The organism is Streptomyces sp. NPDC047917, from assembly GCF_043204345.1.
Classification (GTDB): Bacteria; Actinomycetota; Actinomycetes; order Streptomycetales; family Streptomycetaceae; genus Streptomyces; species Streptomyces sanglieri.
This window is the reverse complement of record NZ_JBIDCA010000022.1, coordinates 54,798-96,548: the sequence shown is the minus strand read 5'-3', so window position 1 is coordinate 96,548 and position 41,751 is coordinate 54,798. Positions and strand designations below refer to the sequence as shown.

The 41,751-nt window shown below is 68.8% G+C and carries 46 protein-coding genes and 4 pseudogenes (1 of these 50 cut by a window edge); 15 read left to right on the top strand and 35 right to left on the bottom strand.

The features are described 5' to 3' along the window. The 3 genes from ACGF8B_RS39640 to ACGF8B_RS39630 all read right to left on the bottom strand — a co-directional run. Window positions 1-163: DUF2637 domain-containing protein (locus ACGF8B_RS39640; protein ID WP_392747506.1), on the bottom strand; the 163-nt coding region annotated here is incomplete at its 3' end. 307 nt (window positions 164-470) lie between these two features. Further along, window positions 471-1,466, bottom strand: coding sequence for a restriction endonuclease (locus ACGF8B_RS39635; protein ID WP_392747496.1), 996 nt, complete (start codon window positions 1,464-1,466; stop codon window positions 471-473). Next, window positions 1,466-2,416 carry a hypothetical protein gene (locus tag ACGF8B_RS39630; RefSeq protein ID WP_392747495.1) on the bottom strand — a complete coding sequence of 317 codons (951 nt, stop codon included), beginning with the start codon at window positions 2,414-2,416 and terminating at the stop codon, window positions 1,466-1,468. Before ACGF8B_RS39630 ends, ACGF8B_RS39635 begins: the two co-directional genes overlap by 1 nt. 185 nt (window positions 2,417-2,601) lie before the next feature. Between ACGF8B_RS39630 and ACGF8B_RS39625 the strand changes: the two genes are divergently transcribed. The 3 genes and pseudogenes from ACGF8B_RS39625 to ACGF8B_RS39615 all read left to right on the top strand — a co-directional run bounded on the left by ACGF8B_RS39625 (window position 2,602) and on the right by ACGF8B_RS39615 (window position 6,049). Beyond that, the gene (locus ACGF8B_RS39625) at window positions 2,602-3,753 is read left to right on the top strand and encodes a ParA family protein (RefSeq protein WP_392747493.1); all 1,152 of its coding nucleotides are present in this window, start codon (window positions 2,602-2,604) and stop codon (window positions 3,751-3,753) included. After that, window positions 3,750-4,964: a ParB/RepB/Spo0J family partition protein gene (locus ACGF8B_RS39620; RefSeq protein ID WP_392747491.1), complete on the top strand. Its 1,215-nt coding sequence runs from the start codon at window positions 3,750-3,752 to the stop codon at window positions 4,962-4,964. Before ACGF8B_RS39625 ends, ACGF8B_RS39620 begins: the two co-directional genes overlap by 4 nt. A gap of 212 nt (window positions 4,965-5,176) precedes the next feature. Continuing rightward, window positions 5,177-6,049: pseudogene (locus tag ACGF8B_RS39615) on the top strand (IS5 family transposase). 52 nt (window positions 6,050-6,101) lie between these two features. On the opposite strand, the gene ACGF8B_RS39610 reads toward ACGF8B_RS39615, so the two are convergent. From ACGF8B_RS39610 to ACGF8B_RS39530, 17 genes and pseudogenes are all read right to left on the bottom strand, one after another. Beyond that, window positions 6,102-6,410 carry a hypothetical protein gene (locus ACGF8B_RS39610; protein ID WP_365522520.1) on the bottom strand — a complete coding sequence of 103 codons (309 nt, stop codon included), beginning with the start codon at window positions 6,408-6,410 and terminating at the stop codon, window positions 6,102-6,104. A gap of 517 nt (window positions 6,411-6,927) precedes the next feature. Next, the gene (locus ACGF8B_RS39605) at window positions 6,928-8,997 is read right to left on the bottom strand and encodes a Shedu anti-phage system protein SduA domain-containing protein (protein WP_392747489.1); all 2,070 of its coding nucleotides are present in this window, start codon (window positions 8,995-8,997) and stop codon (window positions 6,928-6,930) included. Window positions 8,998-9,014: 17 nt separating this feature from the next. Continuing rightward, window positions 9,015-9,644 (bottom strand): hypothetical protein, encoded by a 630-nt coding sequence (locus tag ACGF8B_RS39600; RefSeq protein ID WP_392747487.1) that lies wholly within the window; start codon window positions 9,642-9,644, stop codon window positions 9,015-9,017. 84 nt (window positions 9,645-9,728) lie between these two features. Continuing rightward, complete coding sequence (locus tag ACGF8B_RS39595; RefSeq protein WP_392747485.1) at window positions 9,729-10,052, bottom strand: hypothetical protein; 324 nt, start codon at window positions 10,050-10,052, stop codon at window positions 9,729-9,731. 225 nt (window positions 10,053-10,277) lie between these two features. Beyond that, the gene (locus tag ACGF8B_RS39590; RefSeq protein WP_392747483.1) at window positions 10,278-11,189 is read right to left on the bottom strand and encodes a hypothetical protein; all 912 of its coding nucleotides are present in this window, start codon (window positions 11,187-11,189) and stop codon (window positions 10,278-10,280) included. Between the two features lie 179 nt (window positions 11,190-11,368). Continuing rightward, window positions 11,369-11,614, bottom strand: coding sequence for a hypothetical protein (locus ACGF8B_RS39585; RefSeq protein WP_392747481.1), 246 nt, complete (start codon window positions 11,612-11,614; stop codon window positions 11,369-11,371). Window positions 11,615-11,733: 119 nt separating this feature from the next. After that, a complete protein-coding gene (locus tag ACGF8B_RS39580; protein ID WP_392747479.1) occupies window positions 11,734-12,591 on the bottom strand; it encodes a DUF4097 family beta strand repeat-containing protein in 858 nt (285 codons plus the stop codon). A gap of 122 nt (window positions 12,592-12,713) precedes the next feature. Continuing rightward, window positions 12,714-13,487 carry a hypothetical protein gene (locus tag ACGF8B_RS39575; RefSeq protein ID WP_392747477.1) on the bottom strand — a complete coding sequence of 258 codons (774 nt, stop codon included), beginning with the start codon at window positions 13,485-13,487 and terminating at the stop codon, window positions 12,714-12,716. Between the two features lie 37 nt (window positions 13,488-13,524). Further along, window positions 13,525-13,719 (bottom strand): hypothetical protein, encoded by a 195-nt coding sequence (locus ACGF8B_RS39570; RefSeq protein ID WP_392747475.1) that lies wholly within the window; start codon window positions 13,717-13,719, stop codon window positions 13,525-13,527. Next, window positions 13,716-13,982 (bottom strand): hypothetical protein, encoded by a 267-nt coding sequence (locus tag ACGF8B_RS39565; protein WP_392747474.1) that lies wholly within the window; start codon window positions 13,980-13,982, stop codon window positions 13,716-13,718. The genes ACGF8B_RS39570 and ACGF8B_RS39565 overlap by 4 nt, the downstream gene beginning before the upstream one ends. Next, window positions 13,979-14,938 (bottom strand): AAA family ATPase, encoded by a 960-nt coding sequence (locus ACGF8B_RS39560; RefSeq protein ID WP_392747473.1) that lies wholly within the window; start codon window positions 14,936-14,938, stop codon window positions 13,979-13,981. Before ACGF8B_RS39560 ends, ACGF8B_RS39565 begins: the two co-directional genes overlap by 4 nt. Before the next feature lie 193 nt (window positions 14,939-15,131). Beyond that, window positions 15,132-15,641 (bottom strand): hypothetical protein, encoded by a 510-nt coding sequence (locus tag ACGF8B_RS39555; RefSeq protein ID WP_392747471.1) that lies wholly within the window; start codon window positions 15,639-15,641, stop codon window positions 15,132-15,134. 119 nt (window positions 15,642-15,760) lie between these two features. Next, window positions 15,761-16,052, bottom strand: a pseudogene (locus ACGF8B_RS39550) (hypothetical protein). Then, complete coding sequence (locus ACGF8B_RS39545) at window positions 16,049-16,294, bottom strand: hypothetical protein (RefSeq protein WP_392747469.1); 246 nt, start codon at window positions 16,292-16,294, stop codon at window positions 16,049-16,051. The pseudogene ACGF8B_RS39550 and the gene ACGF8B_RS39545 overlap by 4 nt, the downstream one beginning before the upstream one ends. Before the next feature lie 19 nt (window positions 16,295-16,313). Next, a pseudogene (locus tag ACGF8B_RS39540) lies at window positions 16,314-16,640 on the bottom strand (RRQRL motif-containing zinc-binding protein); the annotation flags it as partial. Between the two features lie 161 nt (window positions 16,641-16,801). Then, a complete protein-coding gene (locus tag ACGF8B_RS39535) occupies window positions 16,802-17,593 on the bottom strand; it encodes a hypothetical protein (RefSeq protein WP_392747468.1) in 792 nt (263 codons plus the stop codon). A 193-nt stretch (window positions 17,594-17,786) separates the two neighbouring features. Further along, the gene (locus tag ACGF8B_RS39530) at window positions 17,787-18,281 is read right to left on the bottom strand and encodes a hypothetical protein (protein ID WP_392747467.1); all 495 of its coding nucleotides are present in this window, start codon (window positions 18,279-18,281) and stop codon (window positions 17,787-17,789) included. 218 nt (window positions 18,282-18,499) lie between these two features. Here ACGF8B_RS39530 and ACGF8B_RS39525 point away from each other — a divergent pair, with 218 nt between their 5' ends. Next, on the top strand, window positions 18,500-18,676 hold the full coding sequence (locus tag ACGF8B_RS39525) for a hypothetical protein (RefSeq protein ID WP_392747466.1): 177 nt from the start codon (window positions 18,500-18,502) through the stop codon (window positions 18,674-18,676). On the opposite strand, the gene ACGF8B_RS39520 is transcribed toward ACGF8B_RS39525, so the two are convergent. The 13 genes from ACGF8B_RS39520 to ACGF8B_RS39460 form a co-directional block, all read right to left on the bottom strand. Next, window positions 18,677-18,865, bottom strand: coding sequence for a hypothetical protein (locus ACGF8B_RS39520; RefSeq protein ID WP_392747465.1), 189 nt, complete (start codon window positions 18,863-18,865; stop codon window positions 18,677-18,679). It lies immediately after the preceding gene. A gap of 84 nt (window positions 18,866-18,949) precedes the next feature. Further along, window positions 18,950-21,094, bottom strand: a complete 2,145-nt coding sequence (locus ACGF8B_RS39515; RefSeq protein WP_392747505.1) for a chromosome segregation protein ParM — start codon at window positions 21,092-21,094, stop codon at window positions 18,950-18,952. A gap of 98 nt (window positions 21,095-21,192) precedes the next feature. Next, window positions 21,193-21,606, bottom strand: coding sequence for a conjugal transfer protein TraB (locus ACGF8B_RS39510; protein ID WP_392747464.1), 414 nt, complete (start codon window positions 21,604-21,606; stop codon window positions 21,193-21,195). A gap of 17 nt (window positions 21,607-21,623) precedes the next feature. Then, window positions 21,624-23,222 (bottom strand): ATP/GTP-binding protein, encoded by a 1,599-nt coding sequence (locus ACGF8B_RS39505; RefSeq protein WP_392747462.1) that lies wholly within the window; start codon window positions 23,220-23,222, stop codon window positions 21,624-21,626. Window positions 23,223-23,778: 556 nt separating this feature from the next. Continuing rightward, window positions 23,779-24,087, bottom strand: coding sequence for a hypothetical protein (locus tag ACGF8B_RS39500; protein WP_392747461.1), 309 nt, complete (start codon window positions 24,085-24,087; stop codon window positions 23,779-23,781). Beyond that, a complete protein-coding gene (locus ACGF8B_RS39495) occupies window positions 24,084-24,560 on the bottom strand; it encodes a hypothetical protein (RefSeq protein WP_392747459.1) in 477 nt (158 codons plus the stop codon). The genes ACGF8B_RS39500 and ACGF8B_RS39495 overlap by 4 nt, the downstream gene beginning before the upstream one ends. A 136-nt stretch (window positions 24,561-24,696) precedes the next feature. Further along, the gene (locus tag ACGF8B_RS39490; RefSeq protein WP_392747458.1) at window positions 24,697-24,861 is read right to left on the bottom strand and encodes a hypothetical protein; all 165 of its coding nucleotides are present in this window, start codon (window positions 24,859-24,861) and stop codon (window positions 24,697-24,699) included. A gap of 52 nt (window positions 24,862-24,913) precedes the next feature. Next, entirely contained in the window at window positions 24,914-26,926 is a 2,013-nt protein-coding gene (locus ACGF8B_RS39485; RefSeq protein WP_392747456.1) for a hypothetical protein, read from the bottom strand. 163 nt (window positions 26,927-27,089) lie between these two features. Beyond that, the gene (locus tag ACGF8B_RS39480) at window positions 27,090-27,419 is read right to left on the bottom strand and encodes a hypothetical protein (protein ID WP_392747454.1); all 330 of its coding nucleotides are present in this window, start codon (window positions 27,417-27,419) and stop codon (window positions 27,090-27,092) included. Next, a complete protein-coding gene (locus ACGF8B_RS39475; RefSeq protein WP_392747452.1) occupies window positions 27,416-27,598 on the bottom strand; it encodes a hypothetical protein in 183 nt (60 codons plus the stop codon). Before ACGF8B_RS39475 ends, ACGF8B_RS39480 begins: the two co-directional genes overlap by 4 nt. Window positions 27,599-27,903: 305 nt before the next feature. Beyond that, window positions 27,904-28,239 (bottom strand): hypothetical protein, encoded by a 336-nt coding sequence (locus ACGF8B_RS39470; protein ID WP_392747451.1) that lies wholly within the window; start codon window positions 28,237-28,239, stop codon window positions 27,904-27,906. Window positions 28,240-28,409: 170 nt separating this feature from the next. Further along, a complete protein-coding gene (locus ACGF8B_RS39465; RefSeq protein WP_392747450.1) occupies window positions 28,410-28,865 on the bottom strand; it encodes a WhiB family transcriptional regulator in 456 nt (151 codons plus the stop codon). A gap of 105 nt (window positions 28,866-28,970) precedes the next feature. Then, on the bottom strand, window positions 28,971-30,083 hold the full coding sequence (locus ACGF8B_RS39460) for a hypothetical protein (RefSeq protein WP_392747448.1): 1,113 nt from the start codon (window positions 30,081-30,083) through the stop codon (window positions 28,971-28,973). A 397-nt stretch (window positions 30,084-30,480) separates the two neighbouring features. Here ACGF8B_RS39460 and ACGF8B_RS39455 point away from each other — a divergent pair, with 397 nt between their 5' ends. The 3 genes from ACGF8B_RS39455 to ACGF8B_RS39445 all read left to right on the top strand — a co-directional run bounded on the left by ACGF8B_RS39455 (window position 30,481) and on the right by ACGF8B_RS39445 (window position 33,005). Beyond that, window positions 30,481-31,221 carry a GntR family transcriptional regulator gene (locus tag ACGF8B_RS39455; protein ID WP_392747446.1) on the top strand — a complete coding sequence of 247 codons (741 nt, stop codon included), beginning with the start codon at window positions 30,481-30,483 and terminating at the stop codon, window positions 31,219-31,221. A gap of 180 nt (window positions 31,222-31,401) precedes the next feature. Beyond that, on the top strand, window positions 31,402-32,439 hold the full coding sequence (locus tag ACGF8B_RS39450; protein WP_392747445.1) for an AAA family ATPase: 1,038 nt from the start codon (window positions 31,402-31,404) through the stop codon (window positions 32,437-32,439). Next, window positions 32,436-33,005, top strand: a complete 570-nt coding sequence (locus tag ACGF8B_RS39445; protein ID WP_392747444.1) for a guanylate kinase — start codon at window positions 32,436-32,438, stop codon at window positions 33,003-33,005. Before ACGF8B_RS39450 ends, ACGF8B_RS39445 begins: the two co-directional genes overlap by 4 nt. Before the next feature lie 7 nt (window positions 33,006-33,012). On the opposite strand, the gene ACGF8B_RS39440 is transcribed toward ACGF8B_RS39445, so the two are convergent. Both ACGF8B_RS39440 and ACGF8B_RS39435 read right to left on the bottom strand, forming a co-directional pair. Next, a complete protein-coding gene (locus tag ACGF8B_RS39440; protein ID WP_392747442.1) occupies window positions 33,013-33,852 on the bottom strand; it encodes a DUF1932 domain-containing protein in 840 nt (279 codons plus the stop codon). 4 nt (window positions 33,853-33,856) lie between these two features. Continuing rightward, window positions 33,857-34,504 (bottom strand): HAD family hydrolase, encoded by a 648-nt coding sequence (locus ACGF8B_RS39435; protein WP_392747440.1) that lies wholly within the window; start codon window positions 34,502-34,504, stop codon window positions 33,857-33,859. A gap of 114 nt (window positions 34,505-34,618) precedes the next feature. Between ACGF8B_RS39435 and ACGF8B_RS39430 the strand changes: the two genes are divergently transcribed. From ACGF8B_RS39430 to ACGF8B_RS39395, 8 genes and pseudogenes are all read left to right on the top strand, one after another. Next, window positions 34,619-34,924, top strand: a complete 306-nt coding sequence (locus ACGF8B_RS39430; protein ID WP_392747438.1) for a helix-turn-helix transcriptional regulator — start codon at window positions 34,619-34,621, stop codon at window positions 34,922-34,924. An 894-nt stretch (window positions 34,925-35,818) separates the two neighbouring features. Beyond that, entirely contained in the window at window positions 35,819-36,955 is a 1,137-nt protein-coding gene (locus ACGF8B_RS39425; protein WP_392747436.1) for a cell wall protein, read from the top strand. After that, window positions 36,952-37,785, top strand: a complete 834-nt coding sequence (locus ACGF8B_RS39420; protein WP_392747435.1) for a DciA family protein — start codon at window positions 36,952-36,954, stop codon at window positions 37,783-37,785. The genes ACGF8B_RS39425 and ACGF8B_RS39420 overlap by 4 nt, the downstream gene beginning before the upstream one ends. Before the next feature lie 59 nt (window positions 37,786-37,844). Further along, window positions 37,845-38,414, top strand: coding sequence for a transcriptional regulator (locus tag ACGF8B_RS39415; RefSeq protein WP_392747433.1), 570 nt, complete (start codon window positions 37,845-37,847; stop codon window positions 38,412-38,414). Window positions 38,415-38,672: 258 nt separating this feature from the next. After that, window positions 38,673-39,212, top strand: coding sequence for a hypothetical protein (locus ACGF8B_RS39410; RefSeq protein WP_392747432.1), 540 nt, complete (start codon window positions 38,673-38,675; stop codon window positions 39,210-39,212). Between the two features lie 153 nt (window positions 39,213-39,365). After that, window positions 39,366-40,121 (top strand): DnaB-like helicase C-terminal domain-containing protein, encoded by a 756-nt coding sequence (locus ACGF8B_RS39405; protein WP_392747431.1) that lies wholly within the window; start codon window positions 39,366-39,368, stop codon window positions 40,119-40,121. Window positions 40,122-40,164: 43 nt separating this feature from the next. Beyond that, window positions 40,165-40,380: pseudogene (locus ACGF8B_RS39400) on the top strand (transcriptional regulator); the annotation flags it as partial. Between the two features lie 1,186 nt (window positions 40,381-41,566). Then, window positions 41,567-41,751, top strand: the 5' portion of a protein-coding gene (locus ACGF8B_RS39395; protein WP_392747430.1) for a protein kinase. 970 nt of this gene lie beyond the right edge of the window; 185 of the gene's 1,155 nt are visible here — the first part of the coding sequence; its start codon is at window positions 41,567-41,569; its stop codon lies beyond the right edge, outside the window.

The following is a 41,751-nucleotide window of genomic DNA, read 5'->3' as shown; positions in this document are numbered from 1 at the left end:
CCAGCGAGAAGTCCCCGAAACCCTTCTGGAGGGCGAGCTCGCGCACCGCCGCGTACGACCCCGCGAACCCGATCGCGGCGATGAGCACCGCTCCGACGACCACGAGACCGATGAGTATCCGGTGAGTGCGCGTCAGCTGGAGCGTGGTGGTTCCCCTAGTCATGCGCTCCCCCTCCTGTTTCTGCGCCACCTGGCCACACTCTCATGGTGGTTGGCCTGGTCCATGTGTTCAACGAAGGAGCCCTTGGGTTGTCAGTGAACAGGGGCCTTCACCCGTAGCGATCTCAAGCACGAGCGAGTCCTGCGGCACGCCCGTGCCACCACAGATGGTGTTTGTTGTCCGCGGACAACATGCTGGGGGAGTGCTCGACACTCTCTGGCGCGCCGAGTTTGTTGTCCGCGGACAACAAACTGCCTGGCAGCGCGACAGCGCTTGTCAGTGGCGCCTCGTCGTCACTTGGGTCAACGGGTCAGGCCGCCGGGGCACTTGGGTGCGTGTTTGTAGAAATCTGCAGGACCGAGAGCAGTGGCTCGCCCCAGGTGGCCCATCGCTGGAGTCGCTCCTGGTCCAGCAGGTGAATGTCGTGCGTGTAGGCGAAGTCGGAGGCGGGTTTGGTGAACGTCCCGTTGGTCACTGCGACGACAATGTCTGCTTTGTGTTCGGGACGGGCGGTGCCGTTGAGCGTCTGCATGTCGGGCGATCCCACTTTGCCGAGCCCAGCCTGTCGGTGTTTGCACTGGATCACCACCCTGAGGTTGTCAGGGGTCACCGCTATCACGTCTGCTCCCAGGTCCCGGGATCCGCCGCCATCACGGATGACATGCAGTCCATCCCTCCTCACCAGTCCCGCCACCGTCTGTTCAAACGCCGCTGGTGACATGACGTGGATGTCTTGCAAGGCGTGGCTTTCGTCGGAATTGAGGAACTGCTCCAGTTGATGTTCAAGCAGTGCCACGCGGTGCATCTCGTCACGGTGCACTGCCAGGGCGTTGAGCATATTCCGCTCGGCCTGGTTCACTTGGTTCTTCAGGACGCCGACGTCCTCGAGAACGCCTGATGCCGCGTCGCTCCCGCCGCTGTAGTGGTTTTTGAAGTCGTGAACCGTCCGCCCGCTCATCTGGCTCCAGGCGTCATGTGCTCTCTCCAGGGCTTCTGTCGCTGCGCGGTGAGACCTGGTGAGGCGCGAGCAGAGTTCCTGGCGCGCGCGGTCATGGTCCTCCGGGAAAGGGCTGACTTCTGGCGTGGCCTGAGTGTCGATGACGTGGTGCAGTTCTGCCTGGATCTTCTCTGCGAGGTGGTGGGTGGCCACTATGAAGTCGACGGCGACGCAGCCCTCGATCCAGTGGAGATAGGCCGCCAGCAGGTCGTCGTCCGTGGCCTCGGATATTCGAAGTCGGAATGCTTCGTTGAGTACGTCGCTGGCGTAGTCAGGGAAAGCCGCCTTGGTCTTCCAGTTGATGTGCATCAGTTCTCCTCCAGCACGTTCCGCAGCGGTATGCCCCACTCGACCCACTGCTGCAGCTCGTTCCGCTGCATGAGCCTGGCAGAGGGTGTTCTCTCTTCCATGATCCTGTCTGCTGGTCTGGAGATGAATGGCAGATTGCTGATCACCAGCAGTCTTTGAAATGCGTCGGCTGCCGCCACGCGCTGCGCGGTGAGGATCATGCGGACGCCAGTCGTTCCGTGCGCGCTGGGGTAGAGAACGTTTGCGCAGAAGACGAGACTCCTGGCTCCGTTTCTTGTGGCCTCAATGACCCTTGGGCCGCGCCGTATTGCCTGGAATCCTGAGCACTCAAGAGCCTGCTGTATGACGCTGTCGAACCCGTCCTGATTCAGCGCGTCCATGTGTGACATTGTCCGGCCGGGCGTACTTGCGCTTCGGCGTTTGTAGCGTTCCCGCTCCGCGAGCCGGTGGAGCGCCTCTCGATCCCTCGATACAAGGGCGCCGAACCGTTCCTTCGCGGAGTGCAGTTGATCGTCGAGGACGCCCAGGGCAGCACGGGTGTCAGGGGGTAGTCCGCCGTCACTATCGAGGTCAAGCCCCAGGCGCTTGCTGAATCGTTCACGAATGGCCGCACACTGCATCAGGGCCTCTGCGGCGCCTTGCAGCTCTTCCCGTAGTTCGTCAGCGAGCTCTGATGCAGCCGCATGGCAACCGCTCGCGATCTGGTCGCTGCGCTGCCGCAAGAGTCTGTCCCGGCGCTTCTCAGCGTCGGTGCATTCGCGGTGAAGGCGCATGTGCAGTTCGCTCCAGCCCTGAGCGACATCGTCGGCTATGCGCACTTCGGTCACCCATATGAGCGCCTGCAGCATGTCGTCGCGGTTGGCACGGCCAATCCGCTTGCCGATCGTGCGGCGCAGCCAGGGACTTTCGAAGCGGTTCGGGGTGACATTCGCATTTCGGTCAATGATCACCGCGTGAGGGTACACAAGGTGTCTGACAGTAACGTCGACAGTCGGCTCACCTGCCAGCTTCTGTGCGTGTATTCATGCGGCGCCGTAGGCCTGACGGGCTCACGCCTCTACGGGGCAGCAGGCGATTTGGCCGCAACACGGCTGTCCTGATTCGCTTTCAGCCAGAACGCTACTAAGGTAGCGCCATGACTGCTCCATACAGCCCCGAAGATCGGGAAAAGGTAGTTGCCAAGCTGCCGACCGACCTACGCCGCGAACTCAAGGTGCGCGCCGCAGAGTTGAGCGAGGACATCCAGGACGCCGTCACGGCCGGGGTGACCTCCTGGATCAAGTTGAAGAACCACCCCACTGTCGACACCAGCGGCGGCACCTCGTTCTCGACCTACCTGCCGGCCGGGCTGTACGACAGGCTGAAGACCGTCAGCAAGTCGCAAAAGATCTCCTACAACCAGGGGATGGCTCAGTCGATCCGGCACTGGCTGGACTCGACCCCGTCGCCGCGCCCGGCACCCCCGCGCACAACTGGGGCCCGCCGAATCGTCTTCGGCAACCAGAAGGGTGGCGTGGGCAAGACTTCGGTGTCCGCTGGCGTTGCCCAAGCCTTGGCTGAGATGGGTATGAAGACCCTGCTGGTCGACTTCGACCCGCAAGGTCACCTGACACGTCAGCTCGGCTACGAGATGCTGGAGATCGAGTCGGCCAGTCTCGCCAAGCACATGCTCGGGGAGGCCGAGGACAGCCTGAGGGACCTGTTCGTCCCCATAAAGGGTGGCGACTTCGAGGACCGTCTGTGGCTGCTGCCTTCCTGCAAGGACGCGTTCCTGCTCGACGCCAAGCTGGCCACCACACGAGCCGTACGCATCAAGGAGACAGCCCTTGAACGCGTCCTGGCTGACGTGGAAATGGACTTCGACTTCATCCTCCTCGACTGCCCCCCGAGCCTGGGTTACACCATGGACACTGCCCTGTACTACGGGCGTACCCGCGAAGACGAAGAACCTGACCAGTCCGGGATCATCATTCCGGTCCAGGCCGAGGACACATCTGGCGACGCGTACGACATGCTCGCCGAGCAAATGGACGATCTGTGCGAAGACCTGAAGGTGGAGATCACCACCATTGGCTTCGTCGTCAACCTCTACGACGCGCGCAATGGCTACATCGCCACCTCGTCGCTTCGGTCCTGGCAGAGCATGGACGAGCCGGTCCTCGGCATCGTTCCGGAACTCAAGGAACAGCGCGAGGCAGTCCGCCGCAAGGAGCCACTGCTCGCCTACGAACCGGACTGTGAGCAGGCTCAAGTCATGCGCTCGATCGCAAAGAGGGTCAAGGGATGAGCATCGCCGACAAGGTGGGGGAGAGTTCGTCGTTCGGACGGGCACGCAAGCGCAGCGACCGCGGCCGGGCCAAGGCCATCACAGAAGGCTCGATTCCCACCTACGAGCTGATCAAGCTCAGTCTCGATCAGGTCTCTCCCACTCCGCTCAACCCGCGCCGCAATTTCGGCACTGATGAGCAGCTGGTCCGGTTCGGCGAGGAACTGCGCCAAACACAGCTTGCGGCCTGTGTCGCCGTCAGCCGTGTCACGTACCTGAACCTCTGGCCTGATCACGAGACGGTCATCGGCGTCGACACCCAGTACGTGCTGGTCAACGGAGAGCGCCGCTTCCGGAGCGCCCTGCATGTGGGAATCGACCGTCTCGATTTCGTTGTCCGCGACGACCTGGCCGCCTCACGCGAAGACTTCATCGACCACTTGCTCGCGGAGAATCTGGAGCGCGAGGACTTCGACGTAATCGAGCGTGCACGTGGCGTGCAGCAGCTGGTTGACGTGTGCGCTGAGGAGTCGGGGGAGCGGGGCGCGCGCAGTCGGGCAGCAGCTCGGCTGGGTAAAGACCGGTCCTGGGTGACCAATCAGCTCGCCTTGCTGACGCTCCCGGAAGAGTTGCAAGAAAAGCTCAGCTCCGGCGAAGTCTCCGAGCGCGACGGCCGGAGTCTGGCCCGGCGGCTCAAGGATGACCCTGAACTGGACGCGACTGGCCTCCTGGAGCATCTCGCCTCGGCCAAAGAGGAACTGATCGAGCAGCGGGAGGAACAGCAGCGTTTGTTGACAGCGGGCCGGCACGTTCTGGGGCAGCAAGGCAGTGCCGGTTTGTTGTCCGCGGACAACAAACCCGGGGCTGAGCAGGAGCTCGTCGACGATCGCGTGCGCGGCGAAAGCACGGCTGCTGGTTTGTTGTCCGCGGACAACAAACCAGCAGAGACGGCGTCGCTCGCTACGGAGCAGACCGCGCCGATCAATCCGCCGAGCCCCGAACCGTCCGTGCCCGCACAGGCGACAATCACAAAGACCGGGGATAGTCCCAGTTCGCCAGTCAGCCGGAAGCCATCGGCTCAGGGATGGCAGGTACCGTCGGGCGGGTGGGAGCCGGTATTCGAAGCGCTCATGGCACAGATGGGCGAACTCGACCGGCACAGACTGACGAAACGACTGCACAAGGTCATGGAAGAGGAGCTCGCGAAAGCTCCGCAGCCGACTAGCCCGTGACGGCGGTGACCTGACAGACATGCCTGCGGCCCCGTTCTTCCGCCTAACGGAAGGAGATCGGGGCCGTTTTGTTCCGAGCCCAGCTCATCGCCGGCCGGGCCCGGTGAAGCCATCAGGCCTCACCGGGGTGATGCGCGTTTCTTGTCTCAACTGCTCAGCAGGTCTAGGCCGTGTATCGAAAGTGGATCTTGGGCTGTGAATGATCATGGTTCATGGGTCGGGGAGATCTCACGGACGAGCAGTGGGCGGTGCTGGAGCCGCTGCTGCCGAAGGGGACGAAGGCGGGGCGGCCGCCCGTCTGGCCTCGGCGGCAGCTGATCGACGGCATACGGTTCCGGGTCCGGACCGGTGTGCCATGGCGGGACGTGCCCGTCGAATACGGACCGTGGAGCCGGGTCTATGACCTGTTCCGCCGGTGGCAGCGGAACGGCACCTGCCCAGATCCTCACCCGGCTGCAGTCCCAGGCCGACGCCAAGGGGGCGATCGTGTGGGACCTGAGTGTTGACTCCACGGTGTGCCGCGCCCATCAGCATGCGGCCGGGGCCCGCAAGCAGGGTGACCTGCAAAAGGAACCGCCGGGTGGCATGCTCACCGAGCCCGGCGATCACGGGCTCGGACGTTCACGCGGCGGGTTCACCACCAAGCTGCACCTGGCCGTCGAGCAGGGCCAAAAGCCCATGTCGATTGTGATCACGGCCGGTCAGCGCGGGGACTCGCCTCAGTTCGAGCCCGTGCTGGAGAAGGTCCGTGTGCCCCGCATCGGTCCGGGCCGGCCACGCGTCCGCCCCGACCGGGTGCGGGCGGACAAAGCGTATGCCTCCCGCAGGAACCGCGCCTACCTGCGCCGCCGGGGGATCCGCTGCACCATCCCGACAAGGCCGACCAGGTACGCAACCGCCAGAAGCTCGGCGCCCGCGGCGGACGGCCGCCACGCTTCGACCCGGCCGACTACCGCGAGCGTCATGCGGTCGAGTGCGGGATCAACCGGCTCAAGAGACACCGGGCGGTCGCCACCCGATTCGACAAACTCGCCGTCCGCTTCGAAGCCACCGTCCTTGTCGCCGCGATCGGAGAATGGCTGTGACGGATGGAGCTGCCGATACTGCCTGCTCGCGTCCGCTATACCCTCGCGGCAATCACAGCCAGCCGGCCCAGCCGAATGTCAAGAGGTAAGCGCGCTTGACTGCGGCCCACCCGCGGCGACCACCACCGACAACCGCGATAAGGGCGACGGCGAACCAGAATGCAACCGCTCCGCCAACGATCAGAGCCCACACGGTGCCGCCAATGGCAGCGAACAAGACCACAATGAAGACCGTTATGACGAAGCCGGCATGGGCACCACCGATGCTCACGCGGAACATCTCGCGCACGACGCGACGATCCTCTGCGAGAACCCTCTCGTAAGCGTTCAGCTCTCGCCCCGGACCGTCCTGCTTCCCCATGCCCCGCTCCACAAGCCCCCCTCAAGACACCCTGGCCAAGCCGAGTCTGGCAATCCCATGGACGCTCCAGCCCGCCACAACGTTGCCTCTCAGCAACTTTCGACACACGGCCTAGTTCCGCGTAGGTAGGGAGTGCCGAGGCCGACGTGTCTGCCTGTGCTCGCACCGACCGGCCTGCCGGGGGAGCGCGTGGCGGTCCTGCAAGGCGAAGGCAGGCTCAGGAAGGGCTGGCCGCACCCTCTTCACCCGCTCGGAGCACTCAATGCCCATTCAGGACAGGCAAAATCGACTGTACGGCCCCCTGGCGGCCTGTCAGCAGTTCGGATGTCTCGCCATACCGCCTCCTTGCCAGTAGGGCGCCAGAGCCACCTTCCTGCCGTTCGCATTCATCCCTAAACGCGCATTTTCATCTGCTTCGGTCGCCGACAGCCGACAGTGGCGCAATCACCGACTCAATCGGCAGCGGTCCGCCAGAACACACCAGCGGTGTCGGCGAGCGCCCTGGCAGCGGTCCGCCTCAGTGATCCTCGACGATGAAGCAGGCCCGCTCGTAGAGTTCGTCGAACGTGATTACCTCGACGTCCTGGATGGATGTCCGGTACAGCTCGAAAGAGCTCATCTTCTCCGGGTTCACGGCGCCGTTGTGGGTGAACTCGCGCAAGCTCCCGATCACCACGACCTGTCGCGGGCGGGTGGTGGACAGTTCGGTGTCTGTCGGGGTGCCGTCTTCCTCGTAGATCCGGGTGAGGAACTGGCTGGAGATGAGCTGTTGGGCCTTGCTGGCCGTCTTTTGCACTTGCGCCACGCCGCCGCCGAGTTCCTTGGATGCCTGGTAGACGCCCGCACGGTACGGGGTCTTGGAGAGCAGTTCGGTGTCGTGGGTCTTGATCTCGCAGAAGAGCATGCTGCTGATCAGGCCCTTGGACCGCATGATGGCGTCGATGCGTTTCCCGGCTCCGCCGAAGATGTTGGCGCCGGTGGTGATGCGTTCCAGTTTGCCGTCGTTGATGGATTCGCAGGCTATGAGGTTGAGGCCGTAGCCGAATATCCACTGATTCGCCTCGAAGAAGGCCTGCCAGATCGCCTCCGCCCCGCGTGTGGTTGCCAGGCTCTCCTCCTGCCGGAAGTATTTCGGATCGGTCAACAGTCGCTCGAACCTCTGGAGCTGTTCCTTGCGGTTGCTGATCAGCCGAATGTCCTCCTCTGTGAGGCCGCCGCCGATGGCTGTCCTGACTGCCCCGAGAACCGTCGTCCGGTCCTGGCCGGTCAGCAGCTGGGCCAGTTGGGCCTCGTCGCCGGCCACGGGCTGGAGGGAACTGCCAGGCGTGCTCAGACTGGTGCAGCCCTGGAGGAAGTTGATGACTTTCCAGAAGTTCTCGTGGACTTCCCCGGTGTCGACGAGTGCCTTGACGGCCCGGGTGGTCCCGGTCTCAGGCACTGTCTGCGTGGCGGAGACTTCCCCAGCTTTCTTCTTGTCCTTCTTCCAGAGCTTGATCCTCGGCGTGAAGTGGTCGCCCTTCTTGATTATGGTGACGCTGCACAAGGTGGCTACCTGAGGGCGGTCGTCGAGGACGAAGTCGGTGATCATCCGGCGTGCGCGGGTGTCGTAGAGGTAGTGGAACCCACCACTGTCCTGCGAACCGCGGATTTCTAGGTCGGTGAAGTCCCTGCGGGTGACATCGAACTCGGTGGTGGTGAAGGGGAGTCGGAGGCCTCGAAGGGTGGGGGTAGCGGGCGCTGCGGCTTGGGTCCGCCAGTCCGGTGGAATGTTGGGCAGCGGCCGAGTGTCGCCTTCGACCACGAGGTCCTGGACGTCGTGGCGCCCGAGCTGGATGAGCACAGACTGCAACGTCCGCCAGATCACTTCCTTCGCCCCCGGGGTGCAGGTGGGCAGAAGCTCGCGCTCCACAGTCAGGACCGCCTCGTAGGTGTCAGCCGTCAAACCGTCACCAGGTATCGGATGGAAGAAGCCGCCATCACGGCGGAGGGTCAGGACCGCGGCGCGGAGCAGGTCGCATGCGGTCTCTTCGCCAGCGCAGTCCAGGAGACTGAAAGCCTGGCCGAGGACCAGGTCGAGCTTGCCCGTGTCCTCGTTTTCTAGCGGCAGCGGGATTAACGGCCCGCTAGGCGGAACTCGTACCGGCTCATACAGCGGGCGGCCCGAGAGGAACTCGTACGAACGCAGACCCCATCCGTCCGGCGCCAGAAGCAGGTTCAGTTCCTCGACGTGCTTTATAGCCTCCTCGACGTCGGCCGCCACGTCAGGGTGGACCATCCGTACCAGAAAGGCGAGCAGTACCTCGTCCGGTCCGCGGGAGAGCTCCAAGCGGGCGTCTTCGAAGATCCAGTCGTCGGGCAGGTCTTCGTTGTTGATCCGGTGCCGCTGGATATCGGCGCGGACAGTTGGAAGCTGGCTGTCGCCGACTGGAGGTTGGTCCAGGTCGTAGAGGCGCTTCAGGAACGTGACCTCGTCCATTTTGCCCCACCAGGGGCGCGATAACCCGCGCAGGTACGTGAAGATGTCACGTCGTGTCACCGCCGTGATCGTCTGCGGCTCGTTCGCGCTGGCGGGATCAGTGGAAGTCATTCGCCCAGGATGGACGGTTAGGCAGTAGAGCGCAGGACAATTGAGACTTTCACCTCGTCGCCTCCGTCCTCAGGGCCGGCCTGGGCGAGCATGTCTACAAGAAGGGGAAGGCGCCCAGACAGGAGCAGCACCTCTTCGACGACCTCTTCTGCGGTGATGCCTTTGCCAGCCAGCAGGGATCTCACTTCTTCCTCGGTGAACACCTCCAGAGCGACCTCTGTGATCTGCCCCATCCAGTCGCCCCAGATTCCGGCATCCAGTCGGCCCTGGCCCGACAGTACGATCTGGACGTTCGCTGGAAGGGCCCCGAAGCACTCGTTGAAGACGACGTCGCGCAGCCATACGTTCAGGAGGGGGCCGGTGCGCTCGTACACGTCGAAGAACAGAACTACTCGTGGATGGCGCTGTGCGACGTCGCTGAGTTCTTCGAGGAACACAGGCGTGAGTACTTCAACCGGCTTCATAACCAAATGGACGTCATCGTGGCTGCGTAGACGCACGCTGAGTAGTGCCCGTACCCGGTCCGCGCTCTGAGCGACCTGCCGCGGATCGACTGCGCCGGCGAACGCTCCGACACCAGGCAGCATCCCCAGACCAACCAGTCCCATCTGGGCTGCAACTCTGCTGGACGCCGATGCGACCTGCATGGCTTCCTTCTCATCTCTGTCATGGGACGGAAAGCCCGGGGCCGCCGGTGCTACGGCGGTCCTGGGCGCTTTTGTGTGCGGGTGTCAGCGGCCGGTGCGGCGGCTGACGTCGGCGAGGATCGCCTTCTTGTCGGGGTGCGCCTCGACCGCTGCGCGCAGGGCGTGCCACCAGGTGTCGGCGTACTTCTGTCGGTCCTTCAGCTCTCGCATTCGCTGCTTGAGGCGGTTGTGGCGGGCGGTGAGGGTGTCGCACAGGCATTCCGCGTCGGGGTCCTGGATGCGGGCCATGCAGCCGGGTGCGAGGCAGAGGGTGCCGTCGGGGTCGAGGAACCAGAAGCATCCCGAGGGGACGGTGTCGGGGGTGGTCACGACAGGGTCGTCGCGCGTACCGGGGCCGGTGTTGCCCATGTTGGGTCTCCGTCACTCGTTGGTGGTGTCCTGGTCGGCGGGCCGGTAGCGCTTGGTCCGCCGCGGGACCTGGTTACGTTTGATGCCGAGTACGTCGGGGAGGGGCAGGTTCGCAGCGGTGTGGGTGAGCATCGCGTAGACCGGCTGCGGCCCGGTCCTCCGCGCCGTCCCGTCGGCTGGGGGCGGCACGGGGAGCCGTCGGAACGGGTGGCTGGACGGGGCGAGCTACGGCCGGGCGGCAATGGCCTGGCCGAGGACGTAGCAGCGCAGGTCGGCGTCGGCGGACAGGGCCGGTGCGTCGGTGCCGAGCAGCGCGGCCCCGGCCGCGACGGTGAAAGTCCGGATGACCGCGTCGCTGCCCTTCTTGCAGCGCGGGGCCTGGAAGAGCAGGTACCGGGCGGTCGCGAAACCGGCGGGGGTGAGGGCGGGGTCGGCGAGGATCTCCATCGCGGCGGCGAACAACTGGTCGCCGTCGGCCGGGTCGGGGGTGGCGGTGTACATCGGGGTGCCGCCGATTTCCATGCGGGTGGCGTCAAGGCCGCGGGCAGCGACCCGAGCGGCGAGTTCGGCGCCGATCTGGCGGGCGGTGGCGCCGCGGATGATGCGGTTGCCGGCCACCCGGCGCCTGTCCGGGAGGGTGACCCAGTTCTGGAGGACGTCCCCGACGACGTGCTCGGCGGCGAACCGGTCGGTGGCAAACCGACCGTAGGCCGCCATCGCGTCGTAGGCGGGGGTGGTGACGCCGCCCTGGTAGGTACGGGCCTCCTCGTCCCACGTCGCGCCGTCGCGCAGGCGGCCCACGGGGCCGAGCCGGTCGTAGTTGGTGGTGGCGGCGGTGATGGGGGTGCGGAACCTCTCGGCGCTGTAGGCGATGCCGGTGCCGAGCCGATCACTGGTACGGAGCGCGATCTCGTACCGCCAGGTGGTGACGTCCTGGTGGGCGAGGCGCAGGGCGGCCACGCGTCCGGCGAGGGCGTCCGTGGCGGCGAGCATCCTCGCCAGGGCGTCCCGGACGGTACTGGCGACCGCGGCCTGGCTGGCGGCGAAGGCCCGGATGCGGTCCTGCTTGGCAGGGTCGGCGGTGCGGAGGGCCAGCGGTGAGGTGGGGAAGCGGTCAGTGGTGATGGCCGTGGGCACGGGAGTCTCCGGATCGTGGTCGCGGTGGGGTGTCCCCGTGCCGCCCCGGTCGGAGCCGGGGCGGCACGGGGACACCGTTGCCAGGGGTTTGGGCTGCCGCCCGTCAGGTCTCCGTGGGGTGGGGACGGTGGGGCCGTTCCGGCCCGGTGTGGGCGGGGCCGGAACGGCTCCGGAGGGGGTCAGTCGTTGGCGGCAGGCTGGTCCGTGGACCGGTAGCGCTTGGTCTGCCTCAAGACTTGGTTGCGCTTGACGTTCAGGGCGTCGGCGATGTCCTGCTGCGCGCCGTGGTACCGCTTCTGCAGGCGGTCGATCTCCTGCCAGAACTCGGTCTCGATGCGCTCGTGTCCGTCGTCGCGGCGCTGGCTGGCCTGGGCGACCAGGTCGCGCAGCTCGGTGCGGGCCTCATCGTCGGGGCGCGGGGTCATGTCGGGCTCCTGGGGAGTTGAGGGACGATGTGTCTGCCCCCTGCTCCTGTTGGAGCGGGTTGGGAGGCCCGGGGTGGCCGGTGAAGTTTGGCGACTGTGGCGGCCACCCCGGGGCGAAGTCACCGGCGGCGGTGGTTGCCGGAGACGGTGCCCACGCGCTCGCGCAGGGGGTCCGTGCCGCGCGTGGTGATGTCGCCGGAGACCGTGTTGGCGTCGATCACACCGGTGGCGGCCGGGGTCGCGCTGACGTGGACGTCGCCGGAGACGGTGTTGGCGCGGAACTCGGTGCCGTTGTACGCGCCGATCTCGATGTCACCGGAGACGGAGTTGACGTCGACGCGGGCGTCGACCCGGTCCACCTCGAAGTCGCCGCTGGTGGTGTTGCCGCGCAGGGTGTGCACGCCGCGGGCCTGGATGTCGCCAGAGACCGAGCGGACGTCCAGGACCTGGAGGTCGCCGTGGACGGTGATGTCGGCGCTGGTGGTCTCCAGCCGGACCGAGGACTGGTCACTCGGCAGCTGCACGTCGACGGTGATGGTGCCCATCCCGCCGCCGCTCACGACGGTGCCCTGCTCCGCGACGACGCGGCCGTTGGAGACGACCTTGCGGCCGCCGATGATGACGTCGCCGTGGCTGATGGTCATGCCGGTCACGGAGCCGGTGACGACGCCGAAGTTCTGCCCGACGACCATGTTGCCGCCGTTGAAGCTGAACGTGGAGTTGCCCATCGTCATCGTGTTGCCCCGGACCTTGGGGACGCGGACGGTAAGGCAGGTCAGGCTCTGGTGCGTGCTCTCCTGCTTCGTGGCACCGCGCACCGCGTCTGCGAGGGGGCCGTCGTCGGCGCCCGTGCTCACCGTGACGACCGCGTGCTTGAGGGCCGGGTCGATGGTGACGTTGACCGTGCCGACGTGGCTGATGACGTCGGTCCACACGGCGCCGGCGGCGGTGGCGGTGAAGGTCTGAGAGGTGGTCAAGGCAGGCTCCTTGGTTGGAGAGTGCGGGGGCCGGCGGCCCCCGCATCATCAATAATGCATCCTCTAAGGATGCGTTTCAAGCGTTAGGCATCTTTCGAGGATGCCTTTTCTGTTCGTGCAGATCAGGCGGCCGCGGCCGGGGTGGGGGAGTCGAGGCCGACGCCGCGCAGCGCGTCCAGGACGTACGGCTCGAAGCGGGCCTGGTGCTGGGCGGCGACCGCGCAGCCGGTGGCGCGGCTGTAGGCGTAGCAGCGGGCCATCATGCTGGCGTCGGTGTCGGCGAGGGCCTGGTCGACGGTGTTGCGTGCGAGGTGCTCGATCCAGGTCTGGGCGGCCGACTCGCGGCGTGCGTACGACATTCCGGAGGCCACCGATTCCGCCCACTGGCCGCGGGCGCGGGTACGGCTGCCGCACTGCTCCCAGTTCCACTTCCGCTCGCGCATGCCCTCGGGGTCGGCGTCCCAGTCCGCGGCCCAGCGCGCGGCGCAATCGGGGATCTGCTGCTGGATGACGTCAAGGGCGTCGCGGCCGGCGGGCCCGAGCGCGGGGTGGGCGTCGGTCTCCTCGAGGACGCGGATCTGGTGGGAGAGGAGCCGGTAGGGGTAGTGGCGCTGGCTCCAGTTGCCGGTCTCGCCCAGCGGTTCCACGATCCACAGCCGCACGGGCCAGGTGACGGGCCAGATACCGGTGTCCTCCAGCGCCTCGCCGACGCGCTTGACCATGCGGAAGTACGAGAAGGCGGACTCGTCGAACCACTTGTTGGCGCAGGGCTTGGGGTGGCCGACGACCTGGTTGACCGATGCGGCGAGGTTCACCGGGGTTCCGGCCTGCCGGGACATCTCGATGATGCCGTCGGCGGGGGTGGCGATGTACCAGGTGACGGGCTTGCGGGCCATGCGGTCCTCCGTGAAGTGGTGAGAGCGGCCGGGCCGCTCATAACTGGATGTTGATCTGGCGGCGCGGGTCGCCCGCGCTGGTGTGGACGGTGCGGCGGTGCGCGGCGAGGCCCGCGCTTCCGCCCTGGATGCGGATGTGGCAGTTCGGGCACCCGCGGGCCCACTGGTCCCCGGCCGGGAGTCCGGCCGGGGTGAGCGGGTGCGGGTGTGGGCCGTCGCCGGCGCGGCTCACTGGGCGTCGTCTCGCGGCGGGTGCTGCTTGTCTGCGAGGGCCAGGAGCTCCACGGCGAGATCCGGCGCGGACGTGATGATGCGCAGGATCGAGACGAGGCCGTCGCGCTCGGTGGGGTTGAGCCGGTCCCATACGGCGTGGGCGTCGCGGTGAGCATCGACGGCCTTGAGGTAGTCGTCCTCTGTGGTGGCGGTGTGCTCGGCGCCGCACCGGCCGCACCGGAAGACGGCCTGGTTCCAGCCGCATTCGGGGGCCTTCGTCATCCGTAGATCGCCTCCATGGCCTGCGCTTCGAGGTCGGCGCGGCCTTCGGGGTCGTCCTGACCGTGGATGGTGCAGCGCACGTCCGGGTCGTAGATCAGCTCGCCGGTCAGGGCGCGCAGGAGGTCGGTGATGTTGTAGGCCGGGGCCCACGCCGCGTTCTTGCAGTCGGCGAAGACGGGGCAGCCCATCAGGACTTCGAAGCCGACGTCGCCCTCGCCATCGATGTCGAGGCGCTGGGCGAGATACAGGCTGTCCGCTCCGAGCCGGACTTCGGCGACGCGGTCGCCGTCGGCGAGCTGCGAGCCGTCGCGCCAGCGCCACATCGGCAGGATCTCGGGGCCGAAGTAGCGGCGCACCAGAAGCATGTCGCCCAGGCCCTCGCTGCCGTCCCAGCCGAGATCCGCTCGGCGGGCGTCACTGAGCCGCTGGAGCAGGTTCTTCAGGCGGTAGGTGTTTTCCGCGATGACGACGTGATCGAACCCTTCGGCGGGCAGGCCGGGGAACGCGTCGACCATGGCAGCGTGCTGCGCGCGGACGACCGGCTCGGGTACGCGCCGGTTCACGGGCCGGCCTTTCTGGCGGTCGATGCACACGGAGGCCGGGGTGGGGATGACCAGCGCGACCGTGGGCACGCCGTGGCGGCGGGCGGTGGCGATCAGATCGGCGCGCACGGATTTCTCACAGTTCGTCGCGTCGACCACCGTCGTCTTGCGGCGGGCGAGGCGTGCCTCCAGAACGGCCTGGAACGCGAACGCCGCGTCGTCGGTCGACCCCTGGCAGCCGGCGTCGTCACTGACCAGGGCCCTGAACCTGTCGAGTTCCAGGACCTGTGTGTCGGGCCAGGTGCTGGCCCACGTGCTCTTGCCCGACCCGGCCGCGCCGATCAGGCAGACCAGCGACGGGTCGTGGATCGTCGTGTCGATGGGCAATGCGTTGTCCATGCGGAACGGCTTCATTCGGCCTCTCCTTGCGGGTCAAGAGCACGGGTGGCGTAGTGGGTCTGCAGGCTGGCGTTCTCGGTGATGAGCGCGGCAAGCTCGCGGGCGTCGACGTCGTCGGCGGTCAAGTCGTCCGCGATCTACTGGAGGGCGAGCTGGGCGATGCCGAGCGAGCCGCGCGCACGGTCCAGACGGGTCCGGGAGGGGCTGGTCACCGCGTGGTCGCCTTGGTGGTGGCGATCAGCGCGGCGACGGTCTCCCAGCCGTGGTGCCAGGCGGAGTCCAGGTGGAACGCCCCGTTGATCCCGTGCGAGGCCAGCTTGTAGAAGCCGCCCTTGCCGGTCTTGGTGGCGATCTTCTCCAGCAGGCCCTTGCCGGGAACCCTGCGGTCCGCGGCGTAGTGCGTTCCGAACGAGAGGGCGAGCGCGGCCGCGGCGGCGGCCGGGTGGACCCGGATGCCGAGCGCGCGGGCGCCGGCCCCGGCCACGATCGCCTGCGTGGCCGTATAGGTCAGGCAGTGGTGGAGGCACACGGAACGGCCATCAGCCGTGCCGTGGGTCGTCTTCTTCTCGGTGACGGGGTCCTGGTAGGTGACCGGGTGGTCGTCGGAGGCGCCCTTCACGCGGGCGCAGAAGTCGTCCTGGATCCAAAAATCTCCGATGGCGCTGGCGGCGCGGGTCAGTCCGAGCAGGGCGGCGAAGGCGGCGGGGCGATGCGTCATGCTGGAGTTCTCCTGATCTCGATTTGGGTGATGGGAGCGGGCCGACCGGCCTCTTTGCCGATGCTGCGGTCGGCCCCGTGCGCCTCCGTCCCGGCCTGTGCGGCTGGGGCGGAGGTCGTTCAGAACGGCGGTTCGTCCGGCCAGGCCGGGGCGGGCAGGAGCCGAATGCGCAGCTCTCGCCGGTCGGACCAGCAGCCACACGCCTCCATCTCGGGGAAGGCGCCGTCGACCCACCAGCCGCCGTCGCCGTGGCAGTGCGGGCAGTTGGGGCGAGGGCGGGGGGATCTCGATGCGGTGCCGGTCGGCGTAGAGCTTGAGGTGGCTGGCCCTGAGCGCGGCGGCGGCCGTCGCCGCGGCGAGCGGGACGGCGGCGGCCAGCAGCAGGGCGCCGCGCAGGTGGCGGGCGGTCACTTCAGCGGGATGGCGCGGCAGGCGGCGGCGTGGTTGTTGGCGTCCGGCCGGATGCAGAACAGGAAGTCCTCCTCGGGCCGGTCGGAGGAGTCGCCGCAGCCGTGGCAGTCCCAGCGGTTCTTGTCGGAGTGCTCGCCGGGTCCGGTGACGTCCACGTACGAGCCGCCGACCGTGATGAATCTGATCAGCAGGTTCTTGGGGCGGTCCGGCTCGGTGAAGGCGGCGAGGGTGGCGGTGCTCATGGGCTGGTGTCCTCTCGGATCAGGCGGCCAGCAGGTGCTTGGCCGGGGGAGCGATGTAGGAGGCGGGGTCGGCGGGCGTGCCGTCGAAGCACTCCAGGCACGAGCCCAGGGTTTTCAGGGGGATGCAGTAGAAGTAGCGCCGGTGGCAGATGCCGCAGGTCTGGCGCTTGGCCATCGCCTTGTCGAGCGCGGCCTCCTTGGCGAGGGTCATCGGGACCTTCTGCTTCGCCAGGTCGATCCGGTACAGCCACGCGAAGCGCTTGCCGCCACGGCATTCGATCCGTGCGACGGGTTCCTGGCCGCCGGGGCGCAGGCCCGTCTCCCGCAACTGGCGGCGCGTCGCGAGGTTCTCGCGCCCGGCCTGCTTCCTCGTCGGTGGCGTGGACGTTCAGGCGCCCGCCGCCCCTGGTGGCGGGGCGGCGGGCGCGGGTGGAGCTCGGGCCGGTCGGCCTGCCCAGTCCTCGCCCGCAGAACGGGCGAGAACCAGGCAGGGCGGCAGGTCAGCGGTCAGCGCTTTTGAAGCGGGTGCACGTTGTCCGGGGTGTCTTCGGCGGGCGGGGCTGCCGGGGTGGGGACGTGGATCTGGGGGCGGATCTCGATGCCGGGGGCCGCGTTGTGGATGAACAGTGACGGGCGCAGGGTCAGTCCGCGCAGCGCAAGCGTCGAGGCGGCGGTCCAGGCGAGGACGGCGAGTCCGGTCGCGATGGTGCGGCCGTCGGCGGGCGTGGTGCTGTAGACCGCGGCAATGCTGGCGGCGCCCCAGGCGGTCCAGGTGAGGCGGGCGCCGCTGCTGCGGAAGGCGCCGCCGACCAGGCCGAAGAGGCCGACGGCCTGCCAGACGGTGTAGACGGTGGAGGCGCTGATCGGGAGCGTGGTGGCGTGGGCGGCGATGTAGGAGCGGATCGGCTGGTCGACCACGGCGAACACACTGTCGGAGGTGTCGGTGGCGACCTGCACGCGCGGTACGGCGGTCAGCAGGCGGTGCAGCGCGTCGGCCAGGACGTCGGTCGCACCGTCCAGCAGGATGACGACCGCACAGATCCCGGCGAGCCCGAGCGCCGCCTTGATCCAGTTCGCCATGCCGTGCCAGCCGAGCACGGGAGCGCGGCGCAGGTCTTCCCAGCGGCTGTGCAGGATGCCGCCCTCGTCCCAGGCGTTGTCCCACCACTCACGCAGAGCCGCCAGCTGCGGCTGCTTCCCGGGCGGGGGCTGCGTGAGGTTGAGGGCCTGGTCGTGATCGGCCGGGCGCTCGTGGCGCGGGCCGGGGACATGCGGGGTGCGGTCGTTGTGGTCAGCCACGGTCGGCTTCTCCTTCGAATGACAGTGCCGGAATGGGATGGGTCTGGGGTGCCGGGCCTTGTGCGACAGGCTCGGACGAGGCCGGGAGATGGCGGTACGCAATGGCGGTGGAGTCCGCTGCTCCGGGCGGCCTGCCCCGTACTCGACTCCCGGCCGGGTGGGCGGGGTTCGGGTACGACGCGGGGCGCCCGGGTCAGCGGACGTCGTTGCGGGTGCGGGAGAACATCCCGCGCTGGTGGCTGGTGTTGCTGATCCGCGTGTTCTGCGTGACCGGGGCCTCGTAGACGTTCGTGGTGACGGCGGATCGGGCCTTGCTGATCGCACCGCCGATGGCGGTGGCGACCATGGCGAGGCCTGCGAACGGCAGAGTGACCATCAGGACTCCGGCGAGGCTGACGGAGGCCAGGCCCTGGAGTACGAGCCAGGCGCCGCAGCCGATGCCGGTGACTCCGGCTCCGACGCCGATGGAGGCGACAGCGATCCCGGCCGCCCAGGCCGGGACGATCCGCTGGTCGGGCTGCGGCACGGGTGGGTTGGTGCCGAAGGCGGGCGGCTCGGTGTCGTCGCGGAAGGAGGTGGGGTGGTGGTGTACGGGCGTGCTCGCCCAGTTGTCGATCAGGCGGCGGGCTTCGGCCGCAGCCTCGGACTCGGGCATGCCGGACTGGGACTGGGTGCGCAGGGGGTCCATCGGGTGTTCTCCGATCAGGTGGAAAGGGGAGCTCCCTCCTGGCCGTGGTGGCCGGGAGGGCGTGTGGGGGAGGGGGTACGCCCGATGCCGAAGGGCGCCGTCGGAGTTGGTGGCCGGCGGCGCCGTTCGGCATCGGGCGGCGGGGGCAGTGGGTGCCGGTGGGCGGGGTAGCGATCGCAGCCGAGCCCCGGGCATCCTCGAACCGACAGGGCGAGGAAATGGGAGGGGATCAGGTGGAGTTCGTCTTCGAGTGCGGGTGGTGCGGTGGCGAGAACTACTTCGTGGGCAAGCAGGTCGGCTTCTGGGTCGACAGGTGGGAGGTCCCCTCGGAGTGGTACTGCCGCTTCTGCGACGGACTCACCTACACCCCCGACCCGCCCTGGACAGAGGCGTAGTCAGAGGCTGGAGATCAGTCCGGCGAGCGAGGCAAGGCCGGTGTTGATGACCGGGGCCAGGCCGGTCGCGGCGAGGGTGAACCCGAACAGCGTGCAGGCCAGCATGGAGCCGACACGGACGTATCCGCCCTTGACCAGGACGAAGACGATGATGCCCAGCAGCACGGCGGCGGAGATGGAGAGGGCCACGGCAGTGGTGCTCCTTCACAGGGGTCGGATGGGGCCGGCCGCGCTCGGGCAGGCCAGCCCCTGGGGGGATGGGTGCGTGTGTGGTCAGGCGTCGGTGAGGCTCCTGATGGCCTCCAGCGCCTGGCGGGGCGAGGTGACCTTCGGCTCGGAGCTGCGGCCGCTCTTGGTGCCGCGGCCGCCTCCGCCCTTGCTGCCGCCTCCGCGCCGGCGGGGCTTGCCGTCGCCGTCGTCGTCCTCGTCGGGCTCGGGCCAGAACTCGCCGGGCCGCGGCTCGGGATCGCTCCAGTCGAACCACAGGCCGAGCTTGGTCAGCTCGCTGATCTCGTAGTCGGTGAGCCGGTGGACCTCGCCGGGGAACAGGTCGGCCAGGTCCTCGTCGAAGTCCACGTACAGCGCCTTCATCAGGACGGCCCGCCCGTTGTCGAGGACCACGACCGCGACACCGCCGGTGGAGACACCGTTCTCGGGTTCGGCCTCTCCGGCCATGGCCCGCTCGATCGCGCTGCCTTCCTTGGGGGCGTAGCGGGCGGGGATGGTCGGGACGTCGTAGGCGTTCTCCATGGTTCCCTCCGCGGCCTTGCGGGTGGCGCCGGGGCTGCCCATGTTGAAGATGACCGGCCTCGAGTTCTGCCGGAGGTTGTCCTTCATCTCCGTGGAGAAGCCGTTGTGCGCGAACGGGCTCTGTCCGGCCGGGTTGAAGCCGATGCCGTACTTGAGGCCCATGACGGTCAGGGCGTCGCCGTCGGCCTGGATGAACTCGCCGTACTCGGGGTCCTGGCTCGCGGTCATGAACTCGTCCGCGTAGACGTTGAGTTGCTTGTAGGGGCAGCGCGGGTCGCCGGGCTTGTAGTCGTGCGGCTTGCCGTCGTGCGCCCAGGGCATCTCCGCCCGGATCTGGCACAGGGCCTTGGCCGCGCGCAGCTGGCGGGCCATGTAGAGCGGGGTGATGCCCTGGCGGTCGATGTACTCGCCGAGGGCGGTGGTCTTCTCGTCCTTGAAGCAGGACGACAGCCACACGATCTGTCCGGCGTTGGACTCGGCCACCATGGTGACGGCGAAGAACTGCGTCTTGCCGCCGCGGGTGACGCCGAGGACCAGGCCGTGCTTGGCGGCGTTCTTGTCGTGCTGGAACACGAAGTTGTGCACCGGCTGGCCGGTGATGCTGACCCCGCACACGTACATGCCCTTGGCGTCCGGGCTGAGCAGCTCGCGGGTGGCGGGGAACTTCGGGGACAGCGGTGGGGTGTCGAACACGCTGATCAGGAACTCGGCTCCTTCGACCAGCACGAAGACGCGGCTGTCGTCCTCGGGCAGGCCCAGGGCGCGGCAGAGCTTGGGCAGGTCGATGCGCGGGGTGTCGGTGGGGTCGGCCATCCTCGCCCGGTAGAACGTCACGCCGCGCTCGGTGTCGCGGGTGGTGTGGACCAGTTCGGAGCCGGGGGCGCCGCCCTTGGAGCTGGCGACCCGGTCCGTCCACTTCTCCTGGTCGGTCGGCTTGGTGCGGCGGCGCTCGCCGGCGTCGGGGGTGATGCGGGCCTCCAGCCAGCCCGGCCCGCCCTGCCGGCCGGGCTGAATCGCGACGTCCGCGAGGATGACGTCGCTCGCGGGCACGCCGAACGGGGCAGCGACAGCGGCCTCGGACAGGCCGGAGATCGGCCGCCCTGTCTCCGAGGCGCGCAGCAGGAGCGTCATGTCGTGGCGCTGGCCGGGGTGCCGGGTGGCCTTGACGATGTGCGTGCGGGCGGGCATCCCGGCCTGCTCCCACAGCATCCGCGCCTGGCGGGTGAGGAGGTCGGCTCCGTCGTCCGGCCGTGGCGCGGACGGCTCCGGAGCGGCTTCGGCGGGCTGGAGCTGCGGGGCGGGGGCGGCGAGGGCGGGGCGGTGGCCTCGGCGGGCGTGCCGGGAGAACGGCATCACCAAGTAGCCGGCGACCGCCCATCCGACGGCGAGCAGCCCGTCCGTCCAGTACGGGCCCCAGCCGGTGGTGGTCTTGGCGGCGACGTCGACGGCGGCGGCCAGGACGAGCGGGGTCCAGCGCAGGATCCTGCGTCCGGTGCCGGGCTCGTCGCTCTTGGCGGCGAGGACCCAGCCGCCGATTCCAGCGACGCCGGCCAGCTGCACGACCTGATTGACGGGGCTGTCGGGAACCACGTTGGGTGCCACGGCCAGCACGGGCGCGGCGAGGGTGTAGGCGAGGCGTTCGAGCACGACACTGCGCGGCGTGGACATGCGTGGCGTGGACACCGGGCTCCTTCAAAGACGGGCACGGGCGGGCCCTTTGGTGCGGGGCCCGCCCGTGGCGGGGTGAGAGGGGTTGAGGCGGAGGGTCAGCGGGTGAAGAAGCCCGCCTTGGGTGTCTTGACCGACCGGTTGGAGCGGATGTCGTCCAGCGCCTGGTAGAGCTTGGCGTGGAGTCGCTTGGCCTGGTAGGTCTGGGTGGCGACCTCGTGCGCGGTGGCGCCGAGGTCATTGACCGAGTTGGCGGCGGCGCCCAGGGCGTCCGCGACCTGGTCGGTCATTTCGACGAACTTCCCGTCCAGGTCCGCGTGGCCGATGTCGACGGCGACGCCCCTGGCCTCTTCGGCGGTGGCCCTCATGTCCCGGCGCAGCGTCCCCAGGTCGTCGGCGAGGGCATCCAGTGTTCTGCCGAGCTTGCGGAGCTTGGCCTGGACGGCCTTGTAGCGGTTCTCGCCGCCGATCGGGACGGGCGCCTTGCTGCCCTGTCGTACGAGGTCACTCATGAGCGGGTTTCTCCGGATCAGTCGTGGTGGGCGGCGGCGGAGGCGTGCATCAGGCCCACGTCTTCCTTGGCGGCCATGTCCTGGCCGTAGACGCGGGCGACCTGGGTGGCCGCGAGCCGGGCGGCCTCCTTGGCCAGACCGCAGTCCGCGGCGCAGCGCCGGGCCTGGAGCTTCATGCGGCCGGCAGAGTCGGCCAGGTCCGCGATGCGGTCGGTGACGCGGGTGTCGATGTTGTGGTCGTCCACCAGGTCGGCGGCCATGTCCCGCAGTGCGTCGGCGACCTTCCCGAGCGCCTCCGCGAGGGCTTCGGCCCGCTCCTGGTGCGACGCGGCCGCGATGGCGGTGGTCGCCATGCTCATCAGGTACTCGTCGAACGAGATGTCCGTGCGGTGCTGAACACCAAGACCGCTCTGGGCGGACGGTCCCCTGGCCTTCGAGCTGCTCACACTGCTGCCTTTCGTGCTGGTGGGTCGGGTGGTGCCGGGTCGCTGTGTGTGCGAGTGGGGTGCGGCCGGCAAGCCCCTGGCGCCGGTCGTCATGGCGGCAGGCTCGTCGGGGACGATGACCGCGTCCTCGATGTCGTCCCCGCCGCCGGCGGCGGGGCGTGGCGGGCGGGTGGGATGGTCGGGCCACTCCGCGGTGGGGGTGGAGTCCTCCGCACCGAACGGGCCGTCCGACGACCGTTCGTTCCGGCCCCGGGGCCCCGTACGGCGGGTACGGCGGTTTCGGCCCTGGACTCGGGTCCGGCCGGGCCCGCCGGCACGTCGGCGGCGGGACCGGCGGCTCTTCTTCGAATCGCTGGACGGCCCGTCACCGGCCTTTGCGTCCTTGCCCGGCCCCTCGTTCTTTCCGGCGCTGGAGGCGCCGTCAGAACCGTCCTTGCCGGTCTTCTCGCCCTTCCCGTCAGCGCCCTTGGCGTCCTTCTCCTTGGGCAGGTCCGCCTTCTCCGCACCCTTGGCGGCCTCGGTGCCGGCTGCTTCCCGCTTCGCCTTCCGTGCCGCGGACCGCTCCGCCTTCTTCGCCTTCCGTGCCGCGCCGCGCTCCTGGCGCTTGGCCCGGCGGTCCTCCCATTCCGTCTGCCGGTTGGCGCGGGCCTGGTCGCGGTCCTTGGTCCGGTCGGCGACGTCGGCGGCGTGTCCGGCGGTGCGCCGCTCCTGCCGCCCCGCCTGGCGGGTGCCGGCGCGTTCCTGGCGGCCGCGGGCCCGCTCGTGGCGGGCGTCGGTGGCCTGGTTCTTCCGGCCGCGGCCCGGGTCGTCCTTCGAACCCCCGCCACCGTTGCGACCGGAGCCGCCAGGGCCCGTCTGGGGGCCTTTCGAGCCCTTGGGTGACCCGTCGCGCCCGGATGCGGGTGAACGCCCACCGGAGGACCGGTCAGGGCCTTTCGTGCCGCCCTTGCCGCCGCCCCCGGCCGAGCCGGAACCTGAACTGTTGCGGGACGAGCCGCCGCCCCCGCCGCGCGGGCCACCGCCACCGCCGGCCTTCGAGCGGCCCTTGTCCGCCCCCAGTCCGGAGCCGGGCGACTTCCCGCGGTCGGCGTCGGACTTTCCGCGCGCGGCCGCCTTGTCGCCCTTCGCTTTCATCATCGCGGCGTGGAGCTTTCCGTTCTGCTCCATCATCGCGACTTCCTGCGCGGTACGGCCCTCCAGCAGCGCGGCCTTCCGCGCTACTTCAGCCTCACGGAAAGGCGCCTCGCTTTCATGATTCGCCCGCGCTTTTTCCAGCCGGAATTCGAGCCAGTCACCGAGACGATCAGCAAGGGAACGAGGCTGGGCATATTCACCTTCCTCGTATTCACCGTCCTCTCCCTCGATTTCCGGCGGCGCAATCCCTTCCGATCGCAGCGCCATTGCCGGTTCCGGGGCGGCCGGAATCGGCGGCAATTGCAGGGTCGTCTCCTCCGGCGACTCCGGCGGAGCGGCGGGAATGTCCTCCGGCGTCAAAACGGTGTCGGCGTAATCCGGGATTGGCGGCGGGACGTACGAGGAATCACCGCTCCACGGGCCGCGGACCAGGATCCCGTTCGGATCGTCCACATCGGACACGGTGCGCCTCCTTCCAGGGACTTGACAGAGCGTGGGGTCTTGTGTGCACGCGTGTGCACGTGCACGTGTGCACGCTTTACGCGAGGCGAAGGCCCCGCCAGGGTTCTGACGGGGCCTTCGTTGGTGACGTTCAGTTACGCGGTGGGTGCTGCGCCACGACCTGGTCCGCGTAGCGCAGGAGGTCGTTCCAGATCCGTCCGTCGCCCTCCACCCGCTGGTCCAGCGCCGTGATGAACAGGCGGCAGATCAGCGCGAATCCGGAGTAGACGTCACCGCGACCGGATTTGACATCCTTGGCGATCCGGGATCGTGCAATTCGGAGCCAGAATTCCATCTGCCCCGCTTCGCCGCGAGATTCGCGGGCTTTTTCCGCCTCACCCTTCAGCCAGTTCTGCCGCCGTTCTGCGGAACGTTCGGCGCTGCTGAGGGGGCGGGTCACGCCGACTCCCTGTTACCCAGGTCGTAAATCGACGTAGGAGCACTATAGCCAGGATTCTGGCTCTGCGCACCCTGCTGCGGAGAGTTGGGTGCGACCTGGAGCTGCTGCGGGTTCTTCTTCCGCTGCCTTTCCAGCTCTTTTTCCTTCCTGTCCTTGGCTGTATTCACAACGACCTCGTCGTGGGAGCGGCGCTTATAGGCGCTCTTTTCCAGGCCCTCGGTGAGGTTGTTCAGGTTCCTGAGAACATTCCCGAAGGCCCTTTCGACGGGCATCGCGCGCAGCCGCGCGTGGTACCGGCGGTCGCCCTCCACGTGCGTCTTGCGCAGGTGAACGCGGGTCTCGATCGCCAGGGTCTCCAGGTTCTTTCCGATGTCCAGCAGGACCCGCTGAACATCGGCCAGGTACCGGGCAGTTGCCTCCGGGCTCTGCGCGACATCGCGCAGAGGTACGTGATTGGGGTCGTTGCTGTTCACGGCGGGTTTCCTCCTGCTGTACTGGGGGAGCTGGGACTGCTTCCGGCAGTCGCAGCGAAGGCCAGCCCAGGTCGAATGGGCTGGCCTTCACTGGTATGTGCCGGACATCTGGCCGGGGTCGGGCTCTTCCGCGACGTCAGCGGGGCTGTCGCCGGCGCGGAAGGCGGGGGTGGCACCACCAGCAGCCGGGGCCGTGGTCGTGCACCGTGCGGGAATGGGTCAGCAGGAACGGCGTCACCACCACGGCGGCCAGGGACACCAGAGCGAGGACCATGCCGATTGCGTACTCCAGGTTGCTCATGTCGAACTCCTCTCGGATCAGCGGATGCGCAGAGCGCGTGCGGTGTGCGGTCTCACGAGACCTGCTTGAAGCGGGAGCGTGCGATCTCAAGGCGGCGTCCGGCAGTGGCGCGTGAGACACCGAGGATCATCTTGGCTTCGTCGACTGAGACGGAGTCGATGCCCTGGCGCCGGTACATGAGACTGAGCAGCGAGGTGACCTGTCCCTCGATCTCAGCGTCCCGGGCGAGCGCGGGGCGGCCGGTCTCAGCAGGGCGCAGCGGAACCGGAACCGCGCCGCCGCCCGAGGAGGCCGTCTCACGGCCTGACCTGCGCGTCTCACCCAAGTGAGACGCCGTCTCAGCCTGGCTCACCGGACTACTCGTCTCAGTGGGGCCCGTCTCAAGTGCCCGGGGGGTCTCACCCCCGTCCGTCTCGGCAACGGGTGCCGGGGCGGTGCGCGGGTGGGGGACCGTCTCACCGAGGCCGCTGAGATCGGCGGCCCGGGTGTGTCCGGTCTCATCGGCCGATGAGACGCACCTCGTCTCATCCGGCCCGGACCCGGTGCCGGTGCCGGTCTCACCGGGGCCCGTCTCAGGCTCCTTGGTGATCTGGTGGATGCGCCACATCACCCACGGGGCAATGGCGGCGACCGAGACGATGAGCCACCACAGCGGGTGGCCCTTCTTGTCGACGCCGACCAGGCCCGCGGCGGCGAGGTGGTAGATCGCGTTCGCGGCGACCATGAGGATCAGTGCTCCGGCGACGTCGCGGTGCCGGCGGAACGCCTGCACGACGTAGACGTCGATCGCCAGGGGCAGCGCCCAGGCGACCTCCGCGGGCCATCCGCTCAGCTTGGCCAGGGCGAACTCTCCGGACGCGGTGAGGACGATCGTCGCTCCCAGGGCCACGCGCGGCCCCCAGGTGTTGACGAAGTTCCTTGTCCTCTCCTGACGGGCGATGAGGGCCTGGGCCCGGTTCACCTCCTCGCGGGTGGCTGCCAGTTCCTTGCGTGCCGTCTGCTGCTCGGCACGGGAGCGGGAACGGACCTGCTCGGCCTCGACCTTGGCGGCGGCGACTAGGCGGGCCGCTTCCTTCTCGGCCACCGTGATCCGCCCGGCGGCTGCCGTCTCCGCACTGGAGATGGCGCCGGCCGCCTTGGCCTCCGCGATGGAGCGGACCTTGAGGACGTCCTCCTCGGCCTGGGCCCGCGCGGCTTCGAGGACCTGCTGCGCCTCGCCACGTGTGTCGTCGGCGTCCTGTTCGGCCTCGCGCAGCGCTTCGGCGGCCTGGCCGCGGGCGTGGTCCAGGAGCCGGGCCGCGTCCTCTTCCGCCGTCGCGACTTCCTCGCGGGCCCGGGTGCGCAGGTGCTCGGAGTCCTGCTCCGCCTGCCGGCGCATCCCGGCCGCGGCCTCGCGGCGGGCGCGGGCGTCGTCCTCGGCAGCGGCCACCAGGTCCTCGGCCCGCTGCTTGGCCTCCTCCACCAGGTGTTCGGCGTGCTCGGCGGTGGTGGCGGCCTCGGCCTGGACGCGGTCCTTGTCCTGCTCGGCCTCGGTGCGTACCTGTTGCGCGCGGGCGCGGGCGGCCTCCACGATCCGGGCGGCCTCGGCTTCCGCCTCGGCCTGGACCTTCTCCGCGGCCTGGCGGCGGCGGGCGAGGGTCTGCTCGGCGGCGGCCAGGTCGCCGTCGGCGATCGTGCGGGCGCGCTGCACGGTCTCCTCGGCCGCCGCGATCTGCTCACCGGTGAGCTTGCGCATCCGCTCGGCCTGATCCGTCGCGGTGGCGAGGATGCTGTCCGCTTCCGTCTGGGCCTTCCGTGCGGCGCTGTCGGCGTCGGCCGTCTGCCGGCGCGCCTGCGCGAGCATGGCCTCGGCCTCGGTGCGCGCGGCGGCGAGCAGCTGGTCGGCCTCCGCGCGGGCGGCCGTCACGATCGCCTCGGAACCAGCCTCGGGGATGGGCGCGGACTCGGTGGCCACCGTCGAGTCGGCGGCCTCGCTCAGGCCAGCCGTCTCAGCCGGCATGGTCGCCGTGGTCTTGGTCGTCGTCTTCTTGGCGGCAGCCTTGCGGGGCTGGCGGCGGGTGGTCACAGCGGGGTTCCTTCCTTTCTGTACCCCTGGCGGGCCGCGCCCCCTATGAGGGTGCGGCCCGCCAGGGCATGGGGAGTTCAGGCGGCAGCGGTCTCGGCCACTCCGTAGGTGCGGGCGAAAGCGGCCGCGGCTCCGAGCAGGGCAGGCAACCTGCAGACCGTTGTCACCAGCCGTTGACGAAGGCCTCGTAATACGGGTAGCCGAGGCGGGCGGCCGCCGCGTATTCGCGGGACGCCCGCGCGCCGCGGTACCAGATCCCGGCTGCCACGGGGTGGCCCTCGGCGGTCAGCCGGTCCGCGACCGCCTGCTGGCAGACGGAGGACTTCTTGAAGTCGTCGGCGATGGCCTGCATCTCCGCGTAGGAGTAGAGCGGCGGCGGGGGCGGGGCGATGTCTCCGAGCACGGTGTAGCTGTCGTACTCGGCAGCGCACCACTGGGTGGGGTCGCCGTGCCGGTCACGGAATCGGTCGAGCGTGTCGTGGTCGAGGGTCATCGTTTGCCTCCTTGTTCACGGATGCGGCGCAGGTAGGCGGTCTGAAGGTCGGCGAACTGCTGGTACAGCGGGGCCCCGGCGGGGCAGGGCTGCCCGGACCCGCAGGGCGGGCAGCCCTTGCGGTGGGTGCGCCACGCGTCGCTGGCGTGCATGTAGCTGGTGTGCAGGTCGTCAGCCACGGCGGCCTGCCAAGTGGTTGGGCATGCGGGGCGGTGCCTCTCGGGGACGTGCGGGATGTGTGTCGGCGACGCGATGGCCGGCATCCCACGCCCTCGCGGCCGCCGTGGCGGCGCCCGCGAGCAGCGCGAGGGCGGCCGGATGGGCGAGGCCGTGCCGGGTGACCGCTCGTGCCGCGCGATACTGCGCGGCACGAGCGGCCCGTATCACAGCAGTTGTCACCGCGGGCGGGTCTCGGAGCGCTTGTTGACTTCCTTGACCTTGTCGGAGAGCTCCTTGCGCTCTTCGTCCGTCAGCCGAGAGCTGCTCATCGGGCCACCGCCTGTCGCACGGTGGAGACCGAGGGGAAGCCACGGATGCACTTCCAGAAGGTGCAGATCGGGCACGCGTCGTCTGCCGACTGGAAGGTGAGCGGGCCGGTGAGCCGGAGCACCGGCTGCTGTTCGTAACCGGGGGCCATCTCGGCGAGCGTGCGGCGTGCGTGGCGGCCGGCGGACCGGGCGCGGTGGTCACCGTCGGCCACCAGCTGGCGGACGAGGCGGTGGTACTGCTCGGTCTCGTCGGGCATGGGGCCGAGGTCGTTGTCCTGCTGTTCCTCGTCCTCGTACCGCCCGGCTCGCGGGCGAGTTGCCATAATGCTCATGCGGATCAGGTCTCCTTGCTCGGAGGATCCGTGCTGGCCCCCGGCACATATGGCGTTCCAGCGCCGTGTCGGGGGTCGCCCCGTTTCCGGGACAGCGCACAGTCGGGGTCTCCTGTGGCCCCACGCCGACACCAGCCCCGACCAGGGCTGGGGACGACGTGGAGCACAGGTCAGGCCGCGACCGGCATGTCGTCATCACGCGCGACGACGACGTCGTCGGTGACGCCGGCACCGGCTGCTCCGCGAGGTGCGGCGGCGAGCTCCGGACGCTGCTGCCAGTCGGCTGTGACCGCGGTGGCGATCCGGGCGGCCTGGCGGATCTCGCGGTCGATGGCCAAGTCCTGACCGCGACGGCCGCCGCGGACCAGGTCGTCGCTCGCACGGTCGCCCGTCCCGTCGCGCAGCGCGAGTTCCTCGCACGCCGGACGAACCGGGCAGCCGGCGCACAGCTTCTGGGCGGCCGCCTGCTGCGCCGCCCACATCGCGGGCGGCGAACTGCGGTTGCGGTCGAGCAAATCGCGGTACTGCTCCCGGTTGCTGCAGCGGGCTCCGGTAGTGACGGCGGCCTGGAGCACGGGGCGGCGAGCTAAGCGGGCGGCCTCGGGGGCAATCCTGTTGAGCGTCATGACGATTCCTCCGTTGTGGGCTGGTGTGCGGGCAGCGTGATGAGCCCCCAGGCCGGGGGGCCTGGGGGCTGATGTCGTGGTTCTGACTGGTCGTTCGTCCAGCGCCTACCAGCGGTAGGTAAGTTCCCTTTCCTGCCGTTCCAGGGACGCGATCGCGGTCCCCAGGTCGGCTCGCTCCCACTCGGTGAGCGGCCTGGCGTCGGCCTTGGTCGGGGCGTCGAGCATCCGGCGCAGCGCGGCCAGGATGTCGCGGACACGCTGTTGGTCGGTTCCGTGGACCGGGCCGGCCAGCTTGTCCCACTGCTGTTCGTGCAGCAGGCGCAGCCCCCAGGCGCGCTGGTCGGCCCACTCCTCCTGCTCTGTCTGCCTCTGGCGGCGGACGGGTGCGGTCCGCTGGGTGCGGGCGGCGAGCTGGGCGAGGCGGCGGCCATCGGCGCAGCGGGACTCCGCGAGCGAGCAGGTGGTGCAGGCCGTGATGTGTGAGTGGACGAGCTTCGGCGCGGTCTCGGCGAGACGGCGGGCGCCCGCGCAGCGGGACGTCGCCGGGGTGCAGGTCGTGCAGGCCGTGAGGTGTGTGCTGAGGAGTTTCGGCGCGGTCTCTGCGATGCGGCGGGCGTCGGCGCACCGTGATTTCGCGGGGGCGCAGGTCGTGCAGGCCGAGACGTGCGCGTCGATCAGCTTCGGTGCGGCGGCGAGGCGGCGGCCGTCCGTGCAGCGGGGTGTGGTGGCGGAGCAGGCGGTGCAGCCCTTGACGTGGGCCTCGTTCATCTTGCGTGCCGTCCTGTCGTCGACGAGGCCGCCGACGATCTGCATGACAGCCGGGGTGGGCACCGCCTGGGGCTTGCGGACGACACGGTCGGCGCGGCGGCCGTTGGTCTCCGCCACGCCCTGCTCCAGGCGGCGGGACCACTTGGCGACGTTGACGTTCACGTTGACCAGGCGGTGGCTGCCGGGGCAGCGGACCGGGTCCTCGGTGCTGGCGGGCTCGGTGTGGTGCGGCACGAGCTTGGCCGTGGCCCGCTCCGTCTTCGCGACGCGGACCGGAACCCAGGTGCGGCAGCTCGGGCAGACCAGCGAGATGCAGGCGGGGTCGAGGTCGTACTCGTGCGGCTGGAGCTTGGAAACGACGATGGGGTCGAGGTGGCTGATCGTGCGGGACCTCGTCCGGCGCTTGCGCTGACGGCTCACGGTCTCGACCTCGCGGAGGGCTGTGGGCATGGGGAAACTCCTCACGGACAGGCGGGGCGAATGATGCGTCGCGGGTGCTCTCTCGGCCCGTCAGGCCACGCCGGAACGTTCCCGGGCGTCCTGACGGACTGACAGCGCATTCGCGCTGCGACAGTTCAAACAACAGTCACGGACACGAAGGGGGAGTTAGTTGCCTCAGACCCCGACGCGGCCACTGAAGTGGCGACTGGTCATGCGGTGGTGCGGGTGGCACTCGCAAGCAGTCGAAAGGCAAAGCCCTTCGGCGTTCAGCGGGTGCCGGGCATCAATGTAGACCACTAGCCCCGCATAGCGCTAGTAGTAGCGCTTGAAGTGCACGTGTCGTAAGCTTCTACACATAGAGCTGCACTAGGAGGTATGGCACGTGAGGCCGAGAGAGGGGACCGAGATGCCCAGCTCGATTGGATACGCGGAGATCGCCGCGAACTACCGTCAGCAGATCCGGGAGGGGGCACTGAAGCCGGGCGACACCATGCCGTCGCTGAGGCAGGTGTGTGAGCGCTACGGGGTGGCGCAGACGACGGCCAACAGGGCCTACCGAGTCCTCAAAATGGAAGGCTTGACCATCCCGAAGCCTGGCGTGGGAACGGTTGTGGTCGGACCGATCAGTAACAACATCGGCACTCGCGTCTCGTTGTACGAGAGCACGGGGAAAGCCTTGGACACTGGGGAAAGCTCCCGGATTCTTGAGGTGGGCACCGTGGGAGCAGATGAGCTGGTGGCCCCGCGCCTTGACGTCGCGCCGGGGACCCCCGTTCACATGCGGCGTCGACTCGTCAGCCGAAACGGTGTACCAGTGCACCTCAGCAGTTCCTACTACCCCGCGTACGTAATGGCTGTTGCGCCGGAGCTGGCCGAGCTGGCTTCCACGGGAGGCTCGCGCGAACTTGCGGCTACGCGGCTGGGGGTCGACCAAGATCGTGTCCTGGAGGAAGTGACGTCCCGTCTTGCCACCTCGTCCGAGAAGGAGCACTTGGGGCTCACTGCTGGCGATGTGGTGGTGAGCCAGGTCGTACGTACGGTGACTCTGGCGGATGACCGCGTCGTGGAGGTTGCGGTCAAGGTCGTTGGCGGAGCAACCATCCTCCGTTGGGCTACATCCCTGAAGTCCACCGCCGCCGGCACGTGAGCGCTCTAGCTGATCCATTTTTGGGCCCCCTGGTCGATCGTTACGTGAGGGCCATCACACCGGCTGTGACGGAAGCAGAACATCACAGAGGTTTGTCGAAGCTCGTACGCACCCTCGTTCACGGGTTTTCAACATCCGCGTACACATGGGATTTGGGGCCCGAGCTCTAGGCTCGCGGCCATGACAATGACGGAGGGGCAGAGGGTGGGGAAGCAACGAGCAGGGTGGAGGCCGGACCGGCTGCGCGAGCAGCGGGAGGCCCACGGCCTGACGTTGGAGAGGGCCGGCGAGCGCCTCCGGGCGGTTGCCGAGCGGGCCAAGCTCAAGGGCATTCCTGCCGCAAATCCTCAGACTTTGTGGCAGCACGAGCAGGGCGAGGTCTTCCCCGGCCCTCACTACCGGCGCGCCTACTGCCTCCTCTACCAGGCCACCGAGCCCGACTTGGGCTTCCGCACCGCGCTGCCGGGTGAGGAGACGTCCTTCAAGATCACACCGATGGCCGACAGTCTCAACGGCGCGCACGTTCTGGCCGTCGAACGAGCCATCCACCGCATCTCGCCCGGCAGTGAAGACGCCGGGCACATCGCCCTCCAGCAGCGCATCATCGATGCTTGGAAGCGACGGCACACCGGCGGCGACCCGCACCGCCCGGTCTTGATCCTGGTCGGCGGATACGCCGGCAGCGGCAAGACGGAGCTGGCAAGGTTCTTCGTCCAACTCACCGGGTGGCCACTGCTCGACAAGGATCCGCTTACCCGACCGCTCGTGGAGCGGCTCCTGATCGCACTGGGCGGCGACCCGAACGACCGGCACACCGAGCTCTACCGGGAGCGCGTCCGGTCGGTGGAATACGACTGCCTGATGCAGTCGGCCATGGCGAACATCAAATGCGGGATCAGCACCGTGCTGTCGGCGCCATTCATCGCGGAGATGACCGATCCGGCCTGGATGCAGTGCCTGTCCAACCGAGCGGCATCCATGGGCGTCGACGTCTTCCCCGTGTGGGTGCGCTGCGATGAGGAGTCGATGCGCGAGTACATCACCTTCCGATCCGCTGCCCGCGATGCCTGGAAGCTCCAGCGGTGGGATGAGTACATGGCGACCATCGACCTGGACCTGCGCCCGGCGGTGCCACACCTGGTCGTCGACAACCGCTTGGGCACCGCGGTGACGCTCGCGGACCAGGCCCGGCAGGCAATGGGGGCGATGTACGCGTGAACCCGGAACAGGGCGTGATCCTGTATGGCCCGCCGGCGGCGGGCAAGGACACCGTCGCCGCCGCGCTCGCCGAGCTGAACTCGAAGTACGCCCAGTTCGAGCGGCTCAAGGTCGGGACCGGCAAGGCCGCTGGCTACCGGATGGGCACAGCGGAACAGTTGCACGAGCTGGAGGCCGCGGGCGACGTAGTCTACGCGAACGCGCGGTACGGCAACACGTACGTGATCGACCGGCCCGGACTGGACGCGGCGTTCAAGGCCGGGGCGCCGGTGGTGCACCTCGGGCAGGTCGACGGCATCCGGGCTGTGGTCGACGGCTACCCGGCTGACTGGTCGCTGGTGCTGCTGTGGTGCCCACGGGAGACGACCGAGCAGCGGTCGGCGGGACGCGGCGACAGCGACACCGGGGCGCGCCTGGCGGCGTGGGACGCGACCCGCGAGGACCTGGACGCGCACCCGGGCTTGGCCTGGGACCTGACCGTGGACACCACGGCGTCGGCGCCGCAGGACGCGGCGCGGCTCATCGACCAGCTGCTGGCGCAGCGGGCGGGGGCAGCGGCGACATGAGCGTGGGCTACGGCTGGGCGAGTCGGTCCAAGGCGTCGGCGAGCGTGAGCTCGCCGTCGTCCTTGGCGTCGTCCCACCGTGCCAGCGTGGACGCGGCCGCACGCAACATCTCCGGCGGAAGGCCGGCGGCCGCGAGCGCGTCGGCGGCTTCCTCCAGCTCCGGACCCCACCGCCAGGCACGGGCCGCCGTTTTGGCGACGTACTGCGGCTCGGACAGGTACGAGTCGGTGCGCCGGGAGGCGACCTCGATCAGCTCCTGGTCGACGCCGTGCTCGCGCGCCATCCCGACCGCGAGCGCCACCAGCACCCGGCTCGTCTTCTGGAAGCTGGCGTACGACAGCTTCAGCGCAGACGCCTTCCCCACCTCCGTGCCCAGCACCGCGGTCCGGACGGCGGTGCCCGCGAACAGCTCTGCGATGCGCTCGGTCTCGGAGGCCGGGCCGGACAGGTACAAGGTCGGTGTCTTGCCGCCGACCGGCGGGGAGCCGACGACGCCGCCGTCCACGACGGTCGCGCCGTGTTCGAGCAGCGTGGCGATTCGCTTCGTTCGTTCGGGGTTGATGGCGTTCGCCTCTACGTACACCCCGGCGAATCGATGCCCGGCGACGGCGCGGGCCAGGTCCTCGGCCGCGGCCGGCGGGCAGAGGCTGAGGACGATGTCGCTGCGGTCCAGCAGCTCAGCCAGTGTTGCCACGGGTGTCAGCCCGAACTGGGCGGCGCGCTCCACGGACGCGGTGCTGCGCCCGTTCTCGCACCACAGGACCGCAGTCGCATTGGTCGCGGCGCAGGCGGCGACGGCGGCGCCCATGCTGCCGGGGTGGAGGATGCCGACGGTCGGCTGGTCCACGGTGCTACTCCGTCTCGGTGAGAAGGATGGTGATGGCGTCGGTGACGTCGTCGACGACGTGGTGCGCGTCAGGGAGTCCGTTGGGCCAGGGTCGGCCGCGCAGCCAGATGGTGCGCAGGCCGGCCCGCTGGCCGCCCCCGATGTCCCCGGCCGGGTTGTCTCCGACCATCCAGCCGCCATCCAGCAGGTTCGCGCCGCAGCGGGAGACCGCGAGTTGGAAGAGGCGCGGGTCTGGCTTGCGGATCTCCAGGTCTCCGGAGACCGCGACGCCATCGACCAGGTCGGCAAGGCCCGTTGCGGCGAGTTTGGCGCGCTGGATGTCGCTGGCCCCGTTGGTGATGACGCCGATCGTCCATGCAGCCGCGCGCAGTCGGGCCAGGCCCTCAAGGACCTCTGGCAGACAGGTGACGGCGGCCGCCATGAAGCCGACGTATTCCTGCCACAACTGCGCGGCGGGGACTTCCAGGTCGAAGGCTTCCCGCAGTCGGGAGAAGTCTGCGGCATCCGCACGATCGACCAGTTCGGCGCGCAGCCACTGTTCAGCGTCCGGAGCAAGGGTGTGGGACCGGCACAGGCCAGTTACGGCGTCGCTGAGCGCCGACTGACGGTCAACCAGCGTGCCGTCCAGATCGAAGAGCGCGAGTCGGTGCACGGTTCCGGACCTTACCGGGCGCCCGACGCAACGCCGCTCACGGCCAGCCGCGGCCCCTACCGGAGATCAAATGGTGTATGTTTCAGAGATCCATCGATCACGGGAGCCTGCGCTATGTCCGAACCGGACCGCCTGAAGCGGGTTGATGCCCTGCTGGACGGCCTGGACGACGTCCTGCCGCCGCCGCGCGTGCGCGCTCAGCTGCGCCTTGCCGCGAACCTCACGCAGCAGGAGGTCGCGGACGCGGTGGGTGTGAAGCGCCTTGCCGTGGTGCGTTGGGAGTTGGGAAAGAGCACCCCCCGGCGCCCGCAGCGCGACGCCTACATCCACCTGCTCAAGCGGCTCGCGGAGCGTTTCCCTGCGGCCGCTGAACTGGATGAGGGCAGCGCGACGCCGGCCTCCGAAGGGGGATCGGGATGACCTAACGGCCATCGGCCGCGCGCGCCAAGCAGCGGACTACCAATCCGCTGGCCTCGCGCGGCCCGTCTACCGACCGGCTTACCACCGTGTCGGTCGCCCAGGTCCCAGTTCGTAGCTGGTCCTGAGCCGCGGCTCACCGAGCCGCACCTTTCAAACCCGGCCCCTAACCAGGGCCACTGCACCACCGGCCACTAACCACGGCCACCACAGCCAGATCAGCAACATGCATCACTCGCGGGCCCCCACCACAGGGGCTTCGCGGTTCAGCAGTACCGGGAGGGGAGGAGAAATCTCCCCCCGCCCGATCGGTGTCCGCCCTCTTCTCACGAAGGGGGCGGTCCCTGACACATCCGCACAGATGGAGGTCGGTCCAGCCCCGAGGGGCTCGGTCGGTCCAGCTATATGGAAGGTGGGTCTTCCCATAGTGCACGAGAGTGGTGTCCCCTGTCAGCTTGACCTTGTCCGTTTCACCCCGGTACGGGCCGCGCGATCTTCCTACACACCAAGGAAGACGGTTGCACTTTGGGTCATTTGTTCACTTTGGCCGCATAAATCCTTGGCCATGGGTGTAACCGACGCGACAAACGCCGACGGTGGCGCGGACAGGCTCGGTGAGAGCAGGGCTTGCGGGGCTAACCCCCGCATCGGCCACGGTGCCGCCATGCCCCCTGTCTCTCGTCCGCATCCTCACGTGCCCGCGCTCTGCCGGGCTGCGCGGTGAGCGCCGTGGCGGCGTCGGCCGCTGTGATGGTGCCCGCCCCGCGTCCGTCTTCTGGTGCCGCCGGCGGCCGGGTCGTCGGCGAGTCTGTGTCGGCGGTGTTGGTGGTGGGGGAGGGCCAGGAAGTGCGGTATACGCGGTCTCGGCGTGCCGGGCCGCGGGCGTGGCTGCGTGCGGTGGTGTGGCTGGTGGAGGCGGGTCTGCACCCGAAGGCCGGGGCGTGGATTCTTCCGGTGGCCCGCGATCTCGCGGCCCGGATGGATTACGGGCTCGGGTCCGTGATGTACGACCTGGAGGGCACGGCCCGGCGGACCGGCACGTCGACCGCGACGGTCAAGCGGCACGTGCAGATCCTGCGGGAGCTGGGCGCGCTGGCGTGGCGGCGCCACGGTTCCAAGGCCAACCTCAACCTGCCGGGCCGGGCGTACACCGCGACCGCGACGATCTACGCGGCCGTGATCCCGCCGGTGTTCGACGCGGCGATGGGGCACCGGCTGGCCGGGGCCGGGTACGAGGCCCGTGTCTGCGGGATGACCGTGGCTGGCCGGGAGCGCGCGGCCGCAGAGTCGGCGGCCCGGAGCGAGGCGCGGCGGTCCCGGCAGCCCCGTACGGGATGCCGTTCGGCCGCGCGGCGTGGTGCCGGTGTCCGGGGGGCTGCTCCTGTGGATAACTCGGCTGTGGATAACCGCAGTTCCAAGGCCCGTGAGCCCCATTCTCTTGGTCGTTACCACCGATCACCTGAAGTGCAGGTTGAGAGTGGTTGTAAAGACACCTCGCGCCAGCGCGCGAGCCGCCGAACCACGTCTCCCTCCGCCGGAAAAAGCAGCAGCAACGGCCAGGGGCTGCGCCGGACGGCCCGTCAGGTGCAGCGCGGTATCTGGATCACCCGCCAGGTCCGGGCCCGGGTCCAGTGGACCCAGGGCGTGAGACTTCGGCGGCTGGAGTTCGTCCTGCGCCCGCTGATCGACGCGGGCCTGGACGCCGACACCATCGCGGCGGAGCTCCATTCCTGGATGCTGACCTGGCGCCCGGCCTGCCCGGCGGAGTACATCCGCGTCCGGCTGGCCAAGCAGGCCACGGCCGAGCACGTGGCGGCCGAGCTCGAAGCGGAGGGCTGGGACGAGCAGGAGGCGTCCGGGACGCTCACCGCCTCGAAGCCGGGCCTGGTCCGCAGTGTGCTGGACGGACTCGCCGCCGGTATGGCCGCCTACTCCGCCCGCCAGGCCGTGCTCGGCCTCGACGACCTCACCGACCACGACGCGGCCGCCGACATGGCCGCCTTCCTCGGCACGACGACAGGAGCCCTGGCATGACCGACACGACCAGCGGCGTCGACCTCGCCCGCGTCGCCCTGCGCGCCGCCCGCGCCGCCGCAAAGGCCCAGCCCCAGGCCAAGCGGCACACCGGAGCCTCCGCACCGCCTCGCAGCCGGGGCGCGGGCCGGGATCCGCTGTCCTTCGGCCAGGCCATCAGCAAGATGGTCGCCGAACGCGGCTGGGACACGACGGCAGCAGCTGCCGCCACAACCAGCAGCATCCTTGACCAGTGGCCGGCCATTGCGCCCGAGCTCGTCGGGAAAGTCGACGCCATCCGGTTCGATGCCGCGGCCCGGACCCTGCACCTGCTCCCCGCCACACCCGCCTACCGCACCCAGCTGACCCTGCACCAGAAGCAGGTCATCGCCAAGGTCAACGCCGTGGCCGGCCCGGACACAGTGCAGCACCTGGAGATCCTGCTCCCCGCCGTACTCACCACCGCCCGCGCCTCCTGCGGGCCAAACACGCCGAGCACTCCCACCACCGCACCACCCCCGGCCGGGGCGGTCAAAACGCGAGCGGACGCCTCTGCCGGGTACCACCAGGCCCTCTCCGCACACCGGGACACCTGGACCCCCGAGAAGAAGACCGACCCGAAGGTTCTGGCCGCCGCCCGGCGGCAGATCCGCGACCAGGCCCGCGAGCCGCAAGAGCGCTTCGGGGACGGCCGCCAGGCGCTGAAGGGCCTGCGCACCAAAGCGGCCGCCCAGGCGCGGGCTTCCAGCGATGCCTCCCGAGCAAGGGCCCTGCAACGCCTGGCGGCCGAACGCGCCGGACTCACCACCATCACGCCGGCCACCGCGCCCCGTCTTGACCGCACCGCGTGACTGCCCCCGACGATCGAATGCTGCCAGTTCACACGACCAGGAAAGGCAAGGAAGACTGAATGCCGGAGAAGACCATCGACTTCGGGAAGTTCGGCGCCCGGGGCATCAAGGGCAGCGACGCCGTCGCCCGCAAGCTCGACGACCTGGCCGACGGGATCGTCACCCCGGTCACCGTCAAGCGCGGTCTCATGGCCCGGCTGCACTACTTGACCCGGACCGACCACAGCCGCAGGGCGGCCAGGGACGCCGGACTCACGGTGACCGACCGCACGCTGAAAGCCTGGCTGGAGGGCAAGCGCCGGCCGTCGACCGCCAACCTGGACCGCATTGACGCCGTCTACCGCCAGATCCGCCGCCAGAACGTCACCCGGCATCTCCTGCGGCGCCTGAACGCCGGCGGCGGGACACGGGTGGAGATCCACCCGCTGAACCAGTCGCAGGTACCGCGCCCGCTCCAACGGCCGGTGGAGTACCGCACGATGAACGTCCGCCGCTGGGACCGCATCGTCGAAGCCTGGTCGGCCGGCGACCACCAGGCCCTCGACGACGCCTGGGAAGACGTCATCGTCGACCTCGGATCCCAGTGGGGCCAGTACGAATACGTCACCAACATCGGCTTCGCCGCCTAGAGCGTCTCTGTGTGGCGTTCTGAGCGCCTGTCAGCAACGGGTCCGGGACGGCTGGCGTTCGCGGACCAGAAGGGCGTACGGCCCTGTCGGCCGCAACATCCGGGGCCGTCACTGCGACACGACAGTGAAAACACTGTCCGCGTTTCGCCTCTGACCTGCGGTGACGCCGTCAGCGCTGCCCACTCCAGTGCCAGCACTGCTCCCCGTTCTTGCGAAATTTCGACGTTCTGCGGCGGGCGCCAGCTTCGGGTGGTGAGGATGGCCGTACTGGCACGCTCGACCCCGAAGGATGACGCCATGACTGACTACAAAGTGACCCCGGACGAGACACGCCAGATCGCGGAGGCGTTCCTGAAGGTGAACCCGTCCCTGAAGCCTCAGTGGGGGAACGAGACCGACTTGGGCCCGAGGGTCTTCGCTTTCGATGGCGTCCCCGAGTACGAGGAGTTCCGTGACCCGGGTTCTCCGGCGTGGGTCGTGCGGTTCGAAGATCCGATGGGTCGCAAGCACTACGTGGACCACGAGGCAGTCCTCAAAGGCCTGAGCGTGTCCGTGTACGAGGACGACGCGATGGAGTCGACCTATATCTCCACGTGGGTGATGCTGCAGACGGTCGAGGAGCGAAAGCTGAGGCCGCTCCCCGCATGGGGGCCTTCCCGGATCGTGCAGCTCGGGCTGTTCTCAGGCGCCGCTGTCCGGTACCCGTACGAGGGGCATTCGCTGCTCACCGGCGGGCCGGAAGAGCGTCTGAAGTTCCTGGCGCCGCCCAAGGACACCGGCACCGACACGGCCGTGTGACAGCCGGGCTGGGCCGGGCTGGGCCGCACGAACCCGGCACGGCCGGGGCAGGGGCGGTGGGGTGGTTCATGCCGGACGTCTGTACGCCTGTCAGCCGCCTCGGGTTTTGCCCCGACCCATCGATACTTCTATGGCTGACCACTTGGAGAGAACATGACTAGCCACGAGCTCAACACCGGGCTGTCGGACTTCGACGCCTTGGCAGGTCCCATCCCGCGAGGCCGGGTCACTCTCGTCGCCGCCCGTTCTTCCGCCGGCGCGAGCGCCTTCGCTCTGACCGTGGCCCGCCATAACGACGAGACCGGCCACCATGTCGCGATCGCAAGCTTCCAATGCGTGGCCGATGAACTCATGAGCGACTACGTCGCAGCCACCACCTCGGTCAACACCAACCGCCCGCTCACGATCAACAAAGGCCGCCGCACCCGCATCGAGCGCGCCCGCACCACGATCGAACAGTCCCGGCTGTGGATGTGGGATCCCAGGGGCAACTGCTCCCTGGAGAACCTGACCAAGCAGATGGCCGACCTGTCCGACCTCGATCTGCTCATCCTGGACAGCTACCACCTGGCCACACACGGCGAACTTGTCCCTGGGGCCACCTTCACCACACTTCGGAACCTCGCACGCGAACGGAACATCGGCCTGCTGGTTACCGCCCACCTGGACCTGCCGGCAGACGGCTCCGAGACCGACCTCCCCGCGATCACCGAACTGGGCTTCCTGAGCACCCCCGTGGCAGCAGCCGAGACGGTCATGCTCCTGCACCGGCCCGACCGCAACGGCACCGTCCCGCAGCGGCGCGGCGAAGTCGACCTCATCGCGGCCCGAGGCTGGGACGCCGCCGGCAGCGCAACCGTGCGATTCGAGCCGGAGTACCACCGGTTCGTCGACCTGCCCAACACCTGACCGAAGTCGGCACGACAGGAAAAAAGGGGGACGGGCTGACTGGGAGATCCATCCGCTGAACCAGTCGCAGGTGCCGCGCCCGCTCCAGCGGCTGGTGGAGTACCGCGCGATGAACGTCCGCCGATGGGACCGCATCGTCGAAGCCTGGGCGGCCGGCGACCACCAGGGCCTGGACGACTCCTGGGAAGACGTTATCGCCGGCCTGGGATCCCAGTGGGGCCAGTACGAGTACGTCACCAACATCGGCTTCGCCACGTGAATGCCCCCGTACGCCGTTCTGAGCGTCTGTCAGTCGCCCCGGGTCTCCCGGCCTGGGGCGACTGATCTTCGTACTTCAGGGGGCGCACAGTGATCTTCGTCAGGTGTCTCCGGTCGGGTTCGCCGGCATCGACTACGCCGAACTCGACTACTCGTGATGCCGGGCAGCCGGCGGAAATGCGGGCCGTGGATTGTCAGTGGGGAGCGGTAAGGTACCTCCGCTCGTCGAGCGTGGTGTAGCTGCGGTGTGTTCGTCAGATGTGAAGTCGCGACAAAAGCCGCTTATTTGGCACTCATTCGGGTGTGCCAACAGTCCCTCGTGAGTGTGATGCCTGTCACTCGTTGAATGGTGGACTAAGGGGGTGAGCTGCCCCCTTGCGGGTTCTTGGCAGAAAAATGCGCAGCTCATCATGTGGGCATCGGTCGCCTTATTCGGCCTTGGGGGGCAAGATGGGGACCGTCGCATGCCAAGGGGTGTGACTCACATCACATGGCAGCGCTTTGTTGATTACGCGACAGTAACAAGCAACGGCAAGGCGAAGGCCCCACCCACCGCTCGCGAGGCTCGGGGCGAGGCCTTCTCTACACCGTCTGCAGCGTGGCCCCGGCCTTTAGGTCGGGGCTTTCGCGTTGTCAGCCCAGCGCGTCCCATCCGAGTTTGATGAGCGAGCAGATCGGACCGAGCCAGCGGATCCACCTGTAACGCCGATCCGCCTTCGTGCTGCAGCAGCAGTACCCGTCAGGCCTGTGAGCCATGGGGCATACCCCTTCCTGGATCCGCGACCTTCGCGAACTCCGCGGAGGCCAACGAGGCACTTGGACCCCAGGGGTAGGCGATACAGTACCCTCGCCGGAGCAGAGGTGCCGCTTCCCTCAAACGCACCCGAAGTGCCTCACGCACGACACCCAGTGCCACTCTGGGTAGACGGTCAAGATCAAATGAGTGATCGTCGCGGCGTTTCAACGCCTCCGGACGCGCGCCCTCTTGACGGAGCGTCGGGAACAGAGTGCCAGTTCCGCCTGCAAGAGTCGTCTATCTCACACCGCGGTCATAGCGGTCGATCCCGCACCGACAAGAGGCGGGTGCGGTCGATCAAGTTCGCCTGCCGTCGGCGGTTCCTGCGGCGTAGCGTGACGGACACGCGCCTGGTACACCGTGCGTCGCGGTGAGCGCCGGAGGGGGAGTCGTGCAAGCAGGGGCTGTACTGGGCGGGCGCTACCGTCTGATCGAACCCATCGGCGCGGGCGGGTTCGGCCAGGTCTGGAAGGCCCATGACCCCAACGTCGACCGCATGGTCGCGGTCAAGGTACTCACAGGTGATACGGGCGACAAGCAGGTGGCCCGCTTCGCCCGTGAGGCCGCGGTGGCCGG

Bases quoted from the DNA above. Each gene is read 5' to 3' on its own strand.
- ACGF8B_RS39595 (WP_392747485.1), bottom strand. From the start codon at position 10,052: ATGGGCAACACCGGCCCCGGTACGCGCGACGACCCTGTCGTGACCACC.
- ACGF8B_RS39600 (WP_392747487.1), bottom strand. From the start codon at position 9,644: ATGCAGGTCGCATCGGCGTCCAGCAGAGTTGCAGCCCAGATGGGACTG.
- ACGF8B_RS39560 (WP_392747473.1), bottom strand. From the start codon at position 14,938: ATGAAGCCGTTCCGCATGGACAACGCATTGCCCATCGACACGACGATC.
- ACGF8B_RS39575 (WP_392747477.1), bottom strand. From the start codon at position 13,487: ATGGCCCGCAAGCCCGTCACCTGGTACATCGCCACCCCCGCCGACGGC.
- ACGF8B_RS39545 (WP_392747469.1), bottom strand. From the start codon at position 16,294: ATGAGCACCGCCACCCTCGCCGCCTTCACCGAGCCGGACCGCCCCAAG.
- ACGF8B_RS39605 (WP_392747489.1), bottom strand. From the start codon at position 8,997: ATGACTTCCACTGATCCCGCCAGCGCGAACGAGCCGCAGACGATCACG.
- ACGF8B_RS39635 (WP_392747496.1), bottom strand. From the start codon at position 1,466: ATGCACATCAACTGGAAGACCAAGGCGGCTTTCCCTGACTACGCCAGC.
- ACGF8B_RS39625 (WP_392747493.1), top strand. From the start codon at position 2,602: ATGACTGCTCCATACAGCCCCGAAGATCGGGAAAAGGTAGTTGCCAAG.
- ACGF8B_RS39515 (WP_392747505.1), bottom strand. From the start codon at position 21,094: ATGTCCACGCCGCGCAGTGTCGTGCTCGAACGCCTCGCCTACACCCTC.
- ACGF8B_RS39420 (WP_392747435.1), top strand. From the start codon at position 36,952: ATGACCGACACGACCAGCGGCGTCGACCTCGCCCGCGTCGCCCTGCGC.
- ACGF8B_RS39610 (WP_365522520.1), bottom strand. From the start codon at position 6,410: ATGGGGAAGCAGGACGGTCCGGGGCGAGAGCTGAACGCTTACGAGAGG.
- ACGF8B_RS39465 (WP_392747450.1), bottom strand. From the start codon at position 28,865: ATGACGCTCAACAGGATTGCCCCCGAGGCCGCCCGCTTAGCTCGCCGC.
- ACGF8B_RS39525 (WP_392747466.1), top strand. From the start codon at position 18,500: ATGGGAGGGGATCAGGTGGAGTTCGTCTTCGAGTGCGGGTGGTGCGGT.
- ACGF8B_RS39460 (WP_392747448.1), bottom strand. From the start codon at position 30,083: ATGCCCACAGCCCTCCGCGAGGTCGAGACCGTGAGCCGTCAGCGCAAG.
- ACGF8B_RS39455 (WP_392747446.1), top strand. From the start codon at position 30,481: ATGCCCAGCTCGATTGGATACGCGGAGATCGCCGCGAACTACCGTCAG.
- ACGF8B_RS39555 (WP_392747471.1), bottom strand. From the start codon at position 15,641: ATGACGCATCGCCCCGCCGCCTTCGCCGCCCTGCTCGGACTGACCCGC.
- ACGF8B_RS39450 (WP_392747445.1), top strand. From the start codon at position 31,402: ATGACAATGACGGAGGGGCAGAGGGTGGGGAAGCAACGAGCAGGGTGG.
- ACGF8B_RS39470 (WP_392747451.1), bottom strand. From the start codon at position 28,239: ATGAGCATTATGGCAACTCGCCCGCGAGCCGGGCGGTACGAGGACGAG.
- ACGF8B_RS39585 (WP_392747481.1), bottom strand. From the start codon at position 11,614: ATGACCCCGCGCCCCGACGATGAGGCCCGCACCGAGCTGCGCGACCTG.
- ACGF8B_RS39480 (WP_392747454.1), bottom strand. From the start codon at position 27,419: ATGACCCTCGACCACGACACGCTCGACCGATTCCGTGACCGGCACGGC.
- ACGF8B_RS39505 (WP_392747462.1), bottom strand. From the start codon at position 23,222: ATGATGGAGCAGAACGGAAAGCTCCACGCCGCGATGATGAAAGCGAAG.
- ACGF8B_RS39530 (WP_392747467.1), bottom strand. From the start codon at position 18,281: ATGGACCCCCTGCGCACCCAGTCCCAGTCCGGCATGCCCGAGTCCGAG.
- ACGF8B_RS39510 (WP_392747464.1), bottom strand. From the start codon at position 21,606: ATGAGTGACCTCGTACGACAGGGCAGCAAGGCGCCCGTCCCGATCGGC.
- ACGF8B_RS39565 (WP_392747474.1), bottom strand. From the start codon at position 13,982: ATGACGAAGGCCCCCGAATGCGGCTGGAACCAGGCCGTCTTCCGGTGC.
- ACGF8B_RS39405 (WP_392747431.1), top strand. From the start codon at position 39,366: ATGACTAGCCACGAGCTCAACACCGGGCTGTCGGACTTCGACGCCTTG.
- ACGF8B_RS39620 (WP_392747491.1), top strand. From the start codon at position 3,750: ATGAGCATCGCCGACAAGGTGGGGGAGAGTTCGTCGTTCGGACGGGCA.
- ACGF8B_RS39410 (WP_392747432.1), top strand. From the start codon at position 38,673: ATGGCCGTACTGGCACGCTCGACCCCGAAGGATGACGCCATGACTGAC.
- ACGF8B_RS39490 (WP_392747458.1), bottom strand. From the start codon at position 24,861: ATGAGCAACCTGGAGTACGCAATCGGCATGGTCCTCGCTCTGGTGTCC.
- ACGF8B_RS39415 (WP_392747433.1), top strand. From the start codon at position 37,845: ATGCCGGAGAAGACCATCGACTTCGGGAAGTTCGGCGCCCGGGGCATC.
- ACGF8B_RS39430 (WP_392747438.1), top strand. From the start codon at position 34,619: ATGTCCGAACCGGACCGCCTGAAGCGGGTTGATGCCCTGCTGGACGGC.